Origin of the sequence: Pseudomonas putida W15Oct28, assembly GCF_000708715.2 — a bacterium.
GTDB lineage: Bacteria > Pseudomonadota > Gammaproteobacteria > Pseudomonadales > Pseudomonadaceae > Aquipseudomonas > Aquipseudomonas putida_R.
This window is the reverse complement of sequence record NZ_JENB01000005.1, coordinates 57672-113783: the sequence shown is the minus strand read 5'-3', so window position 1 is coordinate 113783 and position 56112 is coordinate 57672. Positions and strand designations below refer to the sequence as shown.

At 62.3% G+C, this 56112-nt stretch carries 57 protein-coding genes (2 of these 57 running past the window's edge); 4 read left to right on the top strand and 53 right to left on the bottom strand.

Annotated elements, in window-relative coordinates; translation table 11 throughout:
- From AK81_RS04900 to AK81_RS04645, 52 genes are all read right to left on the bottom strand, one after another.
- Nucleotides 1-124 carry the beginning of a ParA family protein gene (locus tag AK81_RS04900; protein ID WP_043197157.1) on the bottom strand. The gene continues 665 nt to the left of window position 1, outside the view, so the window shows 124 of its 789 coding nt (coding positions 1-124); it begins with the start codon at nucleotides 122-124; its stop codon lies off the left edge, out of view.
- Nucleotides 125-342: 218 nt separating this feature from the next.
- Nucleotides 343-1200: a flagellar motor protein MotD gene (gene motD, locus AK81_RS04895; protein ID WP_043197156.1), complete on the bottom strand. Its 858-nt coding sequence runs from the start codon at nucleotides 1198-1200 to the stop codon at nucleotides 343-345.
- Nucleotides 1201-1203: 3 nt separating this feature from the next.
- Nucleotides 1204-1944: a flagellar motor protein gene (locus AK81_RS04890; protein WP_043197155.1), complete on the bottom strand. Its 741-nt coding sequence runs from the start codon at nucleotides 1942-1944 to the stop codon at nucleotides 1204-1206.
- Nucleotides 1944-3074: a protein-glutamate methylesterase/protein-glutamine glutaminase gene (locus AK81_RS04885; RefSeq protein WP_043197153.1), complete on the bottom strand. Its 1131-nt coding sequence runs from the start codon at nucleotides 3072-3074 to the stop codon at nucleotides 1944-1946. Before AK81_RS04885 ends, AK81_RS04890 begins: the two co-directional genes overlap by 1 nt.
- Nucleotides 3075-3120: 46 nt before the next feature.
- Nucleotides 3121-5352 carry a chemotaxis protein CheA gene (locus AK81_RS04880; protein WP_043197152.1) on the bottom strand — a complete coding sequence of 744 codons (2232 nt, stop codon included), beginning with the start codon at nucleotides 5350-5352 and terminating at the stop codon, nucleotides 3121-3123.
- Between the two features lie 12 nt (nucleotides 5353-5364).
- On the bottom strand, nucleotides 5365-6153 hold the full coding sequence (locus AK81_RS04875) for a protein phosphatase CheZ (RefSeq protein ID WP_043197151.1): 789 nt from the start codon (nucleotides 6151-6153) through the stop codon (nucleotides 5365-5367).
- Between the two features lie 20 nt (nucleotides 6154-6173).
- Nucleotides 6174-6548 carry a chemotaxis response regulator CheY gene (locus tag AK81_RS04870; protein ID WP_162489843.1) on the bottom strand — a complete coding sequence of 125 codons (375 nt, stop codon included), beginning with the start codon at nucleotides 6546-6548 and terminating at the stop codon, nucleotides 6174-6176.
- A 112-nt stretch (nucleotides 6549-6660) separates the two neighbouring features.
- Nucleotides 6661-7401 carry an RNA polymerase sigma factor FliA gene (gene fliA / locus AK81_RS04865; protein ID WP_043197148.1) on the bottom strand — a complete coding sequence of 247 codons (741 nt, stop codon included), beginning with the start codon at nucleotides 7399-7401 and terminating at the stop codon, nucleotides 6661-6663.
- Entirely contained in the window at nucleotides 7398-8231 is an 834-nt protein-coding gene (gene fleN / locus AK81_RS04860) for a flagellar synthesis regulator FleN (RefSeq protein ID WP_016488415.1), read from the bottom strand. The genes fliA and fleN overlap by 4 nt, the downstream gene beginning before the upstream one ends.
- Before the next feature lie 93 nt (nucleotides 8232-8324).
- Nucleotides 8325-9632, bottom strand: a complete 1308-nt coding sequence (flhF, locus tag AK81_RS04855; protein ID WP_043197147.1) for a flagellar biosynthesis protein FlhF — start codon at nucleotides 9630-9632, stop codon at nucleotides 8325-8327.
- Nucleotides 9633-9643: 11 nt separating this feature from the next.
- Complete coding sequence (gene flhA, locus AK81_RS04850; protein ID WP_043197146.1) at nucleotides 9644-11773, bottom strand: flagellar biosynthesis protein FlhA; 2130 nt, start codon at nucleotides 11771-11773, stop codon at nucleotides 9644-9646.
- A gap of 218 nt (nucleotides 11774-11991) precedes the next feature.
- On the bottom strand, nucleotides 11992-13134 hold the full coding sequence (gene flhB / locus AK81_RS04845) for a flagellar biosynthesis protein FlhB (RefSeq protein WP_043197145.1): 1143 nt from the start codon (nucleotides 13132-13134) through the stop codon (nucleotides 11992-11994).
- 2 nt (nucleotides 13135-13136) lie between these two features.
- A complete protein-coding gene (gene fliR, locus AK81_RS04840) occupies nucleotides 13137-13913 on the bottom strand; it encodes a flagellar biosynthetic protein FliR (RefSeq protein ID WP_043197144.1) in 777 nt (258 codons plus the stop codon).
- A 7-nt stretch (nucleotides 13914-13920) separates the two neighbouring features.
- A complete protein-coding gene (gene fliQ, locus AK81_RS04835) occupies nucleotides 13921-14190 on the bottom strand; it encodes a flagellar biosynthesis protein FliQ (RefSeq protein WP_043197143.1) in 270 nt (89 codons plus the stop codon).
- Nucleotides 14191-14211: 21 nt separating this feature from the next.
- Nucleotides 14212-14967 carry a flagellar type III secretion system pore protein FliP gene (gene fliP / locus AK81_RS04830; protein ID WP_043197142.1) on the bottom strand — a complete coding sequence of 252 codons (756 nt, stop codon included), beginning with the start codon at nucleotides 14965-14967 and terminating at the stop codon, nucleotides 14212-14214.
- Nucleotides 14967-15401, bottom strand: coding sequence for a flagellar biosynthetic protein FliO (gene fliO, locus AK81_RS04825; RefSeq protein WP_043197279.1), 435 nt, complete (start codon nucleotides 15399-15401; stop codon nucleotides 14967-14969). Before fliO ends, fliP begins: the two co-directional genes overlap by 1 nt.
- Nucleotides 15402-15413: 12 nt before the next feature.
- The gene (gene fliN / locus AK81_RS04820) at nucleotides 15414-15881 is read right to left on the bottom strand and encodes a flagellar motor switch protein FliN (protein WP_043197278.1); all 468 of its coding nucleotides are present in this window, start codon (nucleotides 15879-15881) and stop codon (nucleotides 15414-15416) included.
- Nucleotides 15882-15928: 47 nt separating this feature from the next.
- Nucleotides 15929-16897, bottom strand: a complete 969-nt coding sequence (gene fliM, locus AK81_RS04815) for a flagellar motor switch protein FliM (protein ID WP_013973595.1) — start codon at nucleotides 16895-16897, stop codon at nucleotides 15929-15931.
- Between the two features lie 9 nt (nucleotides 16898-16906).
- Nucleotides 16907-17404 (bottom strand): flagellar basal body-associated protein FliL, encoded by a 498-nt coding sequence (gene fliL / locus AK81_RS04810; protein ID WP_043197141.1) that lies wholly within the window; start codon nucleotides 17402-17404, stop codon nucleotides 16907-16909.
- Nucleotides 17405-17622: 218 nt separating this feature from the next.
- Nucleotides 17623-18870, bottom strand: coding sequence for a flagellar hook-length control protein FliK (locus AK81_RS04805; RefSeq protein ID WP_043197139.1), 1248 nt, complete (start codon nucleotides 18868-18870; stop codon nucleotides 17623-17625).
- A 72-nt stretch (nucleotides 18871-18942) separates the two neighbouring features.
- Entirely contained in the window at nucleotides 18943-19290 is a 348-nt protein-coding gene (locus AK81_RS04800) for an Hpt domain-containing protein (RefSeq protein ID WP_043197137.1), read from the bottom strand.
- A gap of 48 nt (nucleotides 19291-19338) precedes the next feature.
- Nucleotides 19339-21030 carry a fused response regulator/phosphatase gene (locus AK81_RS04795; protein WP_043197135.1) on the bottom strand — a complete coding sequence of 564 codons (1692 nt, stop codon included), beginning with the start codon at nucleotides 21028-21030 and terminating at the stop codon, nucleotides 19339-19341.
- A gap of 8 nt (nucleotides 21031-21038) precedes the next feature.
- Complete coding sequence (locus AK81_RS04790) at nucleotides 21039-21344, bottom strand: STAS domain-containing protein (protein ID WP_016711787.1); 306 nt, start codon at nucleotides 21342-21344, stop codon at nucleotides 21039-21041.
- Nucleotides 21345-21576: 232 nt separating this feature from the next.
- A complete protein-coding gene (gene fliJ / locus AK81_RS04785; protein WP_016498552.1) occupies nucleotides 21577-22029 on the bottom strand; it encodes a flagellar export protein FliJ in 453 nt (150 codons plus the stop codon).
- A 6-nt stretch (nucleotides 22030-22035) separates the two neighbouring features.
- Nucleotides 22036-23391, bottom strand: a complete 1356-nt coding sequence (fliI, locus tag AK81_RS04780; RefSeq protein WP_043197133.1) for a flagellar protein export ATPase FliI — start codon at nucleotides 23389-23391, stop codon at nucleotides 22036-22038.
- Nucleotides 23381-24175 carry a flagellar assembly protein FliH gene (fliH, locus tag AK81_RS04775; protein WP_043197131.1) on the bottom strand — a complete coding sequence of 265 codons (795 nt, stop codon included), beginning with the start codon at nucleotides 24173-24175 and terminating at the stop codon, nucleotides 23381-23383. The genes fliI and fliH overlap by 11 nt, the downstream gene beginning before the upstream one ends.
- Nucleotides 24176-24368: 193 nt before the next feature.
- A complete protein-coding gene (gene fliG / locus AK81_RS04770; RefSeq protein ID WP_016488432.1) occupies nucleotides 24369-25388 on the bottom strand; it encodes a flagellar motor switch protein FliG in 1020 nt (339 codons plus the stop codon).
- A complete protein-coding gene (fliF, locus tag AK81_RS04765; RefSeq protein ID WP_043197129.1) occupies nucleotides 25381-27159 on the bottom strand; it encodes a flagellar basal-body MS-ring/collar protein FliF in 1779 nt (592 codons plus the stop codon). The genes fliG and fliF overlap by 8 nt, the downstream gene beginning before the upstream one ends.
- A gap of 15 nt (nucleotides 27160-27174) precedes the next feature.
- A complete protein-coding gene (gene fliE / locus AK81_RS04760; protein ID WP_043197128.1) occupies nucleotides 27175-27507 on the bottom strand; it encodes a flagellar hook-basal body complex protein FliE in 333 nt (110 codons plus the stop codon).
- A gap of 259 nt (nucleotides 27508-27766) precedes the next feature.
- Nucleotides 27767-29122, bottom strand: coding sequence for a sigma-54-dependent transcriptional regulator (locus AK81_RS04755; protein ID WP_043197126.1), 1356 nt, complete (start codon nucleotides 29120-29122; stop codon nucleotides 27767-27769).
- Nucleotides 29122-30339, bottom strand: a complete 1218-nt coding sequence (locus tag AK81_RS04750; RefSeq protein WP_043197124.1) for a sensor histidine kinase — start codon at nucleotides 30337-30339, stop codon at nucleotides 29122-29124. The genes AK81_RS04755 and AK81_RS04750 overlap by 1 nt, the downstream gene beginning before the upstream one ends.
- A 394-nt stretch (nucleotides 30340-30733) precedes the next feature.
- The gene (fleQ, locus tag AK81_RS04745) at nucleotides 30734-32209 is read right to left on the bottom strand and encodes a transcriptional regulator FleQ (protein ID WP_016498533.1); all 1476 of its coding nucleotides are present in this window, start codon (nucleotides 32207-32209) and stop codon (nucleotides 30734-30736) included.
- A 171-nt stretch (nucleotides 32210-32380) separates the two neighbouring features.
- On the bottom strand, nucleotides 32381-32674 hold the full coding sequence (locus AK81_RS04740; protein ID WP_043197122.1) for a hypothetical protein: 294 nt from the start codon (nucleotides 32672-32674) through the stop codon (nucleotides 32381-32383).
- Nucleotides 32675-32688: 14 nt separating this feature from the next.
- Complete coding sequence (gene fliS, locus AK81_RS04735; protein ID WP_043197120.1) at nucleotides 32689-33084, bottom strand: flagellar export chaperone FliS; 396 nt, start codon at nucleotides 33082-33084, stop codon at nucleotides 32689-32691.
- Nucleotides 33085-33163: 79 nt separating this feature from the next.
- A complete protein-coding gene (gene fliD, locus AK81_RS04730; RefSeq protein WP_043197119.1) occupies nucleotides 33164-34519 on the bottom strand; it encodes a flagellar filament capping protein FliD in 1356 nt (451 codons plus the stop codon).
- A 78-nt stretch (nucleotides 34520-34597) separates the two neighbouring features.
- Complete coding sequence (locus AK81_RS04725; RefSeq protein WP_043197116.1) at nucleotides 34598-34948, bottom strand: flagellar protein FlaG; 351 nt, start codon at nucleotides 34946-34948, stop codon at nucleotides 34598-34600.
- Between the two features lie 75 nt (nucleotides 34949-35023).
- Nucleotides 35024-37045: a flagellin hook IN motif-containing protein gene (locus tag AK81_RS30605; RefSeq protein ID WP_043197114.1), complete on the bottom strand. Its 2022-nt coding sequence runs from the start codon at nucleotides 37043-37045 to the stop codon at nucleotides 35024-35026.
- A 402-nt stretch (nucleotides 37046-37447) separates the two neighbouring features.
- Nucleotides 37448-38377, bottom strand: coding sequence for a ketoacyl-ACP synthase III (locus AK81_RS04715; RefSeq protein ID WP_043197112.1), 930 nt, complete (start codon nucleotides 38375-38377; stop codon nucleotides 37448-37450).
- A 525-nt stretch (nucleotides 38378-38902) separates the two neighbouring features.
- Complete coding sequence (locus AK81_RS04710; RefSeq protein ID WP_043197111.1) at nucleotides 38903-40468, bottom strand: flagellar hook-associated protein 3; 1566 nt, start codon at nucleotides 40466-40468, stop codon at nucleotides 38903-38905.
- Between the two features lie 13 nt (nucleotides 40469-40481).
- Complete coding sequence (gene flgK, locus AK81_RS04705; RefSeq protein ID WP_043197109.1) at nucleotides 40482-42524, bottom strand: flagellar hook-associated protein FlgK; 2043 nt, start codon at nucleotides 42522-42524, stop codon at nucleotides 40482-40484.
- Nucleotides 42525-42536: 12 nt separating this feature from the next.
- Complete coding sequence (gene flgJ / locus AK81_RS04700) at nucleotides 42537-43691, bottom strand: flagellar assembly peptidoglycan hydrolase FlgJ (RefSeq protein WP_043197108.1); 1155 nt, start codon at nucleotides 43689-43691, stop codon at nucleotides 42537-42539.
- Between the two features lie 11 nt (nucleotides 43692-43702).
- A complete protein-coding gene (locus tag AK81_RS04695) occupies nucleotides 43703-44812 on the bottom strand; it encodes a flagellar basal body P-ring protein FlgI (RefSeq protein ID WP_043197277.1) in 1110 nt (369 codons plus the stop codon).
- A gap of 12 nt (nucleotides 44813-44824) precedes the next feature.
- Nucleotides 44825-45520, bottom strand: coding sequence for a flagellar basal body L-ring protein FlgH (flgH, locus tag AK81_RS04690; protein ID WP_016488460.1), 696 nt, complete (start codon nucleotides 45518-45520; stop codon nucleotides 44825-44827).
- Between the two features lie 36 nt (nucleotides 45521-45556).
- Nucleotides 45557-46342 (bottom strand): flagellar basal-body rod protein FlgG, encoded by a 786-nt coding sequence (gene flgG / locus AK81_RS04685; RefSeq protein ID WP_016498523.1) that lies wholly within the window; start codon nucleotides 46340-46342, stop codon nucleotides 45557-45559.
- 46 nt (nucleotides 46343-46388) lie between these two features.
- Complete coding sequence (locus AK81_RS04680) at nucleotides 46389-47129, bottom strand: flagellar basal body rod protein FlgF (protein WP_043197106.1); 741 nt, start codon at nucleotides 47127-47129, stop codon at nucleotides 46389-46391.
- Nucleotides 47130-47289: 160 nt separating this feature from the next.
- Nucleotides 47290-47472 carry a hypothetical protein gene (locus AK81_RS04675; RefSeq protein ID WP_043197104.1) on the bottom strand — a complete coding sequence of 61 codons (183 nt, stop codon included), beginning with the start codon at nucleotides 47470-47472 and terminating at the stop codon, nucleotides 47290-47292.
- 158 nt (nucleotides 47473-47630) lie between these two features.
- Nucleotides 47631-48953, bottom strand: coding sequence for a flagellar hook protein FlgE (flgE, locus tag AK81_RS04670; RefSeq protein WP_043197101.1), 1323 nt, complete (start codon nucleotides 48951-48953; stop codon nucleotides 47631-47633).
- A gap of 28 nt (nucleotides 48954-48981) precedes the next feature.
- Complete coding sequence (flgD, locus tag AK81_RS04665; RefSeq protein ID WP_043197098.1) at nucleotides 48982-49683, bottom strand: flagellar hook assembly protein FlgD; 702 nt, start codon at nucleotides 49681-49683, stop codon at nucleotides 48982-48984.
- Between the two features lie 12 nt (nucleotides 49684-49695).
- The gene (gene flgC, locus AK81_RS04660; RefSeq protein WP_024087485.1) at nucleotides 49696-50139 is read right to left on the bottom strand and encodes a flagellar basal body rod protein FlgC; all 444 of its coding nucleotides are present in this window, start codon (nucleotides 50137-50139) and stop codon (nucleotides 49696-49698) included.
- A gap of 2 nt (nucleotides 50140-50141) precedes the next feature.
- The gene (gene flgB, locus AK81_RS04655) at nucleotides 50142-50552 is read right to left on the bottom strand and encodes a flagellar basal body rod protein FlgB (RefSeq protein WP_016498517.1); all 411 of its coding nucleotides are present in this window, start codon (nucleotides 50550-50552) and stop codon (nucleotides 50142-50144) included.
- A 366-nt stretch (nucleotides 50553-50918) separates the two neighbouring features.
- A complete protein-coding gene (cheR, locus tag AK81_RS04650; RefSeq protein WP_016498516.1) occupies nucleotides 50919-51746 on the bottom strand; it encodes a protein-glutamate O-methyltransferase CheR in 828 nt (275 codons plus the stop codon).
- Between the two features lie 50 nt (nucleotides 51747-51796).
- Nucleotides 51797-52726: a chemotaxis protein CheV gene (locus AK81_RS04645; RefSeq protein ID WP_043197093.1), complete on the bottom strand. Its 930-nt coding sequence runs from the start codon at nucleotides 52724-52726 to the stop codon at nucleotides 51797-51799.
- Between the two features lie 77 nt (nucleotides 52727-52803).
- Between AK81_RS04645 and flgA the strand changes: the two genes are divergently transcribed.
- From flgA to AK81_RS04625, 4 genes are all read left to right on the top strand, one after another.
- Nucleotides 52804-53556, top strand: a complete 753-nt coding sequence (gene flgA / locus AK81_RS04640) for a flagellar basal body P-ring formation chaperone FlgA (protein ID WP_043197091.1) — start codon at nucleotides 52804-52806, stop codon at nucleotides 53554-53556.
- A 162-nt stretch (nucleotides 53557-53718) separates the two neighbouring features.
- On the top strand, nucleotides 53719-54033 hold the full coding sequence (gene flgM / locus AK81_RS04635; protein WP_043197089.1) for a flagellar biosynthesis anti-sigma factor FlgM: 315 nt from the start codon (nucleotides 53719-53721) through the stop codon (nucleotides 54031-54033).
- A 49-nt stretch (nucleotides 54034-54082) separates the two neighbouring features.
- Nucleotides 54083-54550 (top strand): flagella synthesis protein FlgN, encoded by a 468-nt coding sequence (locus AK81_RS04630; protein ID WP_043197087.1) that lies wholly within the window; start codon nucleotides 54083-54085, stop codon nucleotides 54548-54550.
- A gap of 79 nt (nucleotides 54551-54629) precedes the next feature.
- Nucleotides 54630-55373, top strand: coding sequence for a flagellar brake protein (locus AK81_RS04625; RefSeq protein ID WP_043197085.1), 744 nt, complete (start codon nucleotides 54630-54632; stop codon nucleotides 55371-55373).
- A 173-nt stretch (nucleotides 55374-55546) separates the two neighbouring features.
- On the opposite strand, the gene AK81_RS04620 is transcribed toward AK81_RS04625, so the two are convergent.
- On the bottom strand, nucleotides 55547-56112 hold the 3' end of the coding sequence (locus AK81_RS04620; RefSeq protein WP_043197083.1) for an MFS transporter. It continues 775 nt past the right edge of the window; 566 of the gene's 1341 nt are visible here — the last part of the coding sequence; its start codon lies off the right edge, out of view; its stop codon occupies nucleotides 55547-55549.

The following is a 56112-nucleotide window of genomic DNA, read 5'->3' as shown; positions in this document are numbered from 1 at the left end:
CGTGCGGATCGAGGTCGACGACGACCACGCGCTTGCCTGCCTCAGCCAGCAGGCCAGCCAGGGCGATGGTTGTGGTGGTTTTGCCGACGCCACCTTTTTGATTGGCTACTGCCCAGACTCTCATCAAGCAAACTCTATCTATTGATTTGGCAGGGACACTGTAGAAACAACTATCCAAGCGCCGGCACGATCCCTGTGGGAGCGGGCACATCGAAGCGTCGAACCGCCGCGAACACCGCCGCAGCCGGTGCCATTCACCGCGTCGCCTGCTTCGCGGGCATGCCCGCTCCCACAGGGGACGGAGTCACTTCCAATACAATGCAGCGACGGGGAATTGACGGATCACTGCCCCGCCACCGTTGCTGGCGTTGCAGGTGCACTTTGTGTGCCAGCCCGGCGCAACGCGGCATCCGGCGTGGCATGGGCACTGCCCGAACCGGTCAGGCTGCGGCGCACTTCGAGGTTGCGCGAAATCACCAGCACCACCCTGCGGTTACGCGCGCGGCCTTCTGCCGTGTCATTGCCGGCCACCGGCTGGTATTCGCCATAACCCACCGAGGCCATGCGCGCCGGGTTGACCCCTTCCATGACCAGCAGGCGTACGATGCTGGCCGCCCGTGCCGACGACAGTTCCCAGTTGGTCGGGTACTGTGCAGTGCGGATCGGCAGGTTGTCGGTAAAACCTTCGACATGCACCGGGTTGGCGAACGGCTTGAGGATGTTGGCTACCTTGTCGATGATGGCAAACGCCTTGTCGCTGGGCATGGCATCGCCACTGCCGAACAGCAGCGACGAACTCAGCTCGATCTCGATCCACAACTCGTTGCCGCGCACGGTCATCTGGTTGCTGTTGATCAGGTCGCCAAAGGCATCGCGCACGTCGTCGCTGATGGTTTTCAGCGGGTCGACATTGGTCGCTGCCAAGCCTGCTTCAGTCTGTTCGCTGTCCTTCACCAGCGGCTCTGCCGGGCGCACGCTCAACGGCTGCTCATCGCCGATAGGAATCGGTTTCATGCTGCGCTCAGGGTCGTTGAACACCCCGAGCAAGGCCTGGGAAATGACCTTGTACTTGCCCTCGTTGATCGAGGAAATCGAGTACATCACCACAAAAAAGGCGAACAGCAAGGTGATGAAGTCGGCGTACGACACCAGCCAGCGTTCGTGGTTTTCGTGTTCCTCGGTATGACGACGGCGACGCATGGGTTACTCCATGAAGCCTTGCAGCTTCAACTCGATCGAGCGCGGGTTTTCACCCTCGGCAATCGACAACAAGCCTTCAAGCAGCATCTCGCGGTAGCGCGACTGGCGCATGACGTTGGCCTTGAGCTTGTTGGCGACCGGCAGCAGGATCAGGTTGGCGCTGGCCACGCCGTAGATGGTGGCGACGAAGGCCACGGCAATGCCGTTGCCCAGCTGCGAGGGGTCGGCCAGGTTGCCCATCACGTGGATCAGGCCCATCACCGCACCAATGATGCCGATGGTCGGCGCATAACCGCCCATGCTCTCGAATACCTTGGCAGCCTGGATGTCACGGCTTTCCTGGGTCAGGAAGTCGACTTCAAGGATGCTGCGGATGGCTTCTGGTTCGGCACCGTCCACCAGCAGTTGCAGGCCCTTGCGCGCATACGGGTCGGGCTCGGCATCGGCCACCCCTTCCAGGCCCAGCAGGCCTTCCTTGCGCGCGGTCAGGCTCCAGTTCACCACACGGTCGATGCCACCCGCCAGGTCGACCCGAGGCGGGAACAGAATCCAGCGCAAGATCTGCAAGGCGCGCTTGAAGGAGGACAGCGGCGACTGCAGCAAAGCTGCCGCCAAGGTGCCACCCAGCACGATCAGCGCCGCCGGGCCGTTGACCAGGGCGCCGACATGGCCGCCTTCAAGGAAGTTGCCACCGACGATGGCGACAAAGGCGAGAATGAGGCCGATCAGGCTGAGGACGTCCATCAGACGCAGGCCTCCACCAGGTGCTTGCCGATTTCGTCCAGGCTGTACACCGCGTCCGCCAGGTTGGCCTTGACGATGGCCATGGGCATGCCATAGATCACGCAGCTGGCTTCATCCTGGGCCCACACGGTGCTGCCGCCCTGCTTGAGCAGGCGCGCACCTTCGCGGCCGTCGGCGCCCATGCCGGTGAGCACCACCGACAGCACCTTGTCACCGTACGACTTGGCTGCCGAGCCGAAGGTGATGTCCACGCACGGTTTGTAGTTCAGGCGCTCGTCACCGGGCAGGATCTTCACCGTGCCACGGCCGTCGATCATCATCTGCTTGCCGCCGGGGGCCAGCAGGGCCAGGCCTGGGCGCAGCATGTCACCGTCCTCGGCTTCCTTCACGTTGATGCGGCACAGCTTGTCCAGGCGTTCGGCAAAGGCCTTGGTGAACGCCGCCGGCATGTGCTGGATCAGCACGATCGGCGCCGGGAAATTGGCCGGCAGCTGGGTCAATACCCGCTGCAGGGCCACTGGGCCGCCGGTGGAGGTGCCGATGGCCACCAGCTTGTAGGGCTTACGCTTGGGGGCTGGCGAGTGCGACGCCGCCGGAGCCGGGGCCGCTGCACGGGGAGCCGCTGCAGCGCGAACCGGCGCCGGGCTGGCGAAGCTGCTGGCAGGCGCCGGGCTGCTGGCGGGCACAGGCGCGGCGGCCGGTGCCGGCCTGGCATAGCTGCCGAGGCGGCGGTTGCTGCGCGAAATGGTATGCACCTTCTCGCACAGCATCTGTTTGACCTTGTCGGGGTTGCGCGAGATGTCCTCGAAGTTTTTCGGCAGGTAATCCACCGCGCCAGCATCCAGCGCGTCGAGGGTGACGCGAGCGCCTTCGTGGGTCAGCGAGGAGAACATCAGTACCGGCGTCGGGCAGCGCTGCATGATGTGCCGCACCGCGGTGATGCCGTCCATCATGGGCATTTCGTAGTCCATGGTGATGACATCGGGCTTGAGCGCCAGCGCCTGGTCGATTGCTTCCTTGCCATTGGTCGCGGTACCTACTACCTGGATCGTCGGATCCGCCGAGAGGATTTCCGAGACACGGCGGCGGAAGAAACCGGAATCATCCACCACCAGGACCTTGACTGCCATAAACACTCCATTAGGCGGCGCAACCCGCCAGGGTGCGCCACCGAAATCAAATACGCCGCGCGGCGTAACGCTTGAGCATGCTCGGGACGTCGAGAATCAACGCAATGCGACCGTCACCGGTGATGGTGGCCCCGGACATGCCCGGGGTGCCCTGCAGCATCTTGCCCAGCGGCTTGATTACCACTTCTTCCTGGCCAACCAGTTGATCGACGACAAAGCCGATGCGTTGCGTGCCGACCGACAGGATCACTACATGACCCTCGTGCTGCTCTTCGTGCACCTGGCCCTGTACCAGCCAGCGCTTGAGGTAGAACAGCGGCAGCGCCTTGTCGCGCACGATCACCACTTCCTGCCCGTCGACCACGTTGGTGCGCGACAGGTCGAGGTGGAAAATCTCGTTGACGTTTACCAGCGGGAAGGCGAACGCCTGGTTGCCCAGCATCACCATCAGGGTGGGCATGATCGCCAGGGTCAGCGGCACCTTGATGACGATCTTCGAGCCCTGGCCCTTGGCCGAGTAGATGTTGATCGAGCCGTTGAGCTGGGAGATCTTGGTTTTCACCACGTCCATGCCCACGCCACGGCCAGACACATCGGAAATCTCGGTCTTGGTCGAGAAGCCCGGGGCGAAGATCAGGTTGTAGCAGTCCGATTCGCTCAGGCGGTCAGCGGCATCTTTGTCCATCAGGCCTTTTTCCACGGCCTTGGCGCGCAGGATGTTCGGGTCCATGCCCTTGCCGTCATCAGAAATCGACAACAGGATGTGGTCACCTTCCTGTTCGGCCGACAGCACCACGCGGCCGGTGCGGGCCTTGCCCGAAGCTTCACGCTCGTCGGGCATCTCGACACCATGGTCGACGGCGTTGCGCACCAAGTGCACCAACGGGTCGGCCAGGGCCTCGACCAGGTTCTTGTCCAGGTCGGTTTCTTCGCCGACCAGCTCCAGGTTGATCTCTTTCTTCAGCTGGCGGGCAAGGTCGCGTACCAGCCGCGGGAAGCGGCCGAACACTTTCTTGATCGGCTGCATGCGGGTTTTCATCACCGCCGTCTGCAGGTCGGCCGTGACCACGTCGAGGTTGGACACGGCCTTGGACATGGCCTCGTCGCCGCTGTTCAGGCCCAGGCGCACCAGGCGGTTACGCACCAGCACCAGTTCGCCGACCATGTTCATGATCTCGTCCAGGCGCGCGGTGTCGACGCGAACGGTGGTTTCCGCTTCGCTGACGGCATGCTTCTCGGCAGCCGGCGCCGGCGCACGGGGGGCCGGCGCAGGTTTGCTGGCGGCCGCAGGTGCGGGCGCAGCAGCGGCTGGCTTGGCCACCGGCTGGCTGTGGGCCAAGGCCTGGGCAGGCGCTTGCACCTTGGCTGCAGCCGGGGCCTCGGCCGCAGCTACATCGCCACCAAACTTGCCCTTGCCGTGCAACTGGTCCAGCAGGGCCTCGAACTCGTGCTCGCTGATTTCGTCGCCAGCGGCGCTGTTGTCAACCGCGACCGGTGCCGGTGCTTTGACGGCAGGCAAAACATCGGCCTGGAACGTGCCCTTGCCATGCAACTGGTCGAGCAGCGATTCGAATTCTTCGTCGGTAATTTCGTCGCTTACCGCTTCTGCGGGCGCGGCAACCGGCTGTGCCGCGGCTTCGACACTGAACTGGCCTTTGCCGTGCAACTGGTCGAGCAGCGACTCGAACTCGGCGTCAGTGATCTCGTCACCTGCACCACTGACGCTCTCGCCCTGCATCTGTTCGTCGACCGCAGCTTGCGCCTTGACCGCATCGAGCGAATCGAGCAGTTGCTCAAACTCGCTGTCGGTGATGTCCTGGTCATCGGCAGGGGCCACGGCCGCAACCGGCGCCTGGGCTACCGGTGCCGCTTCAGCGGCCTCGGCACCACCGGGTTCCGCCAGGCGCGACAGGGCCGCCAGCAACTCGGGGGTGGCCGGGGTTACTTCGCCGCGCTCGCGCACCTGGCCAAACATGCTGTTGACCGTATCCAGTGCTTCAAGCACCACGTCCATCAGTTCCGCATCGACCCGGCGCTCACCTTTTCGCAGGATGTCGAACACGTTCTCGGCGATATGGCAGCACTCCACCAGCTCGTTCAGCTGGAGGAAGCCGGCGCCCCCTTTTACAGTGTGGAAACCGCGAAAAATCGCATTGAGCAGGTCGGCATCGTCAGGTCGGCTTTCCAGCTCGACCAGTTGCTCGGACAGTTGCTCAAGAATTTCGCCGGCTTCTACCAGGAAATCCTGGAGGATTTCTTCATCGGCGCCGAAGCTCATCAAACGTGCTCCTTAAAAACCCAGGCTGGACAGCAAATCATCGACATCGTCCTGACCGGACACAACGTCTTCACGCTTATCGGCATGAATCTGCGGACCTTCACCCCGAGTCGGATGTTTTTCTGCATCTTTTTCTGCGCGCAGTTGATCGTGGTCATGCTGGATACCGGCAAAGCGGTCGACCTGGCTGGCCATCAGCACCAGTTTGAGCAGGTTGCTTTCCACCTCGGTCACCAGGCTGGTGACGCGTTTGATCACCTGGCCGGTCAGGTCCTGATAGTCCTGAGCCAGCAAAATGTCGTTGAGATGCCCGGCAACCTTGCGGTTACCTTCAGCGCTGTGCGTCAGGAAACTGTCGACGCGCTTGACCAGGTCACGGAACTCCGGCGCAGCCACCTCGCGGCGCATGAAGCGCTGCCAGTCGGTGCTCAGGGCCTTGGCTTCGCTGGCCAGTTCGTTGAGCACCGGGGTGCTTTCTTCGACCAGGTCCATGGTGCGGTTGGCCGCGCCCTCGGTCAGCTTGACCACGTACGACAGGCGCTCGGTAGCGTCGGTAATCTGCGACACCTCCTCGGCCTGCGGTATGGTCGGGTCGATCTGGAAGCTGACGATGGCGCTGTGCAACTCGCGGGTCAGCTTTCCGACTTCCTGGTACAGGCCGCGATCTCGGGTCTGGTTCAGCTCGTGAATCAGCTGTACCGCCTCGCCGAAACGGCCCCGCTCCAGGCTTTCGACCAACTCCTGGGCATGTTTCTTCAGGGTCGATTCGAACTCGCCCAAAGAGGTTTGTGATGAATCCATGGCGCGCCCCCTGACGTGACTCAGCCGTTGACGCGTTCGAAGATCTTCTCGATCTTTTCTTTGAGCACCTGAGCGGTGAACGGCTTGACCACATAACCATTGACGCCGGCCTGGGCCGCTTCGATGATCTGGTCGCGCTTGGCTTCAGCGGTCACCATCAATACTGGCAAGGTTTTCAGCTGGTCGTCGGCACGCACTTTGCGCAGCAGGTCGATGCCGGACATACCGGGCATGTTCCAGTCGGTCACCAGAAAGTCGTAGGCGCCCCTTTGCAGCATCGGCAGCGCCGTGATGCCATCGTCGGCTTCGTCGGTGTTGGTGAAGCCCAGGTCACGCAACAGGTTCTTGATGATCCGCCGCATCGTCGAAAAGTCGTCAACGATGAGGATTTTCATGTTCTTGTCCAATTAGACCTCCAAGCAGTCTCAAGCGCGCCCGGCCTACCGAGCACGCACTCATTCAATTCGGTACAACGTGGAAAACGAAACGACTGCAACGACACCGGGCTCAACGTGCCCGCCATTCCCCCAGGCGGCTACGCAGGCGCGCGGCACACTGGCTGTGCAACTGGCTGACCCGCGACTCGCTGACCCCAAGCACCTCGCCGATTTCCTTGAGGTTCAGCTCTTCGTCGTAGTACAGCGCCAGCACCAGGCGCTCACGCTCCGGCAGGTTGGCAATGGCGTCGGTCAGGGCAGCCTGGAAGCGTTCGTCCTCCAGGCCCCGCGCAGGTTCGACATGGCCACTGGCGCCATCCTCATGCAGCCCTTCGTGCTCGCCGTCCTGCAACAGGTCGTCAAAGCTGAACAGGCGGCTGCCCAAGGTATCGTTCAAGATCCCGTAGTAATCATCGAGACTCAATTGGAGTTCGGCAGCAACTTCATGATCTTTAGCGTCCCGGCCGGTTCTGGCTTCAACGGCACGCATCGCGTCACTGACCATGCGGGTGTTGCGGTGCACCGAACGCGGTGCCCAGTCGCCCTTGCGCACCTCGTCCAGCATGGCCCCGCGGATGCGGATGCCGGCATAGGTTTCAAAGCTGGCGCCCTTGCTGGCGTCATATTTGTTGGCCACTTCAAGCAGGCCGATCATGCCGGCCTGAATCAGGTCCTCGACCTGTACGTTGGCCGGCAACCGCGCCAACAGGTGGTAGGCAATGCGCTTCACCAGCGGGGCGTAGCGTTCGATCAGCTCGTACTGGGCGTCTTTCGCTGCCCGGCTGTACATCTTGAAGCCGCTGGCGTTCATAGCACGGGTCCCGCGCTGGTGGGTTGCACCAGACGCTCGACAAAGAACTCCAGGTGGCCCCGCGGATTGGCCGGCAGCGGCCAGCTGTCGACCTTCTGGGCAATCGCCTTGAAGGCCAGCGCGCACTTGGAGCGAGGGAACGCTTCGTAGACGGCGCGCTGCTTCTGCACCGCCTTGCGCACGCACTCGTCGTACGGCACGGCGCCCACGTACTGCAGGGCCACGTCGAGGAAACGGTCGGTGACCTTGGTCAGCTTGGCGAACAGGTTGCGCCCTTCCTGCGGGCTCTGCGCCATGTTGGCCAGCACACGGAAACGATTCATCCCGTAGTCGCGGTTGAGCAGTTTGATCAGGGCGTAGGCGTCGGTGATCGAGGTGGGCTCGTCACAGACCACCAGCAATACTTCCTGGGCGGCGCGAACAAAGCTGACCACCGACTCACCGATACCCGCCGCAGTGTCGATCACCAGCACGTCGAGGTTGTCACCGACTTCGCTGAACGCCTGGATCAGCCCGGCATGCTGCGCCGGGGCCAGGTGCACCATGCTCTGGGTGCCCGAGGCCGCCGGCACGATGCGCACGCCGCCAGGGCCTTGCAGCATCACGTCACGCAGCTCGCAGCGCCCCTCGATGACATCGGCCAGGGTACGTTTGGGGGTAAGGCCCAGCAACACGTCGACGTTGGCCAGGCCCAGGTCGGCGTCCAGCAGCATGACCCTGCGGCCAAGCTCGGCCAGCGCCAGGGACAAGTTCACTGAAACGTTAGTCTTGCCGACGCCACCTTTGCCACCGGTCACGGCGATCACCTGTACAGGATGCATGCTACCCATGTCTGTTCTTTACCTTGTCTCGCTGGGACTCAGGCCACACGTGGGGCAATTCTGCGTACCCCTTGGCATAGCTACTTTGCACACGCTTCATGGTCAACCCGCCCGCCGGGGGTTGTGATAGAGATCAGCGAACATGTCGGCCATGGCCTCTTCGCTGGGCTCGTCCTGCAGCTGCACATTGACCGCACGGGAGACCAACTGGTGGCCACGCGGCAGGTGCAGGTCGTCCGGAATGCGCGGGCCATCGGTGAGGTAGGCCACGGGCAGTTCATGACTGATGGCAAGGCTCAGCACATCGCCAAGGCTTGCCGTTTCATCCAGCTTGGTCAGGATGCAACCGGCCAGGCCACAGCGCTTGTAGCTGTGGTAGGCGGCGGTCAGCACCTGCTTCTGGCTGGTGGTGGCCAGCACCAGGTAATTCTTCGCGGCAATGCCACGCCCGGCCAGGGTTTCCAGCTGCATGCGCAGTGCCGGGTCGCTGGCCTGCAGGCCGGCAGTATCGATCAGCACGACGCGCTTGCGCAGCAATGGCTCCAGCGCCGCAGCCAGCGACTGGCCCGGGTCGACGTAGGTCACTGGCACGTTGAGGATTCGGCCCAGGGTCTTGAGCTGCTCCTGGGCGCCGATACGGAAACTGTCCATGCTCACCAGCGCCAGGTTCTGCGCGCCGTACTTGAGCACGTAGCGGGCAGCCAGCTTGGCCAGAGTGGTGGTCTTGCCCATGCCGGCCGGGCCGACCATGGCAATCACCCCACCCTCTTCGATCGGCTCGACTTCAGGAATTTCGATCATCCGCGCCAGGTGCGCCAACAGCATGCGCCAGGCCTGGCGAGGCTCTTCGATCTCGGTGGTCAGGTCCAGCAGCTCACGGGCGATAGGCCCGGACAGGCCGATGCGTTGCAAGCGGCGCCAGAGGTTGGCCTGCTGCGGCTTGCTACCCTGCAACTGGCTCCAGGCCAGCGAACCGAGCTGCACTTCCAGCAGCTCGCGCAGGCCCGACAGCTCGGAGCGCATGGCATCGAACAGGCGCGGGTCGACCGGCGCAGCAGCAGGGGCAGCGGCAGCCTCAGGGGCATCGACGTGCGGCTCGATCAACGGCTCGGCGGCCGTCAGCGACTGCCCGGCAAACAATTGGCGGTTGTTGTCGCTGCTGTCCTGGCGGTGGTCCAGCTCGGCCTGGGCGGTGGCGATGCGCGTATGGGTCTTGCGCAGCTCTTCTTCCAGCTCGGCGTTGGGCACGCGCGGGGCCAGGGCGGACAGCTTGTAGTCCAGCGCGGCCGTCAGTTCGACACCACCGGCAATGCGGCGGTTGCCAATGATCGCGGCATCGGCGCCCAGCTCGTCGCGGACCAGTTTCATGGCCTGACGCATATCGGCGGCGAAAAATCGCTTAACTTGCATTATCCACTACCTCAGCCGTTAGGGCCCACGGTGGCAACGATTGTGACTTGCTTGTTGTCAGGAATTTCCTGATACGCCAGAACATGCAAATTCGGTACAGCCAGGCGACCGAAACGCGACAGCATGGCGCGGATCGGGCCGGCGACCAGGAGGATGGCCGGCTGGCCCTGCATTTCCTGACGCTGGGCCGCTTCGATCAGCGAACGTTGCAGCTTCTCGGCCATGCTCGGTTCCAGAAGAACACCATCTTCCTGACCTTGCCCGGCCCTTTGCAGACTATTGAGCAAAATCTGTTCCAACCTTGGCTCCAGGGTAATCACTGGCAGCTCAGACTCAACGCCGACAATGCTTTGCACGATGGCGCGACACAATCCGACGCGCACCACCGCCACCAGCGCGGCGGTATCTTGACTCTTGCCGGCGTTGTTCGCGATGGCTTCGGCAATACTGCGAATATCGCGCACCGGCACCTGTTCCGACAACAGTGCTTGCAGCACCTTCAGCAGGCCCGACAAGGAAATGACACCCGGCACCAGCTCTTCTGCAAGTTTAGGCGATGCCTTGGCCAGTACCTGCAGCAGTTGCTGAACCTCTTCGTGGCCAATCAGCTCGTGGCAGTGCTTCTGCAGGATCTGGTTGAGGTGGGTGGCCACCACGGTGCTTGCGTCGACCACGGTGTAGCCCAGCGACTGCGCCTGGGAACGCTGGCCGACGTCGATCCACACTGCCTCCAGGCCAAACGCAGGGTCACGCGCAGCAATGCCGTTGAGGGTGCCGAACACTTGCCCGGGGTTGATCGCCAGCTCCCGGTCCGGGTAGATCTCCGCTTCAGCCAGGATCACCCCCATCAGGGTCAGGCGATAAGCGCTGGGCTGCAGGTCGAGGTTGTCGCGAATGTGAACGGTGGGCATGAGGAAACCCAGGTCCTGGGACAGCTTCTTGCGCACACCCTTGATCCGCGCCAGCAACTGGCCGCCCTGGTTGCGGTCGACCAGCGGGATCAGCCGGTAGCCGACCTCCAGGCCGATCATGTCGATGGGCGTCACGTCGTCCCAGCCCAGCTCCTTGGTATCAAGCGCGCGCTGCGGCGAGGGCAACAGGTCTTGCTGGCGCTGCGCCTCTTGCTGCGCCTCCATCTTGACCTTGTGCTGCTTCTTCCACAGCAGGTAGGCGCCGCCACAGGCCAGCAGGCCAAGGCTCAGGAAGGCCACGTGCGGCATGCCCGGCACCAGCCCCATGATGATCATCAGCGCGCCGGACACCGCCAGGGCCTTGGGCGAATCGAACATCTGCCGGTTGATCAGCTTGCCCATGTCCTCGGAGCCCGAGGCGCGGGTAACCATGATCGCGGCGGCGGTGGACAGCAGCAGTGATGGCAATTGCGCCACCAAACCGTCACCGATGGTCAGCAAGGCGTACACCTTGCCGGCATCGCCGAAGCTCATGCCGTGTTGCAGCATGCCGATCAGCATGCCACCGATCAGGTTGATGAACAGGATCAGCAGGCCGGCGATGGCGTCACCGCGGACAAACTTGCTGGCACCGTCCATCGAACCGTAGAACTCGGCCTCCTGCGCCACTTCGGCACGGCGGTGCTTGGCCTGGGCCTGGTCGATCAGGCCGGCGTTGAGGTCGGCGTCGATGGCCATCTGCTTGCCGGGCATGGCGTCGAGGGTAAAACGTGCGCTCACCTCGGAAATACGCCCGGCACCCTTGGTCACCACCACGAAGTTGATGATCATGAGGATGGCAAACACCACGCCACCGACCACGTAGTTGCCGCCGATCACCACCTCACCGAAGGCCTGGATCACCTTACCGGCAGCGCCGTGGCCCTCCTGGCCATGCAGCATGACCACGCGGGTGGACGCCACGTTCAAGGCCAGGCGCAGCAGCGTGGCCACCAGCAGGATGGTGGGGAATGCGGCGAAGTCCAGCGGGCGCAGGGCGTATACACAGACCAGCAGCACCACGATCGACAAAGCGATGTTGAAGGTGAAGAACACGTCGAGCAGGAACGGCGGTATCGGCAACATCATCATTGCCAACATCACCAGCAACAGCAGCGGCACGCCCAGGTTGCCCCGGCCGAGACCGGCCAGGTTGTTGCGGGCGTTGCTGATTAACTGAGTGCGATCCACCGCGAGTCCTCTTGATGCAAAACTTTGACGCCCAGGGGGCGCCTGGGCGTGGCATTGCAAGAAGCCTTCCAACTTTGCTCGGCAGATGATTTATGTTGTCTGTGCCGGCCTCTTCGCGGGCTTGCCCGCTCCCACAGGGACCTCATCAGCCTGAAAGGCGGCGCAGTACCTGTGGGAGCGGGCGAGCCCGCGAAAGGGCCAGGAACCCTGACACAAGGTCAACTGTCGCGACGCAGGTCCGGCGGGATCGGCAGGTCTTCCTTCAACGGCTCTGGCCGCTTGCCCCTGCCAGCGCGGTACTGGCGGATCTGGAACACATAGGCCAGCACTTGCGCCACGGCCAGGTACAAGCCGGCGGGAATTTCCTGCTCAGGCTCGGTGGAGTAGTAGATCGCCCGCGCCAGCGCCGGCGATTCGAGGATCTGGATCTTGTGCTCCACGCCAATCTCGCGAATCTTCAAGGCCATGAAGTCGGCGCCCTTGGCCAGCAGCAACGGCGCCGCCCCGCCCTTCTCCGGGTCGTACTGCAGGGCCACCGCATAGTGCGTCGGGTTGGTGATGATCACATCGGCCTGCGGCACCGCCGCCATCATGCGCCGCTGCGACATCTCGCGCTGCAGCTGGCGAATGCGTTGCTTGACCTCGGGCTTGCCTTCGCTGTCCTTGTACTCGTCGCGCACTTCCTGCTTGGTCATCTTCATTTTCTTGTGCGTCTGGTACAGCTGGATGGGCACGTCGGCCGCCGCAATCAGCAGCAGCCCGGCCGACATCCACAACGCACTCCAGCCCACCACCTGGAGGCTGTGAATGATCGCCTGCTCCAGTGGCTCGTTGGCGATCGACAGCAATGCCTGGCGGTCGTTGATCAGCACCACCACCGCCACCGCCAGGATCACGAAGAACTTGGCCAGCGCCTTGAGCAGCTCGGTCAAACCATTCACCGAAAACATGCGCTTGATCCCCGCCAGCGGGTTCATGCGGCTGAATTTCGGCTGTAGCAGGCTGCCAGAGAAGAGGAAACCACTCAGGGCGATAGGCGCCACGAAGGAAATCACGAACAGCAGGATCAGCACCGGCTGCACCGCCCATATCGCCATCTTGCCGGAGGCCAGCAAGAAGGCGCCCATGGCCCGCTCGTCGACAATGATGTCGCGGGTCAGGCTGAAGTTCATGCGCATGATGCTCAGCAACGTCTCGGCCATATGACCGCCGAATGCCAGCAGGCCACCCGCGCCAGCCAGGGTCACCGCCACCGTGTTCAGCTCCTTGGAGCGGGCGATCTCGCCTTTTTCGCGGGCATCGCGCTTGCGCTTGTCGGTGGGATCTTCTGTCTTGTCCTGACCGCTCTCGCTTTCTGCCATGCTCAGCGCGCCCTCGCCAGTTCACGCAGCCATTGCAGCGCTTCGCTGGCCAATGCCTGGTAGTGGGACAGCACATCGGCCAGGCCGACCCAGAAAATGAACATGCCCATGACCAGGGTCAGCGGAAAGCCAATGGAGAAAATGTTCAACTGCGGCGCGGCGCGGGTCATCACGCCGAAGGCAATGTTCACCACCAGCAACGCAGCGATCACCGGCAGGATCAGCAACAGGCCGGCAGAAAATACCCAGCCCAGGCGCCCGGCCAGCTCCCAGAACTGGTTGACCACCAGGGCATTGCCCACCGGCAAGGTGGTGAAGCTTTCGGTCAGCACCTCGAACACCACCAGGTGGCCGTTCATCAACAGGAACAGCACGCTCACCAGCATGGTCATGAACTGGCTGATGACCGTGACGTTAACGCCGTTGGCCGGGTCGACCATCGAGGCGAAGGCCATGCCCATCTGCACCGCGACGACCTGCCCGGCGATCACGAACGCCTGGAACAGCAACTGCAAGGCCAGGCCGAACAGCGCGCCGACAATGATCTGCTCGGCGCACAGCAGCAGGCCTCGCAGGCTCAACGGGTCGAATTCGGGCAACGGCGGCAGCGCCGGCACGATCACCACGGTAATGGCCACCGCCACGTACAGGCGCACGCGCGCCGGCAGCATGCGCGTGCCAAAAATCGGCATGGTCATCAGCACCGCTGTCACCCTGAACAACGGCAGGATGAAGGTGGCGACCCAGGTGCCGATCTGCGCGTCGGTCAGCTCCAGCATATCCGCGTCAACCGATGAGCTGCGGGATGTTGGTGTAGAGGGTAGTGATGTACTCCATGAACTTCTGCACCAGCCAAGGCCCGGCGACGATCAACGTGATCAGCATCACCAGCAGGCGCGGCAGAAAGCTCAGGGTCTGTTCGTTGATCTGCGTGGCGGCCTGGAACATCGCCACCGCCAAGCCCACCAACAGGCTCGGCACAACCAGTACAGCGACCATCAGGGTGGTCAGCCACAGGGCATCACGGAACAGGTCGACAGCTACTTCAGGTGTCATCGGCGGCTCTCCTTGACGGCGTCAGACGCCGCCGAAACTGCTGGCCAAGGTACCCATGATCAGCGCCCAGCCATCCACCAGCACGAACAGCATGATCTTGAACGGCAGCGAGATGATCAGCGGCGACAGCATCATCATACCCATGGCCATCAGCACACTGGCCACCACCATGTCGATGATCAGGAACGGAATGAAGATCATGAAACCGATCTGGAACGCGGTTTTCAGCTCGGAGGTGACGAACGCCGGCACCAGGATCGTCAGCGGGACCTGGTCGGGGCCGGCGATGTCGGTGCGCTTGGACAGGCGCATGAACAGGTCGAGGTCGCTTTGCCGGGTTTGCGCCAGCATGAAGTCCTTGAGCGGCACCTGGGCCTTGTCGATGGCCTGCTGGGCGGTCATCTGCTCCTTGAGGTACGGCTGCAGGGCATCCGTATTCACCCGGTCGAACACCGGCGCCATGATGAACATGGTCAGGAACAGCGCCATGCCGGTCAGGATCTGGTTCGACGGCGTCTGCTGCAGGCCCAGGGCCTGGCGCAGGATCGAGAACACGATGATGATGCGGGTAAAGCTGGTCATCAGGATGACGAACGCCGGGATGAAGCTGAGCGCCGTCATGATCAGCAGAATCTGCAGGCTGACCGAATATTCCTGCTGCCCGTCCGCACCGTTGGACAGGGTAATGGCCGGGATCGACAACGGGTCGGCGGCCAGGGCCAGCGGCGCCGCAAGCAGCAGCGCCAAAGTCAACAACATACGCAGCGGGCCGCTCATCACTTCTTGTCCTTAGGGTCCTTGCCCATCAGCTCCATCAGCCGCTGGGCAAATTCCGGCGTTGCCTGACGTGCGCCAGCCGGCACTTCCACGGGTTCGGCCAGTACATGCAGGGCCTCGATGCTGCCGGGGGTGTGGCCAATCAGGATCTGCTCCTTGCCCACCTGCACCAGCAGCAAGCGGTCACGCGGGCCGATGGCCCGGCTGCCGACGATCTCGATCACCTGCCCGCCCTTCACCGCCGTGCTCTGCATACGCCGCAGCACCCAGGCCAGGAAGAAGATCAGGCCCACCACCAGCAGCAAACCGAAGACCATCTGCGCCAACTGCCCGCCAAGGCTGCCAGGCGCCGTCGCCGGGGTAGCCATCGGCGTGGCTGCGGCCAGACAGGCCTGACTGGCCAGCAGCGCAGCGAACGCCGCGATGGCGCGCATCGTGCCCTTCACTCAGCGCAGCTTCTTGATACGTTCGCTGGGGCTGATCACGTCGGTCAGGCGAATGCCGAACTTCTCGTTGACCACCACCACTTCGCCATGGGCGATCAACGTGCCGTTGACCAGCACGTCCAGCGGCTCGCCGGCCAGGCGGTCAAGCTCGATCACCGAGCCCTGGTTGAGCTGCAGCAGGTTACGGATGTTGATCTCGGTGCTGCCCACTTCCATGGAGATGTTCACCGGGATGTCCAGGATCACGTCCAGGTTCGGGCCTTCGAGGCTGACGTTCTCGTTCGGCTTCGGCGAGCTGGCGAACTCTTCCATCTGCATGCGGCCAGCGCCGCTGCTGCTGCCGGTGTCACCGCCCAGCAGCGCATCGATGTCGGCCTGCCCGGCCGAGTCGGTTTCTTCAAGGGCCGCAGCCCACTCATCGGCCAGCGCCTGGTCCTCTGCGGAGGTGATCTCGTTTTCGTTAGCCATGGTTTCCTCGACAGGCATTCAATTCGTTATGAGCGACCGGCACGCCGTCAGCGGCGTTCGATCGGGTCGATGATCTGCAGGGCCAGGTTGCCCTTGTGCGAACCCAGCCGCGCCTTGAACGACGGTACGCCGTTGGCGCGCAGCACCAGGTGCTCGGGCAGTTCCACCGGGATCACGTCGCCAGGCTGCATGTGCAGGATGTCGCGCAGCTTCAGCTGGCGCCGGGCGACCGTGGCGGTCAGCGGCACGGCCACATCCAGCACGTCCTCACGCAGGGCCTTGACCCAGCGCTCGTCCTGGTCGTCCAGGTCGGACTGGAAACCGGCATCGAGCATTTCGCGCACCGGCTCGATCATCGAGTACGGCATGGTCACGTGCAGGTCGCCGCCACCGCCGTCCAGCTCGATGTGGAAAGTGGACACCACCACCGCCTCGCTGGGGCCGACAATGTTGGCCATGGCCGGGTTGACCTCGGAGTTCATGTACTCGAAGGTGACCGGCATGATTGCCTGCCAGGCTTCCTTGAGGTCGACGAAACACTGGTCCAGCACCATGCGCACCACGCGCAGTTCGGTGGGGGTGAATTCGCGGCCCTCGATCTTGGCGTGGCGGCCATCGCCACCGAAGAAGTTGTCCACCAGCTTGAACACCAGCTTGGCATCCAGGATGAACAGCGAAGTGCCGCGCAGCGGCTTGATCTTGACCAGGTTGAGGCTGGTCGGCACGTACAGCGAGTGTACGTATTCGCCGAACTTCATCACCTGCACACCCCCGACCGCCACATCGGCGGAACGGCGCAGCAGGTTGAACATGCTGATACGGGTGTAACGGGCGAAGCGCTCGTTGATCATTTCCAGGGTCGGCATGCGACCCCGCACGATACGGTCCTGACTGGTCAGGTCGTAACTTTTGATACTGCCAGGCTCGGATGCACTTTCGGTCTGCACCAGCCCGTCGTCGACGCCGTGCAAAAGGGCATCGATTTCATCCTGGGACAGCAGGTCCTGTACGGCCATTGCGGACTCCTACTGCAATACGAAATTGGTGAACAGCAACTGGTCGATGACCGGCTTGCCGACTTCCTTCTGCGCCACTTCCTGGACCACAGCGGTGGCCTTCTGACGCAGCATCTCCTGCCCCACAGGGCTGCTGGCGAGGGTGTCGAAGCCCTGCCCGGAGAACATCATCACCAGGTTGTTGCGGATCACCGGCATGTGCACCTTCAGGGCATCCAGGTCAGCCTGGTTACGCGCCTGCATGGTGATGCTCAGCTGCATGTAGCGCTGGCGGCCGTTCTGGTTGAAGTTCACCACGAATGCCGGGGTCAGCGCCTCGTAGATCGACGCAGGCTTGACGTTACTGGCTGCAGGCTCGGCGGCCGGGGCCGAATCGCTCTTGTGCATGATGAACCAGGTAGCGCCCACCGAAAGGCCGATCGCCAGCAACAGGCCTACGACGGCCAGCAGGATCAGCTTGAGTTTGCCTTTAGTGGCGGGGTCTTTGACTGCTTCGCTCTTCGCCATGCCAATAATCCGTCGTCCATCGGGGGTTCAAAGGTGGATGGCTTGGCTTGAGCAAGTGTTATGCCAGATTTTGCAGAGGACGGGTTTCAGCAGGATTTGCAGCATGACCTTCTTCGCGGGCAAGCCCGCTCCCACAGGTACTGCACAGGGTTCGAAATCAACGAAATTCCTGTGGGAGCGGGCTTGCCCGCGAAGAGGCCGGATCAGGCTGACGGCGATCAGGCGTAATAATCAACCGCACTGTCACCAACCACCACCTGCTGCTCCACAGGCCGGGCGCTTTCGACTGGCTCAGCCCCGCCCTGCTCCGCCTGCCGCGCCGCCACCCCGGACAGGTTGCTGCCCTGCGCCTGCCCCTGCTGCTGTTGCTGCCCGCGCGACTGGTCGGCCACGTTGACATCCGGCTGGGCCAGCCCCTGCTGGGCGAACAGTTCGCGCAGGCGGTGCACCTGGCTGTCGAGGGCATCACGCACACCGGCGTGACCGCTGATGAAGGTGACTTGCGTCGACTGGTCCGCCGCAACATTGACGCGAATGTCCAGGCGGCCCAGCTCGGCCGGCTCCAGCTGGATATCCGCCGACTTGAGGTTCTGGCTGGACAGGTACATGACCCGGTTGACCAGGCCCTCGGCCCAAGCGCCCTGGTTCATCGGCAATGGCTGGTGCAACGGGCTGGCATTGGCCGGCACGGCGTTGGCGGTCTTGGCCGTGGCAGCCTGGGTCAGGCTGGCAAGGCGGCTGGCGAAATCATCGATGCGGGTGTCGCTGCTGGCGCTCTTGGTGTCTTTCAGGCCATCTTCAAGCAAGGCACCAAAGGCCTTGTCACCCGGCTCACCCGCTTCACCCTCGGCATCGTCCACCAGATTCGCCAAGGTATTGACGGCTGCCTGCCCATCCTCGCCCTGGGCCCGGGACGGATCCAGCGCATGTGCCGAGGTACCACCCTTGGCCTGGGCGCTGTGCTCCAACGCCAGGCGCAAGGTGGGCAGGTTGGCCAACGGGTCGGCATCGGGGTCGAAGGCTTCTTCGGCAGCGGGTTCTTCGGGCAGTGCAGCAATCTGCGCCGTGGCGGCCTGCAGTACCGGCGCAACGGCCTCGGCCTGTGCCTGGATCAGTTGCGCACCCGGCTGGGCATCGGTGACCTGGCCGGCCACCAGGCTGGCATCACGCAGCCCGGTATCAGCCTGGGTAGCGTCGTCAGCTGGCAATTTGTTGCCGTCATCGGCAACCGCAGTTTTGTCGGCGGGGTCTTTCTTGCCACCCGCTGCCGCCTCAGGTTTGTCCTTGGGCTTGGCCGGGGCGACCTTGTCATCCTGCCCGGCGGCCTTGTCACGCCCCTGCCTGGCCATCACCTGGCCAAAGCCATCGCCCTTGTCACCCAGCGGTTTGTCCGCCTGCGCGGTGGCCGAACGCGAGGTGCTGGTAATGGCGTTGGCTTGCAACAAAGGGTTGGGTGCGACAGGCATTGAGCGGTCTCCGCGCCAGAAACAAAAAGATCATCCGGCCAGAGACAGGCAAGACTCGCGCCAACTCACGTTTCAGCCTGCGGAAATACGCTGCTGCTCACCGCGGTAGAAGTGCTGCACTTCGACATATTCGAGGTCGATGCGGTTGATCAGGTCTTCGATGCCATACAGCGGCGGACGCCGCGCGCGGTCTTCCAGCTGCTGGCACAGGCCAGCCAGGGCCACAGCGCCCATGTTGCTGCTGCTGCCCTTGAAACTGTGGGCGGCCGCACCGAGCTCTTCGGCGCTTTTGGCCGCGTGCAGCTGGCTCAGGCGACGCTCGGAGTCGTCGAGAAAGGTCTGCACCAACTGCAGGTAGCCATCTTCCATGACTTCACGCAGGTCACTGAGTACCTTGTGGTCAATATGCATGTCAGTCACTTGTTCACTCCTTGATCAAGCCAGATTATGCCCGAGCCAGCCTGTGGCTCACCATACGAACTCCACATGTGCGCAACGCCCGCCTTCGCTCCAGCGGGCATTGCTGGCCAGCCGCTGAATCAGGTTCAGGCCACGCCCGCTCAGGCCCTGCGCCAGAGAAGGCCGCGACAGCACACGCTGCACATCGAACCCGGCGCCACTGTCGAGCACCTCGATCATCAGACGCCCGCCATCGGCGTGCGGTTCAACCCTGAAGTCGATGCGCACGAAACCGTCGCTCAACGCACCCAGCCGCCGGGCGCGCTCCTGATAATAGTCGGCAAACCCCTGCACATCGCGCTTGAGCCGCGAATCCAGGCCCAGCACCCCATGCTCCAGCGCGTTGGAATACAGCTCGCTGAGCACCGAGTGCAGGCTGCCCGTACGCGCCCGCAGGCCGTGTATTTCCTGCAACAACTGCACCAGATACGGCACCGGGTTGAAGCGCTTGAGGCTCTCACCACGCACCTCGAACCCCAGCGACCAGTCCAGCGGGCTGGAACGGCCGCTATCAGAGTAGATCATCGGCGCCGGCACCCGCTCCTCAGCGCTGAACATACGGATGTCGCACAGGCTGATGTCATCACGCGGGTGCCCGCCAAAACGCTCCAGCGCCTGCATGACTTCATCAAACAGCTGCGCCGGGTCGCGGTTGTCGGCCAGCACCGCACGCAAACGCTCCACGCCGAATAACCGTTCCTGGTCGTCGGCGGTGTCCAGCACGCCGTCCGACAACAGCAACAGGCGCTCGCCCGGTGCCAACGGCAGCACTTCAGTGCTGTCATCGAAACGCTCTGCACCCAGGATACCCAGCGGCAGATGCCGAGAGCTCAGTGAAGATAGCACATGGCCATTTACCGACAGTCGATAGCCATCCGGCATGCCCCCGTTCCACACCTCGACCGAACCACGCTGCAAACTGAGGTCGAGCAGCAGTGCACAGCAGAACATGTCCACCGGCAGGATGCGTTTGAGCTTGGCGTTCATCTCACGCAGGATCTGCGCCATGCCGTAGCCCTTGGCGGTCATGCCGTAGAACACTTCGGCCAGCGGCATCGCCCCTACCGCCGCTGGCAGACCATGGCCGGTGAAATCGCCAAGCAGCACACGCATGTCACCGGCTGGCGTGAACGCGGCCAGCATCAGGTCGCCGTTGAACAGCGCATAAGGCGATTGCAGGTAACGGATGTTGGGGGCAGAAAGGCAGCCGGAGTGGGCCACCTTGTCGAATACCGCCTTGGCCACCCGCTGTTCGTTGAGCAGGTGATGATGGTGCCGGGTAATCTGGTCGCGCTGCTCCAGCACGGTGGCCTGCAGCCGGCGCAGGCGGTCCATGGCGCGGATCTTGGCGCCGAGGATCACCGCACTGTAGGGCTTGGCCATGAAGTCATCGCCCCCGGCCTCCAGGCAGCGCACCAGGCCCTCTTCCTCATTCAGCGACGTCAGGAAAATGATCGGCACCAGCGCCTCGCCGGCCAGGGCCTTGATCTGCCGCGCCGCCTCGAAGCCGTCCATCACCGGCATCAGCGCATCCAGCAGCACCAGTTGCGGGCGCCGCTCTACAAACAGCGCCACCGCCTGCTCGCCGTTTTCTGCGGTGAAAACCTGATGGCCCTGGCGGCGTACGATCTGCGCCAGCAGCATTCTGTCGGCGGCCCCGTCTTCGGCGACCAGCACGGTCAACGCCTGTTGGGCCGGCATGTCGGCGCTCAACTGATGTCGAAGAGCTTTTCGAAATTGGAGATGGCGAGGATCTTGCGCACATCGGAGCTGGCATGCACCACGCGCACATCCGACTCATCGCCGCCCGCGTGGTCGCGCAGCAACAGCAGCATGCCGAGCGCGGAACTGTCGAGGTAGGTGGTGTCTTTCAGGTCGACGATCACCGAATCGGGCCGGTCGGGCTGGCGTTCGTAGGCGTCACGAAATTCCTGATGCTTGCCGAAATCGAAGCGCCCCTTGATCTTGATCGTCAGCTTTTTCCCATCCTGCGAAAAATCAGTCTCGACTGCCATGCTAGCGATTCCTTCGATGATGGCGAATGCAACTCCATTAAGGTTTAGCAGGCGATGGCGGGGGTGGCAAGCACACAACTTCAGCATGCGACGCGACCCCTTGTAGGAGCAGCCTTGTGCTGCGAAGAGGCCATTGCAGCCAAAGATGATCTTTGGCCTTACCGGCCTCTTCGCAGCACAAGGCTGCTCCTACAGGGGCACGCGGTAGCCTGAGCGGTGGTGCAAGACAGGATTAAAAGTGGTTCTGCCGGGGCAAGCGCTGTGACAGCTCATCCAGCAACCGCTGCTCACGCTTGTCTTCGGCGCGGCGGGCTTCGTCCATGTAGCGCTGCACCAGCTTGCGCAGCCCCTCTACCCGGGCATAGGCCTGCTGCCAGGTGCCACGGGCGTTGTTGAGGTTGTTCTGGTGCCAGACCAGGCTCTGGCGCTGCTGGGTCATGGCCGTTTCCAGCTGCCCCAGAAAACGCTGGTAGTTGACCAGCCAGCTGCCATTGACCCCTTGCCCGCCGCGGTTGATCCACTGCAGCTGGTAATCCTCACGAAACCGTTCGAGCTCGGCCAGTTTGGCCTGGGACGTGGCCACTTGCTGCTGGAAATGCCCCAGCCGCTGGGCTGCCTTGCGCTCGGCCTCCTCGGCCATGTCCACCACCGGCGCCAGGCGCGCAGCGCGTCCGGGCAGCGCCATGGCCTATCAGCCCGCCGGGGGCGTGAAGATCGCCCCCAGCTGTTCGCGGCTCTGCGCCATGCCCACATTCTCCTGCAGGCCTTGGCGCAGAAACTCCACCAGCTTCGATTGCAAGGCAATGGCCAGGTCGGTTTCCGGGTCGCCGCCGGCCACATAGGCGCCCACGCTGATCAGGTCGCGGCTTTGCGACAGGCGCGACCACAGTTGCTTGAACTTCTGCGCCTGGCGCAAGTGGTCGGCATCGACCACCTGGGGCATCACCCGGCTGATCGAGGCTTCGATGTCGATGGCCGGGTAATGGCCCTCTTCGGCCAGCCGGCGCGACAGCACAAAGTGGCCGTCGAGCACACCGCGCGCCGAGTCGGCGATCGGGTCCTGCTGGTCGTCACCTTCGGACAACACGGTGTAGAACGCGGTGATCGAACCACCACCCGCCTCGCCATTGCCCGCCCGCTCCACCAGTTTGGGCAGCTTGGCGAATACAGACGGCGGGTAACCCCGGGTGGCCGGCGGCTCACCGATGGCCAAAGCAATTTCCCGCTGCGCCTGGGCGAAACGGGTGAGCGAGTCCATCAGCAACAGCACGTTCTTGCCCTTGTCGCGGAAGTACTCGGCAATCCGCGTGCAATACATGGCAGCGCGCAGGCGCATCAGCGGCGCATCGTCGGCAGGCGAAGCCACCACCACCGAACGCTTGAGGCCCTCTTCACCCAGGATGTGCTCGATGAATTCCTTCACCTCACGGCCCCGCTCACCGATCAGGCCAACCACGATGATTTCGGCTTCGGTGAAGCGGGTCATCATACCCAGCAACACCGACTTACCCACGCCAGTACCGGCGAACAGGCCCAGGCGCTGGCCGCGACCGACGGTCAACAGGCCATTGATACTGCGGATGCCCACGTCCAGCGGCTTGCTGATGGGGTCACGGTTGAGCGGGTTGATCACGGGGCCGTCCATCGGCACCCAGTCCTCGGCCTTCATCCCGCCCTTGCCATCCAGCGCACGACCAGCGCCGTCCAGCACCCGGCCGAGCATGCTCATGCCCATGGGCAGCCGGCCGCCGTCATCCAGCGGCACCACCCGGGCGCCGGGGGCGATACCGACAATGCTGCCGACCGGCATGAGGAACACCTTGGGCCCGGCAAAACCCATGACTTCGGCTTCTACCTGGACCGGGTGGTAGCTGTCGTCGTTGATCACCAGGCAGCGGCTACCCACCGCGGCGCGCAGGCCTTCGGCCTCCAGGGTGAGCCCGACCATGCGCAGCAGGCGGCCTTCGACGATGGGCTGGGCCGGCAGCTCGATGGCCTCGGCATAACTGCCCAGGCGCTTGCCGAAGCTGGTGCGTTTAAGGTGCATCAGGGCTTTCCACGGAACGCTCGACCGGGGCATCCAGGTCTACCGACATGTCTGGCGCCGCCGGGTGCAGGGAATGGTCGTGCAACTGGTCGAACAGCTGCGCCACGGTCTTCTCGATGCGCGTTTCCATGGTTGCGTCGATGCGGCTATGGGCAGTCTCGATACGGCAGCCCCCCGGCAGCAGTGCGCTGTCTTCCAGCAGCCGCCAGTTTTCCTCGTGGCGTTCGCGCAGGGCCTTGGCCAGCTCGAAGTCCTGCGGGTTGAGGTGGATGCGGATATTGTCCGCGCCCATGGGCAGCAGCTTCAGTGCCTCGCGCAGCACCTGGGTAATCTGGCTGGAGTCGTTGTGCAATTCGCGGCCGATCACCTGGCGGGTCATGTGCGCCACCAGGTGTACGAGGGTTTTCTCGATCTGCGTGTCTTGCTCGGCGATCGGCTCCATCAGGTTGGCCATCAGCTGCTCAAGGCTGTCGAGCTTGGCCTTCAAGGCGACTTCGGCTTCCTGGCGGACCTTGAGCTGGGTGCTGTGAAAGCCCTCTCGCTCGCCGGTGGCGAAACCTTCGTTGTAGGCTTCCTGGCGGATGGCCTCGAGCTCTTCCAGGGTCAGCGGCTGGACTTCTTCCAGCGGCACTTCCTCGATTTCTTCCTCGACCACCTCGGGTTCCGGCTCAGGCTCGGGTACGGGCTCTGGCTGCGGGTCGAAGCTGGGCAGCGTCCACACGTCCACGCCCTCGAGGTCGCGGGCACGGATCAGGTCGCTGGGGTGATGTTCTTTGCTGGACATGTTTTAAAGTACTCAAAAGCCATCAGCAACCAACGCGCCCCCTTGTAGGAGCGGCCTTGTGTCGCGAAAGGGCTGCGAAGCAGCCCCGGCGATATCCGCGGCGAAGCTGAAATCTGGGGCCGCTACGCGCCCCTTTTCGCGACACAAGGCCGCTCCTACAAAGTGCGGCGTCGGCCTGTAGAGCGCGAAGACCTTAGATCATTTCCTCGGCGCCCTTGCCGCCGAGCACGATCTCGCCGGCCTCGGCCATGCGGCGGGCGATGGTGAGGATTTCCTTCTGCGCCGTTTCCACGTCGCTGACCCGCACCGGCCCCTTGGCCTCCAGGTCGTCGCGCAGCAGTTCCGAGGCACGCTTGGACATGTTCTTGAAAATCTTGTCCTTGACCCGCTCGTCGGCGCCCTTGAGCGACACCACCAGCACGTCGGACGACACTTCGCGCAGCAGCGCCTGGATACCACGATCGTCGACGTCGGCCAGGTTGTTGAAGACGAACATCAGGTCTTCGATCTGCTCCGACAGGTCGCTGTCGACTTCGCGGATCGCATCCATCAGTGCACCTTCCACCGAGCTGTCGAGGAAGTTCATGATGTCGGCAGCCCGCTTGATGCCGCCCAAGGTGGTGCGCGCGGCGTTGGAGTTGCCCGAGAACTGCTTCTCGAGGATCTGGTTCAATTCCTTCAGCGCCGCCGGCTGCACGGTATTCAGCGACGACACGCGCAAGACGATGTCCAGGCGCACCTTGTGGTCGAAGTTGCTCAACACTTCACCGGCCTGGTCTGGGTCGAGGTAGGCGACCACGATGGCCTGGATCTGCGGGTGCTCGTAGCGGATCACGTCGGCTACGGCGCGCGGCTCCATCCACTTCAGGCTGTCCAGGCCGCTGGTGTTGCCACCCAACAGGATGCGGTCGACCAGGCCATTGGCCTTGTCCTCGCCCAGCGCCTGGTTGAGCATCTTGCGGATGTAGGCATCGGAACCCACGCCCAGGCTGGTCTGGTCGCCGACGATGTCGACGAACTCGCTCATCACCTGCTCGACCTGGTCACGGTGCACGTTACCCATCTGCGCCATGGCCACACCCACTCGCTGCACTTCCTTGGGGCCCATGTGCCGCAGCACCTGGGCCGCATCGGTCTCGCCCAGCGAGAGCAGAAGGATCGCCGCCTTGTCGACGCGGCTCAGCTTGGCGGTAACGGCTCGGTTATCACTCATCGGCGTTGATCCAGTCTTTGACGACCTGGGCTACACGGCCCGGGTCTTCGGCCACCAGGCCTTTGATTGCGTTGAGCTGTGCCTCATAACCCTCGCTCGGGCTAGGCAGCAGAATGCTTGTAGGGCCACCCAGGCTGACGCGGTCGTTGGCCAGTTCGCCATCCAACCCCACCATGCCGCCCAGCTCCATGTCGCTATCAGAAGCAGCCTGCTTGCCGCCCCCTGTGATGTTGTTGAGCACCGGCCGCAGCACGCCGAACACCAGCACCAGGATGAACACCACGCCCAGCACTTGCTTGACGATGTCCCAGAACCACGGCTGCTGATAGAAGGCGATATCGGCAATTTCTTCGCCGCGGTCGGCGGCAAATGGCACGTTGATCACCGTCACGCTGTCACCACGGCTGGCATCGAAGCCGACCGCGTCCTGCACCAGGCGAGTGAAGCGCGCCAGGTCTTCGGCAGCCCACGGCGCACGGCTGGTATTGCCGGTGGCCGGGTCGATCTTGACCTGGTCGTCCACTACCACCGCCACCGACAGGCGGGTCATGCGCCCCTGCTGCTGGCGGGTGTGGCTGATGGAGCGGTCCAGCTCGAAGTTCTTGGTGCTTTGCTGGCGTTTGTCCGACGGGTACGGCGCGAGCATCGGCTGGCCGGTGGCCGGGTCCATGACCTGCTGGCCGTTGGCATCCACCAGCGGTTGGCCAGGCTGGATGGCCGCAGCCGGGGTAGCGGCGCCACCGGTGGTTTGCGGTGCCGAAGCGGCGCCGGGCGGCTGGTTGCTCAGCGCGCCAGGCACGCCTTGCGGGCCTTGGCTGCTGGCACGTTGTTCATCAACCGACTGTTCGCTGCGCAGCGCTGGCTGGTCGGGGTTGAACTGCTCGGCAGTCGACTCGACGGCACTGAAGTCCAGGTCGGCAGACACTTCGGCCTTGTATCGGTCATTGCCCAGCACGGGTTGCAGGATGTTGCGCACACGCTGGGTAAGCATGCTTTCCATGCGGCGGCTGTAGTCGTACTGCTTGCCGGCCTCGGTCAGAGCAGAGTCCTGCAGTTGCTCGGACAGCAAGTTACCCTTCTGGTCGACCACGGTGACCTGGGATTTGTCCAGCTCCGGCACACTGGTCGCCACCAGGTTGACGATGGCCGACACCTGACCCGATTCCAGGGCACGGCCCGGGTACAGCTCGACCAGTACCGAGGCGCTAGGCTTGCGGTCGTCGCGCACGAACACCGAGCTTTTCGGGATGGCCAGGTGCACGCGTGCGGCCTTGACGTTGTTCAGGCTGGAAACGGTACGCGCCAGCTCACCTTCCAGGCTGCGGCGGTAGCGAGTGGCTTCCATGAACTGGCTGGTGCCCAGACCCTGCTCCTTGTCGAGCAGTTCGAAACCGACATTGCCATCGCTGGGCGCCACGCCGGCGGCCGCCAGTTTCAGGCGCGCACGGGAGAGGTCGTCGGCCTTGACCAGCAGAGCACCGGAGTTGGGCTCAACGTTATAGGGGATGTCAGCAGCACCCAGGGTGTCCATGACCTGCTTGGTGTCCATGCCCGACAGGCTGCCGTACAGCGGACGGTAATCGGGTTGTTGCGACCACAGCACCACGGCAAAGCCGATGGCCACGCTGGCCGCCAGGCCGACCATGAGGCCGACTTGGCGCAGCATGGGCATCTGCGAGATGTTTTCCAGGAACGACATACCTGGCAGCGGGCGCTTGGCCGCTGCCGAGCCAGTCTTGGCGGGGGCGTTGTCGACGACTGCTTCAGCCATGGTCTACGTCCGTCCTCAAACCGGCATCTGCATGATGTCCTGGTACGCCTGGACCAGCTTGTTGCGTACCTGGGTCATGGCCTGCATCGACACGCTGGCCTTTTGCGAAGCGACCATCACGTCGGTCAGGTCGACGCCACTTTTGCCGATCTCGAAGGCATTGGCCAGCTGGGTCGACGCCTGCTGGGTCTCATGCACCTTGCCGATGGCCTGGCCAAGCATGTCGGCAAAGGTACTCTGCCCCGGCGCCAGCTCGGGGGCAGCGGTGACCTTGGGCAGCGACATGGCATCGGCCTGCATGGCCCGCATGTCCAGCATCAGACGATTGAATTCAACACCTTGGCTCATGACCCTTCTCTCTCCTGCGGCCGCATTTTTTTGACACTCATGCGGCGAATAGCCTACGTAAAGCAACAAAGGTGCCAGCCTTCGATAGCAAAGCCTTCTGTGTTTGCGCCGGCCCCTGTAGGAGCGGCCTTGTGTCGCGATAGGGCCGCAGAGCGGCCCCAGATTTCAGCTTCGCCGCCGATAATGCCGGGGCCGCGTTGCGGCCCTATCGCGACACAAGGCCGCTCCTACAGGGATTGCGCAGCATTTGGGGTTTGAGTTAGCCGAACAGGCTGGCCTCGACGTCGAACCCGGCATCGCGCATCTGCGCCAGCTTGTAGCGCAAGGTGCGCGGGCTGATGCCCAGGCGTTCGGCCGCTTCTTTGCGCCGACCGCGCTCGGCGCGCAGGGTGTCGATGATCATCTGGTACTCATGGCGGCGCATGTCATCGCCCAGCCCGCTGGCCTCGGCTGACACTTCAGTTGATGGCTCGGTGCTAGCTGACAATGGAATGGCGCCTGCCAGACAGAAATCCGCCGCCTCGATCACCCCACCCTGCTGCAGGATCAGCGCCCGCTGCAGGGCGTTGTCCAGTTCACGCACGTTGCCCGGCCAGGCGTAAGCCTGCAGGCAGGCCCGCGCCTGCGGCGACAGGCGCACCGGGGCGTGCTTCATCTTGGCCACGTGGCGCGTCAGCAGGCGCTCGGCCAGCTGCAGGATGTCGCCCGGGCGCTCACGCAGCGGGCACCAGGCCAGGGGGAACACCGACAGGCGGTAATACAAGTCTTCACGGAAGCGCCCTGCTGCCACTTCGCCGGCCAAGTCACGGTTGGTGGTGGCCAGCACGCGGATATCAAGGCTGATGGGCTTGCGCCCGCCGACCCGCTCCACCTCGCGCTCCTGCAGCACGCGCAGCAACTTGGCCTGCAAGGCCATGGGCATTTCCGAGATTTCGTCGAGCAGCAGGGTGCCGCCTTCAGCCTGCTCGAACTTGCCAGCCTGGGCGGCGATAGCGCCTGTGAAGGCACCCTTCTCGTGGCCGAACAGGGTGGCCTCAAGCATATTGTCGGGGATGGCCGCGCAGTTGATCGCCACAAAGGGCTGCGCGGCCCGCGGCGACTGCTGGTGAATGTAGCGCGCCAGCACCTCCTTGCCGGTGCCGGATTCACCGGAAATAAGCACGGTCGAATCACTGCGCGCCACGCGCGCGGCCAGCTCCAGCAACTGCCGGCTGGCCGGCTCGCAGGCCACCGGGCCCTCGTCAGCAGACACCCGACCGGCCGCATGGCGCTCAACCAGGCTGAGCAGCGCCTTTGGCTCGAACGGTTTGACCAGATAGTCGGCAGCACCTTGGCGCATGGCTTCGACAGCTCGTTCAACGGCGGCGTGCGCCGTCATCAACAGTACCGGCAGCTGGGGTTGCTGGCGGCGCAACTGGCTCAACAACTGATGCCCGTCCATGCCAGGCATATTCACATCGCTGACCACCAGGCTGAAGGCATCATCCAGCACCGCCTCCAGCGCTTCTTCGGCACTGCCAACTGCCTGGTAGGCGAAACCGCCGATTTCCAGGGTATCGCCCAGCGCCTGGCGCAATACGCGGTCGTCCTCGACCAGCAGCACCTTGATTGCCATTACACCCCCTCCGCCAATTGCCCATCGATCAACGGCAGTTCTACCCGCACACAGGTGCCTCGGCCCACCTTCGAGCGCAGGCTGATAGCGCCCTGGTGCGCACGCACCACAGCCTTGACCACCGCCAGACCGAGGCCGGTGCCAGTGGCCTTGGTGGTGAGGAACGGCTCGCCCAGGCGTGCCAACAACTCGGCGGCAATGCCGCTGCCGGCGTCACTGACACACAGGTACAGGGTGAGCTCGCGACGGAACAGGTGCACCTTCAAGCGCGCCGGGCCGTCACTGGCCTGCAGGGCATTTTCGATCAGGTTGAGCAAGGCGCCGACCAACGTGTCGCGGTTGCACAACAGCTCCCCCAGGTGGCTGTCGCACTGCCAGCGCACGGTGTGCCCCTGCACGTGGGCCTGGGCCGCCTGCTGCAGGGCCTGGAACAAGGCTTTCGGGGTCACCCGATCACCCAGCGGCAGCTCGCCACGGGCGAACACCAGCATGTCGCGCACCTGATGCTCCAGTTCGTGCAGGCGCTCTTTCAGGGTACCGGCAAAGCGCTGACGGGTTTCTGCGCTCAGCTGTTGCTCGCTATCGGCCAGGTGGCTGGCGTAGAGCATGGCGGCCGACAGCGGCGTACGGATTTGGTGGGCCAGCGAGGCGACCATGCGCCCCAGCGACGACAGGCGCTCGTGGCGGGCCAGCTGGTCTTGCAGGCGACGGGTTTCAGTCAGGTCGTTGAGCAGCACCAGCTGGCCGGGCTCGGCATCCAGCGAGCGGGTGGCGATGGACAGCCGGCGGCCGTCGCGCAGCGAGATTTCATGGCCATCGTCCTTGCGCGGCGCAAAGCTGCGGGCGATCACCTGGCGCCACAATTCGCCGATCAGCGGCTCGCCAAGCAGTTCGCAGGCAGCCGGGTTGGCTTCACGTACAAGGCCATGGCCATCGATCACGATCACCCCGCCAGGCAGCAGGTCCAGCAGGTTCTGCAGGCGGTTGGCCAGGCGTTCCTTTTCGCTGAGTTCTTCGATGCGCTGGGCACTGACCACGGCCAACTCGCCCTTGAGCTCACTGACCCGGGCTTCGAGCAGGCTGTAGGACTGGCTCAGCTGGCTGGACACCTGGTTGAACAGGGCGAAGGCTTGCTCGATACCCTGGTGGCTGTCCTGCTCGACCGGGGTTTGCCCCTGCTGATTGGGGGCTCGGGTTAGGTGGGCGACCTGGGGCATCGTGCTCTCTCGCGTGGCTGACCGTCATAAAAACGGTGTGTTGCCAGCGGTGTAGCAATAGCCGTGCCGGAGATGGGGACTTACTGCATGCCTTGAGGATTATGGCGGTGCTTGCCTCGGCACTCTCTGCGCCTGTAAGACCGAGCGCCGCCCGCGCGGCGCTTCGCGGGGCAAGCCCACTCCCACATTTGTTGCAACGTGGCCATGCCTGTGAGAGTGGCGTTGTCAGCCTTGGTGCACTACTTGAGGCATGTGGGGCGGCAGCAGTGCCAACTCAGAAATTGAGCCAACGTTGCAACAAATGTGGGAGCGGGCTTGTCCCGCGAAGCGCCGCGCGGGCGGCGCTCGATTTCCGCCCAACCGCCAAACCCAAGGCGAACACCCCGCCCAACCATCAATCCTCAGCCTGGTCCTCGCCGCCCTGGCGGCTCATGCCGTACTTGCGCATCTTCTCGACCAGGGTGGTACGACGAATACGCAAACGTTCAGCCGCGCGCGCAACGATACCGTTGGCATCGTCCAGCGCCTGCTGGATCAGGCCCTGCTCTAGGCTACCGAGGTAGTCCTTCAGGTCCAGGCCTTCAGGTGGCAGCATCGCAGGGTTGCTGAAGTTTGGCGTGTGGCCGTTGATGGCCACGCGCTCTTCCAGGTCGCTGCGCAGGCTGTCGACCATCTGCTCGTCCTCGTCGTCGACGTAGCGGAATTTCTTCGGCAGCTCGGACACGCCGATCACCCCGTACGGGTGCATGATCGCCATACGCTCGACCAGGTTGGCCAGCTCGCGCACGTTGCCCGGCCAGCCGTGGCGACACAGCGACATGATCGAGGCCGAGTTGAAGCGGATGGAGCCGCGCTTCTCGTGCTCCATGCGCGAGATCAGCTCGTTCATCAGCAACGGGATGTCTTCCACCCGCTCACGCAGCGGCGCCATCTCGATGGGGAACACGTTCAGGCGGTAGTACAGGTCTTCGCGGAAGGTGCCGTCCTCGATCATGGTCTCGAGGTTCTTGTGCGTTGCGGCGATGATGCGCACGTCGATGCTCTGGGTCTTGTTGCTACCCACACGCTCGAAGGTACGCTCCTGCAGCACGCGCAGCAGCTTGACCTGCATCGGCAGCGGCATGTCGCCGATTTCGTCGAGGAACAGGGTACCGCCGTTGGCCAACTCGAAACGCCCGGCGCGGCTGGTGATGGCCCCGGTAAAGGCGCCCTTCTCGTGGCCGAACAGTTCGCTTTCCAGCAACTCGGCCGGGATCGCGCCACAGTTGACTGGCACGAACGGCGCTTCGCGGCGCTTGGAGTGGTAGTGCAGGTTGCGCGCCACCACTTCCTTGCCGGTGCCCGACTCACCCAGAATCAGCACGCTGGCGTCGGTATCGGCCACTTGCTGCATCATCTGCCGCACGTGCTGAATGGCACGGCTGGTGCCGACCAGGCTGCGGAACAGGTTGGGCTCGCGCTGGCGGCCGCGCTCGCGCGCCTGGTCGTACATCTCGCGATAGACCTGGGCGCGGTGCAGTGAATCCAGCAGCTGGCTGTAGCTGGGTGGCATTTCCAGGTTGGAAAGCACCCGGCGGCGAAGGTCTTCCGGGAACTCCGCAGAAGAAATTTCACCTAATAGCAGCACCGGAAGGAACTCATCCCACCCGGCCACTGTCTTAACGAGCCCAAGGAGATTGCCCGGAGCGTCTACGCTGCCGATGAGCACGCACAATATTTCACGGCTCGAAGACAACGACTCGACCGCTTGCTGCCAGTCATGGCTTGAGCAAGCGAGATTTTCTTCACCGAGGAAATTCAGCACCACCGCCAGATCGCGGCGGCGCGCGCTGTCGTCATCGATCAGCAGAATTTTGGTTTCACGCCACATGCAATAGCAACTTCCCTAGTCATATCGCCGCCCTGCAGGGGCATGCTCGACATCATTCCGACTGAATGGTCAGTGTTCGGACGTCTGAAATTCGAGAACAGCCACTAGTAAAGTCAAAAACTTAAAGGCAGTCAAATTAATGGCGCCGAAACGTTGCAATCGTGCCCAGCTTCAGCTGAACAGATGGTATACCTTTGTGGCGTGTTTCGCTTGGTTGATAGACGACATTTGCGTGACCAAGGATTGACGCTCATCACTTGCAACGTCGATCAGCTGACGATAAACCGCCATCAAGGCCTCTAGGTTGGCCCGTACAGCCGCTTCATCTTCTTGCGCTTCCTGCAGCACTTCATCCATCAACGCACGACAAGCCAGGTCCAGCTCACCGATGGCCGCCCAGTCGCGCGCTTGCAGGGCCTCGCTCAGGGCCTGACGGGTGTCTTCGATTTGCTGCAACGCGCTCATGGGAACTCCTTGGGTTATTGCTCGGCGGAGGCGATGGCATCCCAGCCGCTTTTGACGGTGATCATCAGCTGGGCGACTTCGTCGATCATGGCTGGGTCGCTGTGCAGGTTGGCTTGGGTCAGGCGACGCGCCATGTAGTCGTACAGGCTGTCGAGGCGATCCAGCTCGTCCGGGTTGTCGGTCTTTTCCTTGTCCAGCCCCTCACGCAGGCCGCCGATGATGTCGATGGCCTTGCCCAGCATCAGCCCCTTCTGCGCGACATCGCCGCGAGTAATGGCGCCCTTCGCCTGAGCCATGCGATCGAGCGAGCCCTCCATCAGCATTTGCACCAGGCGGTGCGGAGTGGCTTCGGAAATTTGGGCGTGGGAATTGACCTTCTGGTACTGGCGAAGGGCTCTCATCGGGTGCATGGGGGATCCTCAGTGAACGGGGCTGGACAGGGGCCGCATACCTATTGCATCGGCCTCAGCCCGGTTTTCTTTAACGTAATCAGTCGTCGCTGTTGGACTTGTTCAGGGCATTGAGCGTGGTCATCACGCTGTCGCTGGTGGCCTTGAGCTGAGCAACCATGGTGTCCATGGCGTTATATTTTTTGGTCAGCGTATCGGTAAGCGAAGTAATGCGGCGATCAAGCGCTGCCTGCGCCTCATCTAGCTCCTTGAGCTGGTTGGTCAAGTTTGTCTGGCGAGTTTCCAGTATCCCGCCAGTTTTTACATAATCTTCGGTAGTGTTTGTCAGCCGGGTCAGCAAGCCATCTTTACCGGTAAACAGCCCACTGATGTCAGCCCCGTAGGTCTTGACCGCCGCATCCCATTTTGTATCGTTTAATTCCAGCAGGCCGGTCTTCTGGACAGTATTGATACCCAGCTGCGACAGACTACTCAGCCCGGTACTCCCCACGCTACGAGTGATCTCGCTACGGATCGAGTTGACTAGCGAGCGCATGGTTGCGTCGCCGGTTAACGCTGCCGCCCCGGTAGCAGCGCCGTCAGCGCCCGTGGTGACCTTGGTCTGGGCGTTGACTGCTGTCATAAGCGCGTTATAGGCCGTGACAAAAGACTGTACGGAGGTCTTTAAGGTATCGTTGTTGCTGGCGATACCAAGGCTGGCCTTACCCTCTTTGACCAGCGTGATATCGACACCACTGACAGCCCCAGTGACAGTATTGGACGCTGACTCTAACTCCAGACCGTCCAGTGTGTATTTGGCATTTTGCGGCTTAGCGACCGTTGTGACACCGGTCGCCATGCTGGCGGTGCCACCAAGCGTCAACTCGGTACCCTCGCCCATCTTTGTAGACGAGAATATCAGCCGCGAACCTTTGGCATCTGTAACGATGTTGGCTGTAATGCCTTTGGACTGAAGTTGGCCGTTGATCGCATCGCGTGCCTGCTGCAGCGTTGCACCGTCGGCGATGGTCACGCTGTGAGTAGAGCTGCCCTGGCTGATAGTGAGGGTCTGGGGCTCGCCCGAATCGTTGACTACGGTAGAGGTCTTGTCATAGACCTGCGTCGATATCTTCGAAGCAGTTGCCAATTGGGTTACTTCAAGCGCGTAATTGCCCGACGAAGCCCCGTCGCCCAGCTTGATCTTTGCAATCGCCTCGTCGGAAGACGACGACGCCAAACCGGAGAAGCTTGATGCCGTATTCAGCTTGGCGATAGCCGCACGGAACGTGTCCAGCGCACTTTTGATGGTACCGATGGCCGACAGCGAAGTAGTGGCCGTGGTGGCTTGGGTATTGATCTGTTTCTGCTTGGGCGCCTTTTCGGCATTTGCTAGCGCCGCAACGATTTCGTCGATCTTAAGACCAGAACCCAGGCCGGTAATAGTTGAACTCGCCATCTTCACTCTCCATTTCGGTGACCGTCGAAAAACCGACGAAAACGCGCCCGTGCGGCTTTACAACAAAAGCCGTGCCAATCAGACCTGAATATCGAACAACAGGCTATTGGCATCCTTCAGGTTTTCCGCCAGTTTCAGCGCCACTTCCGAGGGCAGCTGGCGGATGACTTCGCCGCTTTGGCGGGCAATGACCTTAACCACCACCTGGCCGGTGGAGTCATCGATCGAAAAGTCGAGTTGTCGCTCTGAAGCCTTGACGAAGTCCTGGATGGCACTGATGGCGCTTTCCAGGTCTTGGCGGGCTGCAGGCTGGGATTCTTTATCGACCGGCTCATTGGTTGCCTGGTCGCTTGCTTGCCGCTTGCTCGTCGTAGTGTCGGGCGCAGCGGAGGCGGGATAGGACAGGCCCAGTTTCACGCTCATATCCATTTCTTACACCTCTTTTCTTGAAAAGACGAAAGGGTACGTCACCGTACCCTTCGTCAAACTACTCAGCTTTTGGTATTAGCCCAGCAGTTTCAGTACCGACGATGGCAGCTGGTTAGCCTGGGACAGGATCGCGGTGGAGGCCTGTTGCAGGGTTTGCTGCTTGGTCAGTTCGGCAGTTTCAGATGCGAAGTCAGCATCCTGAACACGGCTGCGGGCAGCAGTGGAGTTTTCGCCGATGCTCTGCAGGTTATCGACGGTGCTGTCGAAACGGTTTTGCACGGCACCCAGCTGAGAACGCTGGCTGTCTACCTGCTGGATTGCACCATCCAGAGCCTGGATGGCTTGCTGGGCGCTGGCGGCATCCAGGATGCTCAGGTCGTTGACCGAAGTATTCATAGTCACAGCGTTAGTAGTACCAGCGCTCAGACCCAGAGCGGCAAGGCCGGTGCCATTGCTACCATCTGCAATCACGATGTTTTGGTCAGCGAACAGGCCCAAGGTACCGTCGTCGTTCACAGAGGCAGTGACGCCGCTGCTCGAGCTGTTGATTGCTGCAGCGATTGCCGCCATGTCGTCGTCTTTCTTGAATTTGACTTCGACATTGTTGACGGTGATCGAGGTAGCCTCGGTCAGCTTGGCTTTGGTGTTACCGGAGGTCAGGCCCAAAGTGTCCAGCGCGCCAGCACTGTTGTTTTCCAGCTTGATGTCTTTGCCATCGGCCGAGGTCAGAATCAGACGACCATCAGCGCTGGCGCTAGCGGTCACACCAGTGGCCTTGGTACCAGCACCAGAGCCAACTGCACCAGCACCGTCATTGATCGAGGCAACGATAGAGCTCAGGGTATCGCCAGCCTTGAAGCTGAACCCCTGACCATTAACTTTGATGGAAGCATCGGAAGTCAGGCCAGTAGCGGTTTTAACAGCGACATCACCACCAGCAGTGGCGTAACCAAACGCGGTAGCTACAGCTGCACTAGTGGAACCGCCCAGGGTGAAGTCAGTTTTCGAGCTCAGGCTGAGAGAGCCAGTACCATCGCCGTTATCAGCAATTTTGGCAGTTACACCAGTCGACGAAGAGTACTGGTTAACTTTATTTACGACATCTTCAAGGGTATCAGTTGCTGCGAGACGAATTGCAGAACTGCCAATAACCAGGTCACCGGCTGCGCCGATTGCCTGAACACCCATTTGCACCGTGCCATCCGTATCAGCAGTACCAGCGATTGCGGTAGCACCGGCTGTCAGGCCAATTGCGGCCAGAGTACCGGTATCACCAGCGAGAGCCGCATCGGCACCGGTATTGTTGAGGCGAAGCACGCCGCCTTGATTCGATGCAGTGATGCCGGTAACACCTGCAGCATTGATTTTGGTAACAATGCTATCAAGATTATCGGTTGCAGCCAAATCAACATCAGTAGTGCCAATGGTAATTTTGCCAGCACCAGCAGCGCCCAACGTTTTCTCTTCAGCAACGAATTTCGCTGTACTTACGTTGTTCGCATTGGAAGTAATTACCCCAGCCTTGCCTGTTACAACAGCGCTCAGCTTGTTGGTACCAGCATCTACCGAAGCTTCGTTATAGGAGCCCTTCAGCTCACTAGCGCTAACGCTCTTCATGCCAAACGAGATAGTTTCGTTCGCATTCGCGCCAACCTGGAAGCTGGTGCTGGTGAAAGTACCGTCCAGCAGGTTACGACCACCGAAAGTAGTGGTGCTGGAAATACGGGTCAGTTCGCCCGACAGCGCGGTGAACTCTTGCTGCAGCGAGGTGCGGTCTTCATCGCTGTTCGAGCCGTTCGCCGATTGCAGAGCCAGTTCACGCATACGCTGCAGAATGTTGGTGGAAGCTTGCATCGCGCCTTCAGCGGTCTGGGCGATGGAGATACCGTCGTTGGCGTTTTTCACGGCAACGTTCAGGCCGCTGATCTGGCTGGTCAGACGGTTGGAAATTTGCAGGCCAGCGGCGTCGTCTTTGGCGCTGTTGATTTTCAGGCCAGAGGACAGGCGGGACATCGAGGTGCCCAGCGCGTCGGAAGCACGGTTCAGGTTCTTCTGAACGCCCAAGGAGGTGATGTTAGTGTTAACGGTCAAAGCCATGACGAATTCCTCGTTGAATGGATACAGCGGCTTCCGGCCCTGGCGACAGCCGGGTGTGGCCTAGAGAACCTTCGTAATGGTTATCGTCGGGTGCGCGGGTTGCTTGAGGGTTTTTTCGAAAAAAAAATGCTGGCATGGGGCCAGCCTCGGGAAATCAAGGGGTTAGGGGCGGATTATTGGCGTCAATAACCACTCCCTGGCATGCTGCACATCACCTGCCGCCACCCCACCTGTGGGAGCGGGCGCGCCCGCGAACACCGGCAAAGCCGGTGCCATCCACCGAGCCGCCTTCTTCGCGGGCATGCCCACTCCCACAGAAGCTGCGCCAGGCCACAGAATTTTTCAGGCATGAAAAAAGCGCCAGGCGGTGGCCGCCGGGCGCTTTTGGGGACTGCTGGGGGATCAGTCGCGGTACAGGATGGCCGAGCCCCACGACAGGCCCACGCCAAAGCCGCTGATCGCCACACGCTTCCAGCTGCCGTCGAGCATGTGCTTCTGCAGCAGCAGCGGCACGCTGGAGGACACGGTATTGCCGGTTTCCAGCATGTCCTTGACGAACTTTTCCGGGTGCTGCTCTTCGAAGCGACGGGCCACGGCGTCGACAATCGCCGCACTGCCCTGGTGGATGCAGAAGGCGTCGATATCCGACGAGGTCAGGCCGCTGGCATCCAGCAGCTCATGCAGGTGCGCCGGCACCTTGACCAGGGCGAAGTTGAACACCTGGCGGCCGTTCATGAAGAACTTGCCGTCAGTGACTTTCAGGTGCTCGGCACCGGAGCCGTCCGTGCCAAAACGCGCCTGGCCCAGGTTCCAGACCGCGTCTTCACCCATCCAGGTGGCTGTGGCGGCGTCGCCGAACAGCATGGTGGTGTTGCGGTCTTCCGGGTCGACGATCTTCGAATACGGGTCGGCCGTGATCAGCAGGCCGTTTTTCAGCCCTGCAGCTTCCATGAAGCCTTTGATCGCGTACAGGCCATACACATAGCCGGAGCAGCCCAGCGACACGTCAAACGCCGCCACGCGGGTAGACAGGCCAAGCTTGCTCTGGACGATGGCTGCGGTGTGCGGCAGGCCTTCTTCATCACCGTTCTGGGTGACCACGATCAGCGCATCGATCGACTGCGGATCGAGGTCTGGGTTGCTGGCGAACAGCGCCCGGGCGGCTTCTACGCACAGGTCGGAAGTTTCTTGCTCTTCGGCCTTGCGCGGCAGGAACGACGCGCCGATCTTGCCGAACATGAACTCTTCGTCCTTGCCGAACTTCGCACCCTGGACGTAGTTGTCCAGGCCAGCGGTAGGCACGTAACTCGCAATGCTTTTGATGCCAATCATTCTGGCTTCCCAATGAAAACAGCCAAAGACCACCACTCGATGAATTGAGGGCGCCAAATACCGGGGCGCGTCACTGCCAGAGGTTGAAGGCAGGGCTCACCTGCGCACCGGTAACAAAATGCTGCAACAGCTGCTGCATAGAATACAGGGAAGATGATCGTTTTGACTCATTGGTCACATTGAAATGCTACGAAAGCCGTGGCGAGGGTGTGAGGACTGGGGAATTCTGGGAATGACCAAGCGGGCACAAATCCCTGTAGGAGCGGCCTTGTGCCGCGAAAGGGCCGTAAAGCGGCCCCGGCGATCTCAGCGTTAATGCACAATGCCAGTGCTGCTTTCGCAGCGCTTTCGCGGCACAAGACCGCTCTCTAGAGCAAAACATAACTCATTGAGTTAGCTGGCACTCTGTGGGAGCGGGCTTGTCCCGCGAACACCGGCAAAGCCGGTACCATGCACCGCGTAGCCCCATTCGCGGGACAAGCCCGCTCCCACAATGACCACCGTTCTTTGCGTGACAGAGCCGGATCAGATCTTGTCGAACAGGCTCAGCTGCGAAATACGCGCAAACGCCAGCTGCGAGGCTTCGAGCATGGCCTGCTGCAGGGTCAGCTGAATGGTCGCCGAGGCCATGTCGGTATCGCCAATAGCACTTTGCGTGCTTTTGTTGGCCAACCCCAGGCTTTCGTTTTCCTGCGCCTGAATATCCAGCGAGTTGCCACGCGCACCGATCGAGCCACGGGTAATGTCGATGCGATCTCGAGCGCTGGCCAGGTTGGAAATCGCCGAGTCAGTAGCAGCCTTCAACGCTGCCTGCGCCTCAGGCGTGTCCAACGGCTTTTCCAAGGCGCTGCGCAGTTGCCCCAGGGTGTCCAGCACGTTTTGCGTGCGGTGGGTATTGGCATTCACCGAGAACTGGTCACCCTCGCCCGGCGCGCTGTCGAACTGGAAGGTCACGCCCGCGACCGTGACCGCATTGCCCGCCCCTACCGTGCCCGTCGCAATCGCCTTGCTGTCGGCGGTGTACGGCTGTGCATAAAATGCGTACTCGGTGTCGCTGGTGAAGCGGATCACGGCACCGTTGTCAGGGAAGGTGCCGCGGTACGCTTCAGCATCGGAAATGCTGGCACCGATCACCTGTGCTGTCGAAGGGTTACCGGCGCTGCGGGTTGCCGTGAGCGTGTCCGGCTTGCCTTGCAGGGTGAATACATGGCCCGCCACCACCGCGTTGGCATCGTCACCTTCGGCGAGGTTCAGGTTGACCTCGAAATCAACACCACGCAGCGAGATCATCTTGCCGCCTTCGGTGTTGACGTCAAACTTGCCCTTACCGGCGGTTTCGCTGGTGATGTCATTGCCAGCGGCATCCTTTACGCTGTACTCCGTGGCACTGGTGAAGGTGACGGTGTACGGCTGGCCAGCTGCGAACTGATTGCTGTAGGTGTTGGCCGACGTCAACAAGCCATCAGACAACAGTACCTTGCCGTCATTTGGCGTCGGCGCCTGCAAGTTCGACTGGGTGCGACTGTTGTTGGTGGCCTGGTCGAAAATACTGAAGCCGGTGTCGTTGGTGGCCAGGCGCAGGGTGTCGGACACCTGCAGGCTCAACTGGGTCTGGTCACCTTGGTAGCTGTAGGTACCGTCAGCATTGCGCACATAGGGCGGCGTCGACGACTTGGAGCCACCGAACATGTAGTCGCCATTGGCATCGCGCGAGTTCAGCAAGCCGAACACGTTGGCTTCGATTTCCTTGATCTCACTGGCAATCGAGGTGCGGTCGGCATCGCTCAGGCCACCGTTGCCGGCCTGGATTGCCAGCTCGCTGGCGCGCTGCAGGGCGTCGTTGACGGTGGAAAGCACACTCTCTTCCTGCAGCAACGCATTCTTGACGGTGGTCATGTTGCCGCTGTACTGGTCCAGCAAGGCACTTTGTTGCTGCAACAGCAGCAGCCGCGCAGCACCGACCGGGTCATCCCCGGCAGACTGGATACGCGACTTGGAGGTCACCTGTTCGGTGGTCTTGGCCAGGTCCGAGTAGTTCTTGGAGTAACTGTTGGCGCTGGTCTCATAGAACTGAGCAGTTGAAATTCGCACGGTCAGCCCCTCCTTACAATGCGTTGATCAGGGTCGAAAAGGTTTCTTGCGCCGCCTTGATGATCTGCGACGATGCTGTGTAGTAGTGCTGGAATTTCACCAGGCTGGCCGCTTCATCATCAAGGTTGACACCCGACACCGCGCTGCGGCTTTCAGTGGCGGACTTGAGCACTGCCTGGGTTGCCGTGGTATCGATGGTGGCCTGACTGGCCTTGGCCCCTACCCGCTCGACCAACGCAGCATAGGACGAGGTGAAGCTGGTGCCGGTGCCGGAGTTGGTGCCCACCGTCGACTTGGTTTGCAGGTCAAGCAGGGCATTGGCGTTGCGGTTGTCGGCCTTGCCGTCGGCATTGAACGACAGGGTGAAGCTGTCGTTGGTTGCCGGGCTGCCGCCAATGGTTGTCTCGACCGCAAAGGTGCGCGGGTTGCCGCTACCATCGAGAATCGGGTTGCCACTGGCATCGCGCATCGGGACGGCGATGGACAGCTTGTTATCCTGCCCAGGCACAACACTGCCAGTACCGATCTGCGTGCCCTTGGAATCGTACAATTTGTAGCCTTGGGAACCACCACTGGCGGCGTCGAACACGACGCGTACCGGCATGGAGTCGCTGATTGCCTTCTGTACCAGCGCGGTATCGGCACCACCGTAGATATCCAGCGTTTCGCCCAGCGTAGGCTGGGTGATGGTGCCGGTACCGCTGTTGCCACTGCCTGCCGCGGCACTGATCGGCCCGGCGAAGGCCAGCTTGTTGGCATCGGTCAGGGTGGTGGTGATGCTGCCGGCAGCCGCCCGGGTGGGGATTACCTTGAAGCTGTCGCCTGCTGCCAGGCCACCGCCTTTCAGCGACAGGCTGAAGCCGTCGATCACCGGCGCCGGGTCGGCACTGAGGTCGAAGCTGCCCATGTCGGTGCCGTCGGAGCGGCGCACGCTGTACTGGTTGGCGCTGGTGAACTTCACCTCGTAGTCGTAGGTGGTCAGCGCACCGCTGTTGGCGATGGTCACGTCCAGGTTGCCGGAGCCGGTGCTGTTGTTCGACGAGGCCAGGCTGCGCTGGGCAATGGCAGTGGCGCTGTTGATGCTGGAGAACAGCGAGCTGCCGAACTGGCCATTGGCATCCAGCCCCTGCCCCAGCTGGCTGTTGATGCTGTCCGACACCACCAGGGCGACACGGCCCAGCTCGTTCATGGACGGCATCAGCACGTCCTGGCGGTAACGCACCAGGCCGCCGATCGCACCACCAGTCACCACCGAGGTCACGTCGGAGCTGAACGACTCGTAGTTGATGCGCAGGCTGGCCTGGCTCTTGTCGGCAGCACCTGGCTGCACCGACAAGGTGTTGGCCTTGTTGCCGGTAACCAGCGACTGGCCGCTGCCCAGGTACACGTCGTAGTTGCCGTCACGTTCCTGCACGGTCACGCCAACCAGCTCGTTGAGCTGGCGCACTGCTTCGCTGCGCGCATCCAGCAGGCTGTTGGGCGTGTTGCCGGTGCCCGAGGCCGCCGCGATCTGCTTGTTGTACTCGGCAATGTTGGCGGTGAGCTTGTTGACCTGGCCAGCCATGGTGTCGAGCTGGGAGTTGATCGTTTCGTTCTGCTGGTTCAGCTGAGTGCTCACCGCGTTGAAACGGTTGCTCAGGGTTTGCGCCTGGGTCAGCAACAGCTGCCGGGAGGCAACGTCACCGGGCTTGGCGGCCGCGGTCTGCAGGGCCGAGAAGAACGCAGTAAGGACCGAGCTGATGCCGGTATCGCGGTCGGCCAGCAGCTTGTCGATGCTGGTGATCTGGTCCTGGAAGGCAACCGAGTCCGCCTGCAGCGAGGTCGCGGTCTGCAACTGGTTGTCCAGGTAGGAGCTGTAGATGCGACGCACGTCCGCCAGCGTGGTACCGGTACCCAGGAACCCCGCGCCGATGTTGTGCGAAGCCCCCGCCGCCTGAATCGTCTGTTGGCGCGAATAGCCACTGGTCGCGGCGTTGGCGATGTTGTTACTGGTTACCGACAAGGCCGCCTGGCTGGCACTCAGGCCACTCAGGCCGATCGAAATCAGGCTCGACATGATTTAGTCCTTTTATAGATTCGTGGTTCTGCCAGCCATGGCGTATTGCGGGGTTGACTGCATTTGCTGGGCGATACTGATGATCTTCTTCGCATAGCCCGGGTCGGTCGCATAACCTGCCTTTTGCAGCTCTCTTGCAAACTGCTCAGGGTTATCGGCCGAGTCCAACGCATCTTGATAGCGAGAATTGCCCTGCAGCAGGTTCACCAGGTCGTGGAAGCTGTCCTGGTACGAGTCATAGCTGCGGAACGCTGCGGTTTCCTTGACGAACTGGCCATCGCGGAACTCGCTGGTGATCGCCCGCGCCTGCTCACCCTGCCAGTTGCCGGTGGCTTTGATGCCGAACAGGTTGTGGCTGCTGCTGCCATCGGTATTGCGCATCACCGATTTGCCCCAGCCGGTTTCCAGTGCGGCCTGGGCCACCAGATAGCGCGGGTCGATACCAATGCGCTTGGCCGCTTGCTCGGCCATCGGCAGCATGGTGGCGACGAATTCGTCACTGCCGGCAAAGGCCTTGTTCGGCGCCAGCGGCGGCTGGGCCACGGCGCGGCCGACAATGCGCAGGCCGTTGTCCGGCACGGCGAAGGCCTTGGCCACTTGCTGGCCGTCACGGGCAGGCACGGCGGCGTTATTGGCCGTGGCGGCCGATGGCACGATGCCGGCCAGCAGGCGGTCGGTAAGCTTGCTCGGCAAGGCCAGGCGCCGCGAGTTGAGCGCGGCGACGTCGTTGCGGGTGGCGGCCGAGTCGGTGGCATGCACCGGCTCCGCCACCTTGTTGCCCCACAGCGCCGGGCCACTGCCGTCGGCACGCGGGAACGGGCTGGTGTTGATCGACGCACTGCGGCCCTTGGTCAGCTGGCGCACCAGCACATCCTGCAGACCGATACCGCCACCTTCGCGGGACATGCTCACGGCCAGCTGCTGGTCGTACATGTCGCGGTACTGTTTGACCGTTTCGGTGTTCATCGGGTTGTCATCGGCCAGCACGTCGCTGGCCTTGCGCGAGGCCTTGAGCATTTCGCTGATGAACAGCGACTCGAACTCCTGGGCCACCTTGCGCACGTTGGCTTCGCTGTCGCGGTCACCGTGCTTGAGCGCACTTAGGCGATTGAGGTCGGTATAGGCGCCGCTGTCGGCACTGCCGGAAACCTGGCTTTTGATATTCATCCGCGCCGTCCTCAGATCACGATCAGGTCGGCCTGCAAGGCGCCGGCCTGTTTCAGGGCTTCAAGGATGGCCATAAGGTCGCCGGGCGCTGCGCCCACCTGGTTCACCGCGCGGACGATCTCATCCAGGGTGGTACCCGGGCCGAACTTGAACATCGGCTTGGCTTCCTGCTCGGCATTCACCCGCGAACGTGGCACCACGGCCGTCTGGCCATTGGAGAAGGCCCCCGGCTGGCTGACGATCGGGTCTTCGGTAATGGTCACGGTCAGGCTGCCGTGGGTCACTGCCGCTGGCGACACCTTGACGTTCTGGCCGATGACGATAGTGCCGGTACGCGAGTTGATGATGACCTTGGCCACGGCCTGGCCCGGGTCGATCTCGAGGTTTTCGAGGATCGACAGGTAATCCACGCGCTGGCTGGGGTCCATCGGCGCACTGACCCGTACCGAACCACCGTCCACGGCCTGGGCCACGCCTGGGCCAAGCAGCTCGTTGACCTTGTCGACGACGCGCTTGGCAGTGGTGAAGTCAGGGCGATTGAGGTTCAGGGTCAAGGTATTGCCCTGATTGAAGCCGCTGGGTACGGACCGCTCGACACTGGCACCGCCCGGAATGCGACCGGCCGACGGAACGTTGACGGTGATCTTCGAGCCGTCACGGCCTTCGGCGTCGAAGCCACCCACCACCAGGTTGCCCTGGGCAATGGCGTAGACGTTGCCGTCGATACCCTTGAGCGGGGTCATCAGCAGGCTGCCGCCACGCAGGCTCTTGGAGTTACCGATCGACGACACGGTAATGTCCACCACCTGGCCGGGCTTGGCGAACGCCGGCAGGTCGGCATGCACCGACACCGCCGCGACGTTCTTCAGCTGCACGTTGCCGGAGCCGGCCGGCACCTTGATGCCGAACTGCGACAGCATGTTGTTGAAGGTTTGCAGGGTGAACGGCGTCTGGGTGGTCTGGTCACCCGTGCCGTTCAGCCCCACCACCAGGCCGTAACCGATCAACTGGTTGGAACGCACGCCAGAAATGCTGGCGATGTCCTTCAGGCGCTCGGCCTGCGCACCGAAGGCGCAGGACAGGAGCAGGGTTGCGGCAATCAGCTGCCTCACGTTGAACATGGTCATCCGTACTCAGAAAGGCCAAAGCGGGCTGATGAAGAAGCGGTCCAGCCACCCGGGCTGGCTGGCATCGGCGAACGAGCCGGTACCGGAATAAGTGATGCGCGCGTCGGCCACACGGGTGGACGGCACGGTGTTGTCGGTGGCGATGTCGTCGGCGCGGATCATGCCGGCAATGCGCACCAGTTCTTCGCCGGTGTTCAGGGTCAGCCACTTCTCGCCGCGCACGGCGATGATGCCGTTGGGCAGCACTTCAGCCACGGTCACGGTAATCGAACCGGTCAGGGTGTTGCCCTGGGTAGCCTTGCTGTCGCCCTTGGTGGCGCGTTCGCCGTTGTAGCCAGCCTCCAGCGACAGGTCGCCGCCGCCGAACGGGTTGTTGGTGTTCGGTGTGCTGCCGAACAGCGAGGTCAGGCCGATGTCGGCCTTGCTGTTCTTCTGGATCTGCGAACCTGCGTTCTTGCTGGCCGAGGTTTTCTCGTTGAGGGTGATGGTGATGATGTCACCCACCCGGAACGCCTTGCGGTCGCTGTACAGGTTCTGCTCGAAACCAGCCTGGTAGATGGAACCGTTGTTGGCCGCTGCCGGCAACGGGGTGCGCGGCAGTACCGGCGCGTAGTACGGGTCGTTGGGCTTGGGCGTCGGGCCGACGCAACCTGCCAGCAACACCGCCCCCCCCAGGGCGAACACGGACAACAGACGATTCATGGTGCATACCTCACGGGTGTAACGAAGCGACAGGGCTTAGAGCTGCTGGGTCACGAACGACAGCATCTGGTCGGCGGTGGAGATGACCTTGGAGTTCATCTCGTAGGCGCGCTGGGTGGTGATCATGTTCACCAGTTCTTCCACGGTGCTGACGTTGGAGTTTTCCAGGGTCTGCTGCTGGGTGGTGCCGAAACCGTTCAGGCCCGGGGTGCCGACTTGCGGCGCGCCACTGGCGGCGGTTTCCAGGAACAGGTTGTCGCCGATGGCCTGCAGACCGGCCGGGTTGATGAAGTCGGCGGTCTGGATGTTGCCGATCACCTGCGCCGCCGGGTTGCCGGCCGTGGTGATCGACACGGTGCCGTCCTGGCCGACGGTGAAGGTTTGTGCGTCGTTCGGCACGACAACGGCAGGCTCGAGGGCGTAGCCGTTGGCGGTGACGATCTGGCCGTCGGAGTTCAGGTGGAAGGTGCCGTCACGGGTGTACGACACCGTGCCGTCCGGCTGCAAAATCTGGAAGAAACCACGGCCGTTGACGGCCATGTCCAGCGGGTTTTCGGTGGTTTGCAGGCTGCCGGCGACGAAGCTCTTCTGGGTGCCGACAATGCGCACACCGGTACCGACCTGCAGGCCCGAAGGCAGCTCGCTGTCCTGGGTGGACTGGGCGCCGGGCTGGCGGCGGATCTGGTACAGCAGGTCCGCAAACTCGGCACGGTCACGCTTGAAGCCGGTGGTGGAGACGTTGGCCAGGTTGTTGGAAATGACCGTCAGGTTGGTGTCCTGGGCGGACAGGCCGGTTTTAGCGACCCAAAGAGCCGGAAGCATGTAGTTCTCCTCGTGCGCCTGTTTTACGGCACCCGTTCAAAAGTGATTAGCCGATTTGCAAAACCCGAGCCATGGCTTCGTCGCCTTCCTTGGCCGTGTTCATCATCTTGACGTGCAGTTCGAACTGGCGGGACAGCGCCAGCACCGAGGTCATTTCCTCGACAGCGTTGACGTTGCTGCCTTCCAGGAAGCCCGACACCACCCGCACGTTGACGTCGGCATCCGCCGGCTGGCCAGAAGCGGTATGGATCAGGCCATCCAGGCCTTTTTCCATGCCCTTGATGTCCGGGTTGACCAACTTGATGCGGTCGACCTCGGCCATCACCCGCGGGTCTTCACCCATGGAGCGAATGCTGATGGTGCCGTCGGCGCCGACCTCAACCTTCTGCTCCGGCGGGATGGCAATAGGGCCACCGTTGCCGATCACCGGCATGCCGTTGCCGGCACGCAGCACGCCGAGGGCGTCGATGTTCAGGCTGCCGGTACGCACGTAGGCTTCGCTGCCGTCCGGTGCCTGCACGGCAATGAAGCCCTTGCCGGTCACGGCAACATCCAGGTCACGACCGGTCTCGACCAACGGGCCTTCGCTGAAGTCGGTGGCCGGGCGTTCGGTCATGGCAAAGGCGCGCGCCGGAAAGCTGTCGCCGAACACCGGCATCGAACGGGCCTGTTCCAGGTCGCGCTGAAAACCGTTGGTGGAAATGTTCGCCAGGTTGTTGGCGTGGGCCTTTTGCGCCAGCGCGTTCTGGCTGGCGCCGGTCATGGCCACATAAAGCAACTTGTCCACAGTATCTCCTCTGCGCGTCGCTGCCGCGCTGTCACTGGGCAGGTGAGAAGCAATAATCGAACCAAGTCCGAAACCGCCTGTTTACGGGGGTTTCAGCGCGGCAAGGGGCAACAAACGTCAGTTTGTCGGCGGATGTTTGCCGCCTGCGGCAAGGGCTTGCTCAGAAGGTGCGGCAAGCGGCGTTGTTGTAGGGGCCGGAATGGCGCACCCAACCCTCGCCTGGGTTGCTGGCCGAGCACAGGTAACGGCCGGTGGCCAGGCTTTGCCATTGGTAGAACGGGGCGGGAGCGGCCGAGAGCGGCAGGGCAGTGGCCAGGAGGGCTGTGAGCAGTAGCCGTTTCATGGAGCGGAAACCTTCGAGAATTTGGGGCCGCCTTGCGGCCCATCGCGACGCAAGGCCGCTCCTACAGGGAAACGCGATCCCCTGTAGGAGCGGCCTTGCGTCGCGATGGGCTGCAAAGCAGCCCCAATTACAGACAACACCACACTAACAAGCGACCATCAGGTCATCTGAATGATGGTCTGCATGATGGTGCTTTCGGTGGAAATGGTCTTGGCGTTCGCCTGGTAGTTGCTCTGCGCCTTGATCAGGTTGACCAGTTCGCCGGTCAGGTCGACGTTGGAGTCTTCCAGCGCACCGCCGGTAATCTGGCCCAGGGTACCGGTGTCCGGTGCGCCGATCACCGGCACGCCGGAGCCGTAGGACTCTTTCCAGTTGGTGCCGCCAATCGGGGTCAGGCCCTGCAGGTTGGCAAAGTTGGCGATAGCCACCTGGCCGATCACCTTGTCCTGACCGTTGGTGAAGTTGGCGAACATGTTGCCGCTTTCGTCGATGGTCAGGCCCGACAACTCACCGGTGGCAAAGCCGTCCTGACTCTTCGCGGTAGTGGCGGAGGCTGCGTTGTACTGGGTAGTGCCCAGCATGTCCAGGTTCACCCCGGAGGTGCTGGCGGTAGCGCCGTTGGCGCCCCATACACCGGCGGCGTTCTTTTGTGCCGGGATCCAGTTGCTGAGGGTGAAGGTCTTGTTGGCGGCGATGGTCATGCCGCCGGTTACCGGACCTGCCGTCATCGAGGCGGTGTCCAGGGTGCCGTCAGACTTGAACGGCAGTTTGTTGGCCAGCGGCGTGGTCGAAGTCGGGTCGGCCGGGTTGCGCCCGTCGATGGTGGTGTACATGGTCCAGGAGTTGCTGGTGGCGTCCTTGACGAAGTACTGGTTCAGCTGGTGCGCGTTGCCCTGGCTGTCGTACACGTCAGTATTGAACGTGTAGTTGTAGGTACCCGTGGTGGCCGGGTCGAACGGTGTCTGGGTTGGCGCGGTCGCGGTGGAGTTGAGGTTGACGTTCTCGGAAATGCGCCCGGTCGGGTTCGGCGTCAGGTTCGAGGTGTCGATCTGCAGGTTGGTCAGCACACCCTGGACGATCTTGCCGTTGGCATCCACTGCATAACCTTGCAGGTTGGAGCCCGACGAGTTGACCACGTAGCCGTCCTTGTCGCTGTAGAAGGCACCGGCACGGGTGTAGATCTTCGAGCCGTTGTCGTTCATCACGAAGAAGCCGTTGCCATCGATGGCCATGTCCAGCGCCTGGCCGGTGCCATTGATGTTGCCCGGGGTGAACATCTGCGACACGGCGGCAGTCTTCACGCCAGTGCCCACCACGTTCTTGCCGGCACTGGTGCCGCGAATGGAGTTGGAGTACTGGTCGGCGAACTCGGCGCGCGACGACTTGAAGCCGGTGGTGGCGACGTTGGCAATGTTGTTGCCGGTAACGTTCAGGGCCTTGTTCGCTGCATAGAGGCCGCTAAGGCCGATATTGAAAGACATGTGTAACTCCTGTCGTTTTGCTCAGGCCCTAGATGCCGATGCTTTGGATTTTGGAAAGCGCAACACTGCCCAGACCAGCCAGGTTGAGTGTCATCTCCGAACCGTTGGTGCCCATGGTCACACTGGTGACCGAGGCCGGCAGGTTGGTGGTCATGGCCGTGGCCTTGCCGTCGATCGAAGCAGTGGCCTTGAAGGTGTAGGTCCCCGCTGCCGCTGCTTCGCCGTCGTCGTTCAGGCCATTCCAGGTAAAGTCGATCTTGCCGGCTTTCTGAGTACCCAGGTCGATGGTGCGCACCAGCTTGTCGTCCTTGTCGTAGATGCCCACCGAGGTGGCGGTGCTCGACGACGTCAGGTTGACGGTGCCTTTCATGTCCTTGCTGGTGTCGACCACGGCCTTGTCGGTCTGGACAATCACATTGCGCCCGACCAGCGACGAAGCCTGCAGCGCCTGGGAGGACTGCAGCCCTGCCGCGATGTAGGTCACCGAGTCATTCAGCGACTGCATGCTCTCAAGGCTGCTGAACTGCGCCAGCTGCGCCACGAACTCGCCGTTTTCCTGCGGATCGAGCGGGTTCTGGTTCTTCATCTGGGTAACCAGCAACTGCAGGAAAGCATCTTTGCCCAGCGCGCTGCCGGCAGCGCCGGTGCTGCTGTCGGTCTTCGACGTCTGCTTCTGCAGGGATGTCAGGTACGCGCTGCTGACGTCAGAGGTGGAATTGGTAGTGGTCATGTCGGCTTCCTATCACTGCCCCAGGGTCAGGACTTTCTGCATCATGCTCTTGGCCGTGTTCATCAGCTCGGCGTTGGTCTGGAACGCACGGCTGGCGGAGATCATGTCAGCCATCTCCTCCACCACATTGACGTTCGGGTAGTAGACGTAGCCGTCCTTGTTCGCCGCCGGGTGGTTTGGCTCGTAGCGTGCTTCCAGGGTGCTCTGGTCTTCGACGATGCCTTTGACCTGCACGCCCTGCCCTGCTTCGCCCTGGTCTTCGAACAGCGACTGGCTGCTGCCGGCCTGCGCATCCTGGAAGGTGGTGGCGAACACCGGGTGGCGAGCGCGGTACGTCTGGTCGATGCTCGAGGAGACGGTCTCGGCGTTGGCAATGTTGGAAGCCACGGTGTTCAGGCGCGTGTTCTGCGCGCTCATGCCGCTACCGGCAATGTTGAAGACGCTGGAAAGGGACATGGTCATTCTCCCCGCAGGGCCGATACCAGCCCTTTGAATTTACTGTTGAGCAAGGTGAAGCTGGCCTGGAAGCCAATGGCGTTTTCGGTGTAGTTCGATTGCTCGATCTGCGCGTCCACGGTGTTCTGGTCGATCGATGGCTGCAACGGCGTGCGGTACTTGAGGGTATCGTCCGCCGCAATGGCGAGGCCTTCGGCTTCGATGTGACGGCTATTGGTGCGGTCCATGGCGAAGCGGCCGCTCTGCTGCTTGTCGCTTTCGGCGGCGAGCACAGAGGCAAAGTCCATGTCACGCGCCTTGTAATTGGGCGTGTCGGCGTTGGCGATGTTGTTGGCCAGCACTTCGGCGCGTTGGGCGCGGAAGCCCATGGCCTTTTCGTGGATACCAAGCGCCTTGTCGAAGCTGATGCTCATGTCGGGGAAACCTTCAGAGGTTGACCGGAATTTCGTTGAGCAAGGTATAGCAAGGGCTGTGCCAACCGATGCAACGCCCGCAAATACGGGCCCGCGAGGCGCAGTGCTGTCAGGGTGATGCCAGAAAAGCGGCAAAGGCCTTCCGCCTTGGGCGGCGAAAGCGGCAATTGCCGGGCGGCAAAAGCGGCAAACCAAAAAATTGACGTCAGTGTTTTTCCTGTGCGGGCCTCTTCGCGGGCTTGCCCGCTCCCACAGGAATGTGTACACAATCCAAAGCAGCAATGTACCTGTGGGAGCGGGCGCGCCCGCGAAGAGGCCGGAGCAGGCAAACAAAAGGCCGGCAACTTTCGCTGCCGGCCTTTGTGTTTACTTGGCCTGGTAGATAATCCCCGGGCTGCACTGGACCATCTGGTAATGGTCCGGCAACCCGTTCAGCGCCTCCGAGGCACCCAGGAACAGGTAGCCACCCGGCTTCAGTGTGCTGTGAATGCGCAGCAGGATGTCGCGCTTCACCTGTGCCGAGAAGTAGATCAGCACGTTGCGGCAGAACACGATGTCGAACTTGCCCAGGCTGGCATAGCTGTCGAGCAGGTTGAACGAGCGGAACTCGACGCGGCTGCGAATCGCCGGCTTGACCGCCCAGCGCCCCGCCCCCTTGGGGTCGAAGTAGCGTTGCAGGCGTTCCTGGGACAGGCCGCGGGCGATGGCCAGGCTGTCGTACTCACCGGTCTTGCAGTTGGTGAGCATGGTGCCGGACAGGTCGGTGGCAACGATCTGCGCACCCATCTTCAATTGGCCAAGGTTGCTGCGCTCGAATTCGTCGATGGCCATCGAGATAGAGTATGGCTCCTGGCCCGACGAACAAGCCGCCGACCACATGCGCAGGCGCTGGCCGGGGTTGTTGCGGATGAACTCGGGGATCACCTTGTTCTTCAGCACTTCGAACGGGTAGGTATCGCGAAACCACAGGGTCTCGTTGGTGGTCATGGCATCGACCACCTGCTCGCGCAAACCACTGCGCGGCTGGGCCTGGATGCGCTGCACCAGCTCGCCCAGGCTCTTGATGCCCTGTTGTTCCATCAGCTTGTTGAGACGGCTGGAAACCAGGTACTGCTTATTTTCGCCCAGCAGGATGCCACAGGCTTTCTCCAGGAATACCCGGAACTGTTCGAAATCCAAATTACCCGTAGACACTACTGCCGCCTCTTTTCAATCACTGGTGCCGGGGGCGTGCCCCGGCTGCTTCAATGCGCTGCTTTGATCCGGTCGACCACCCGCTGGGCCAGGTCGTCCGGCTTGAACTTGGCCAGGAAGTCATCGGCGCCGACCTTCTTGACCATTGCCTGGTTGAACACCCCGGAAAGCGAAGTATGCAGGCAGATGTGCAATTTTTGCATGCGCGGGTCGCTGCGGATCTCTGCCGTTAGCGTATAGCCGTCCATTTCCGGCATTTCAATGTCCGAGATCATCATAAGGAACTCTTCTTCCGGCTTTTTGCCCTCATCCACCAGCTGGCGCAGGTAGTTCAGGGCCTGACGGCCATCATTGAGTGCCACGACTTCCACCCCCACGGTCTGCAGGCAGCGGCTGACCTGTTTGCGCGCCACCGACGAATCATCGACGGTCAGCACCCGCATCAGCACGGCCTTGTCCTGCACCTCGGCATCGATTACCCCGGCCGACACCGTCTCTGACGACGGCGACACTTCGGCCAGAACCTTCTCCACGTCGATGATCTCGACCATGCGGTTGTCCACCCGGGTGACCGCGGTCAGGTAGTGGTCACGGCCGGTGCCCTTGGGTGGCGGATGGATCTCTTCCCAGTTCATGTTGACGATGCGCTCCACCGAATGCACCAGGAAGCCCTGGGTCTTGGTGTTGTACTCGGTGATGATCACGAAGCTGTTGCGTGTTTCTTCCTGCAGCGGCCGCAACCCGGTGGCCATCGACAAGTCGAGGATCGGGATGGTCGCCCCGCGAATGTTGGCAACGCCACGCACCACCGGGTGCGCCTTGGGCAGCAGGGTCAGCGCAGGGCATTGCAGCACTTCCCTGACCTTGAACACGTTGATGCCATAAAGCTGTGCGCCATTGAGGCGGAACAGCAGCAATTCCAGGCGATTCTGCCCCACCAGCTGCGTGCGCTGGTTGACCGAATCCATAACACCCGCCATGCCAGACTCCTTAATCTTTCAGCCTTTCGTTGCAACTCAGGTTACGAGTCGGCACGGGCTTTGCTTTTTTGAGCGTCATGCACACGAAAACGACATTTTTCCGACGATTGACGCGCCTGCTGACTGGCTCGCTGGCAACGCTGTGCCTGCTGGCGCCCGGCGTTCGCACGGTAGCGGACGCGTTCACCTTGCCTGAACAGCTTATCGGTGTCACCCAAGGGTTTCTTGAATTCACCGTCGAAGATTACCTGGCCACCACCCAGACCCCCGGCCGCTATGAAATCCAGGTCAACCCGCTGGACCCACGCTTGCGCATGCCGCTTTGCAGCCAGCCGCTGGACGCCTCGCTGGAAAGTCCCGCCCTGCCTCTGGGCCGGGTAACGGTACGGGTACGCTGTGACAGTGCGGCGCCGTGGACGGTGTTTGTCCCGGCCACGGTGCGGCTGTTCCGCGACGTGGTGGTGGTCACCCGCCCGCTCAAGCGCGACAACACGGTGGGCGAAGGCGACGTGGCCCTGCGCGAGCGCGATGTCGGCACCCTTGGCCAGGGTTTTCTGACCGAACTGGACCAGGCGGTGGGCATGAAGATGCTGCGCCCCACGGTGATCGACCAGGTGCTCACCCCGCAGCATCTTGAGCAGGCCGAGGTGGTGCGCAAGGGCGATCAGGTGGTGATCATCGCCCGCAGCGGCAGCCTGAGCGTGCGCATGCCCGGCGAGGCCCTGAGCAAGGGCGGCCTGAGCGAGCAGATTCGGGTACGCAACCTGAATTCCAAACGGGTGGTCAAGGCCAGGGTGACTGGCCCGGGCCAGGTCGAGGTGAGTATGTAGCCAGCCACAGATTGCGCTGGCAGTGAGGAACCGCATTTCCTAAACTGTGTCAGAGAACGGGTTCGCGAGCTTGCTGACAGGCGGCTATGCATTTGTGCCTAAAGTTTCTTTCGGGTTGGCCGAAAACAAGGCAAGCGTCCAAATACCCAGAGGTTCCTGATCATGGTCATCGACTTCAGTCGTTTGAATAACTCTCCGTCCGTCACGGGCGGCGTGCGCGGCAACACCGCGTCCGGCAGCGCCGAAAAACCGGCAGCTAGCCAGGAAGCGGCCACCAGCGCCAGCGCCAGCGGAGAAGCGGTACACCTCAGCCAAGAGGCACAGCAGTTGCAGAAGATCAGCGACAAGCTGCGCGACGAACCCGTGGTCAACAGTGCCCGTGTGGCCCAGTTGAAACAGGCAATCGCCGACGGCAGCTATCAGGTCGATGCCGGCAAGATCGCCAGCAAACTGCTCGATTTCGAAGCCCAGCGCTGACCGTTCGGCGCGCTGACTTCACGGACGCTAGAAAAGCCAAGAGTTAGCCATGCACGACACCACCTTGCTGCAACTGATCGAAGATGACATTGCCCCGATGCAGGAACTGCTCGACCTTCTGAATAAAGAAGCGATCGCCCTGCATGGCCGCGACATGCCGCTGCTGGAACAGATCCTGGCGCGCAAACAGTCGCTGATCATCTTGCTCGAGCAGCATGGCCAGCGCCGCAGCCAGTTGCTCGGCAGCCTGGGCCTGAGTGCCGATCGTACTGGCGTGCAAGCAGTAGCCGCCCAATCGCCCCATGGCGAGGCGATGCTGCAGCGGCTCGACATGCTGTCGAAACTGATGGACGACTGCCAGCAGGTCAACCAGACCAACGGCCGGATCATCCAGGTTCAGCAACACGCCACCAATAACCAGATCAGAATCCTCATGGGCGGCGACTCGCCGTCGCTCTACGACAGCCGCGGCAGCACCGCGCCGCTGGCCAAGCCACGGGCCCTCAGCCAAGTGTGATTTTTCTATCAAGGCACGGAACATACTGGCAAAATGCCGTTACTTGCGTGTGTCGCTTTTGCCTGGAGAACGATAAGCCGTGTTCAATGAAACCGAAGCCCCGCAACCGCCAAAGGTGCTGAACACCCCCTTGGAGATTGCGGCCAACTTGCGGCAACTGCAGGAAAGCCACGACCCCCTGATCATCACCTTCCATGACCGCAGCCAGCGCTTCCAGAGCTACGTGGTGCACGTGGACCGTGAAAGCAACACCTTGGCACTGGACGAGATGATCCCGCGCGACGGTGAGAAATTCATCGAGAACGGCGAGCACTTCCGCGTTGAGGGCTTCCACGATGGCGTACGCATCGCCTGGGAATGCGACCACGAGCTGAAAATCAGCGAAGTCGACGGCCACCGCTGCTACAGCGGCGCCCTGCCGCAAGAGATGACCTACCACCAGCGCCGCAACGCCTTCCGCGCCGCGCTGAAGCTGTCGCAACTGGTCGACATCATCCTCGATGGCACCCACCTGAAGGGTAACGGCGCCCTGCGTGGCAAGCTGCTGGATATCTCGGCCACCGGCTGCAAACTGCGTTTTGAAGGCGATGTAGAAAGCCGCCTGCAACTGGGCCAGGTGTACGAGCGCTTCAAGGCGGGTAACCCGCTGGGCCTGGTGGACACCATGGTCGAACTGCGTCACCTGCACTATGAAGAGCACATCAACACCACCTTCGCTGGCGTGCGCTTCCATAACCTGAGCGGGCAGGCACAGCGCAAGATCGAGAGCTTTGTTTACCAGCTGCAGCGCGAGGCGCGGCGGTTCGACAAAGACGACTATTGATCGCTAGCTAGCTGTTAAGCAAAAACGCCACCTCCTGAGGTGGCGTTTTCATTTGTGTTCATCCTGTGCCGGCCTCTTCGCGGGCTTGCCCGCTCCCACAGGGATGGCGTCGAACCGGAGGGCAACACATCACCTGTGGGAGCGGGCAAGCCCGCGAAGAGGCCGGTACAGGCTTACACCGATTTGCTGACCTCACTCTCCGGCTCAAGGCCCTTCTCGGCGCCCTTCTCTTCTTCCTCGGTATCCTCAGCCGCCACCGGTGCCTGCATCACGTCCTGCACGGTCTGCTCATCCACCCGTGGGTCCAGCGCTGCCGACAAGGGCGAACCGGCCGCCGGCATCGCCACGTGGCCCAGCGGCGCATCCTGCACCTGATGCAGCCCGGTAACCGCTTTCGGCCGAATGCGCCACACCAGTACCAGGGCGAAGAACACGAAGAACGCATAGAGCATCTGCGGGCCCAGCACCTTCATCAGCACGCCCGCCGCCAGTGGCCCGATGCACGCGCCCACGCCATAGGTCACCAGCAGCATGGCCGTCAGCGACACCCGCCGCTCGCTTTCCACGTGGTCGTTGGAAAACGCCACCGCCAGCGGGTACAGGCAGAACTGCAGCAACGAAATCAGGAAGCCGATACCGAACAGCATCTCCAGCGGCACACTGGGCAGTACCGCCAATGGCGCAGCGGCCAGCGCCAGGCCTACTGCCACGCTGCGGATCAGCACTGCGCGGTCGTAAC

Excerpts from the sequence above, each read along its gene's own strand:
- AK81_RS04725 (WP_043197116.1), bottom strand. The coding sequence starts at position 34,948 with ATGGATATGAGCGTGAAACTGGGCCTGTCCTATCCCGCCTCCGCTGCG.
- flgE (WP_043197101.1), bottom strand. The coding sequence starts at position 48,953 with ATGTCTTTCAATATCGGCCTTAGCGGCCTCTATGCAGCGAACAAGGCC.
- AK81_RS04645 (WP_043197093.1), bottom strand. The coding sequence starts at position 52,726 with ATGGCGGGTGTTATGGATTCGGTCAACCAGCGCACGCAGCTGGTGGGG.
- AK81_RS04630 (WP_043197087.1), top strand. The coding sequence starts at position 54,083 with ATGCACGACACCACCTTGCTGCAACTGATCGAAGATGACATTGCCCCG.
- AK81_RS04795 (WP_043197135.1), bottom strand. The coding sequence starts at position 21,030 with ATGCCGGCCCAACAGGCGTTGACCGTGCTGGTCGCCGAAGACGGGGCC.
- fliN (WP_043197278.1), bottom strand. The coding sequence starts at position 15,881 with ATGGCTAACGAAAACGAGATCACCTCCGCAGAGGACCAGGCGCTGGCC.
- AK81_RS04805 (WP_043197139.1), bottom strand. The coding sequence starts at position 18,870 with ATGCCTGTCGCACCCAACCCTTTGTTGCAAGCCAACGCCATTACCAGC.
- fliI (WP_043197133.1), bottom strand. The coding sequence starts at position 23,391 with ATGCACCTTAAACGCACCAGCTTCGGCAAGCGCCTGGGCAGTTATGCC.
- AK81_RS04790 (WP_016711787.1), bottom strand. The coding sequence starts at position 21,344 with ATGGCAGTCGAGACTGATTTTTCGCAGGATGGGAAAAAGCTGACGATC.
- AK81_RS04675 (WP_043197104.1), bottom strand. The coding sequence starts at position 47,472 with ATGAAACGGCTACTGCTCACAGCCCTCCTGGCCACTGCCCTGCCGCTC.
- flhF (WP_043197147.1), bottom strand. The coding sequence starts at position 9,632 with ATGCAAGTTAAGCGATTTTTCGCCGCCGATATGCGTCAGGCCATGAAA.
- flgM (WP_043197089.1), top strand. The coding sequence starts at position 53,719 with ATGGTCATCGACTTCAGTCGTTTGAATAACTCTCCGTCCGTCACGGGC.
- fliE (WP_043197128.1), bottom strand. The coding sequence starts at position 27,507 with ATGAGCCAAGGTGTTGAATTCAATCGTCTGATGCTGGACATGCGGGCC.
- flgB (WP_016498517.1), bottom strand. The coding sequence starts at position 50,552 with ATGAGCATCAGCTTCGACAAGGCGCTTGGTATCCACGAAAAGGCCATG.
- flgC (WP_024087485.1), bottom strand. The coding sequence starts at position 50,139 with ATGTCCCTTTCCAGCGTCTTCAACATTGCCGGTAGCGGCATGAGCGCG.
- fliP (WP_043197142.1), bottom strand. The coding sequence starts at position 14,967 with ATGAGCGGCCCGCTGCGTATGTTGTTGACTTTGGCGCTGCTGCTTGCG.
- AK81_RS04740 (WP_043197122.1), bottom strand. The coding sequence starts at position 32,674 with ATGAGCGCGTTGCAGCAAATCGAAGACACCCGTCAGGCCCTGAGCGAG.
- fliR (WP_043197144.1), bottom strand. The coding sequence starts at position 13,913 with ATGCTGGAGCTGACCGACGCGCAGATCGGCACCTGGGTCGCCACCTTC.
- fliJ (WP_016498552.1), bottom strand. The coding sequence starts at position 22,029 with ATGGCGCTGCCCGGACGCGCTGCGCGCCTGGCGCCGGTGGTGGACATG.
- AK81_RS04870 (WP_162489843.1), bottom strand. The coding sequence starts at position 6,548 with ATGAAAATCCTCATCGTTGACGACTTTTCGACGATGCGGCGGATCATC.
- flgJ (WP_043197108.1), bottom strand. The coding sequence starts at position 43,691 with ATGAATATCAAAAGCCAGGTTTCCGGCAGTGCCGACAGCGGCGCCTAT.
- fliQ (WP_043197143.1), bottom strand. The coding sequence starts at position 14,190 with ATGACACCTGAAGTAGCTGTCGACCTGTTCCGTGATGCCCTGTGGCTG.
- AK81_RS04715 (WP_043197112.1), bottom strand. The coding sequence starts at position 38,377 with ATGATTGGCATCAAAAGCATTGCGAGTTACGTGCCTACCGCTGGCCTG.
- fliD (WP_043197119.1), bottom strand. The coding sequence starts at position 34,519 with ATGGCGAGTTCAACTATTACCGGCCTGGGTTCTGGTCTTAAGATCGAC.
- fliM (WP_013973595.1), bottom strand. The coding sequence starts at position 16,897 with ATGGCCGTACAGGACCTGCTGTCCCAGGATGAAATCGATGCCCTTTTG.
- flgK (WP_043197109.1), bottom strand. The coding sequence starts at position 42,524 with ATGTCGAGCCTGATTTCGATCGGCCTGAGTGGCCTGAGTGCCAGCCAG.
- flgA (WP_043197091.1), top strand. The coding sequence starts at position 52,804 with ATGCACACGAAAACGACATTTTTCCGACGATTGACGCGCCTGCTGACT.
- AK81_RS04885 (WP_043197153.1), bottom strand. The coding sequence starts at position 3,074 with ATGGCAGTCAAGGTCCTGGTGGTGGATGATTCCGGTTTCTTCCGCCGC.
- flgH (WP_016488460.1), bottom strand. The coding sequence starts at position 45,520 with ATGAATCGTCTGTTGTCCGTGTTCGCCCTGGGGGGGGCGGTGTTGCTG.
- AK81_RS30605 (WP_043197114.1), bottom strand. The coding sequence starts at position 37,045 with ATGGCTTTGACCGTTAACACTAACATCACCTCCTTGGGCGTTCAGAAG.
- AK81_RS04890 (WP_043197155.1), bottom strand. The coding sequence starts at position 1,944 with ATGGACGTCCTCAGCCTGATCGGCCTCATTCTCGCCTTTGTCGCCATC.
- fleN (WP_016488415.1), bottom strand. The coding sequence starts at position 8,231 with ATGGGTAGCATGCATCCTGTACAGGTGATCGCCGTGACCGGTGGCAAA.
- flhB (WP_043197145.1), bottom strand. The coding sequence starts at position 13,134 with ATGGCAGAAAGCGAGAGCGGTCAGGACAAGACAGAAGATCCCACCGAC.
- flgG (WP_016498523.1), bottom strand. The coding sequence starts at position 46,342 with ATGCTTCCGGCTCTTTGGGTCGCTAAAACCGGCCTGTCCGCCCAGGAC.
- flgD (WP_043197098.1), bottom strand. The coding sequence starts at position 49,683 with ATGACCACTACCAATTCCACCTCTGACGTCAGCAGCGCGTACCTGACA.
- fliG (WP_016488432.1), bottom strand. The coding sequence starts at position 25,388 with ATGAGTGATAACCGAGCCGTTACCGCCAAGCTGAGCCGCGTCGACAAG.
- fleQ (WP_016498533.1), bottom strand. The coding sequence starts at position 32,209 with ATGTGGCGTGAAACCAAAATTCTGCTGATCGATGACGACAGCGCGCGC.
- AK81_RS04755 (WP_043197126.1), bottom strand. The coding sequence starts at position 29,122 with ATGGCAATCAAGGTGCTGCTGGTCGAGGACGACCGCGTATTGCGCCAG.
- fliO (WP_043197279.1), bottom strand. The coding sequence starts at position 15,401 with ATGCGCGCCATCGCGGCGTTCGCTGCGCTGCTGGCCAGTCAGGCCTGT.
- motD (WP_043197156.1), bottom strand. The coding sequence starts at position 1,200 with ATGCGTCGCCGTCGTCATACCGAGGAACACGAAAACCACGAACGCTGG.
- fliF (WP_043197129.1), bottom strand. The coding sequence starts at position 27,159 with ATGGCTGAAGCAGTCGTCGACAACGCCCCCGCCAAGACTGGCTCGGCA.
- fliA (WP_043197148.1), bottom strand. The coding sequence starts at position 7,401 with ATGAACGCCAGCGGCTTCAAGATGTACAGCCGGGCAGCGAAAGACGCC.
- fliL (WP_043197141.1), bottom strand. The coding sequence starts at position 17,404 with ATGGCGAAGAGCGAAGCAGTCAAAGACCCCGCCACTAAAGGCAAACTC.
- AK81_RS04875 (WP_043197151.1), bottom strand. The coding sequence starts at position 6,153 with ATGGATTCATCACAAACCTCTTTGGGCGAGTTCGAATCGACCCTGAAG.
- AK81_RS04695 (WP_043197277.1), bottom strand. The coding sequence starts at position 44,812 with ATGTTCAACGTGAGGCAGCTGATTGCCGCAACCCTGCTCCTGTCCTGC.
- AK81_RS04880 (WP_043197152.1), bottom strand. The coding sequence starts at position 5,352 with ATGAGCTTCGGCGCCGATGAAGAAATCCTCCAGGATTTCCTGGTAGAA.
- fliS (WP_043197120.1), bottom strand. The coding sequence starts at position 33,084 with ATGCACCCGATGAGAGCCCTTCGCCAGTACCAGAAGGTCAATTCCCAC.
- fliH (WP_043197131.1), bottom strand. The coding sequence starts at position 24,175 with ATGTCCAGCAAAGAACATCACCCCAGCGACCTGATCCGTGCCCGCGAC.
- AK81_RS04750 (WP_043197124.1), bottom strand. The coding sequence starts at position 30,339 with ATGCCCCAGGTCGCCCACCTAACCCGAGCCCCCAATCAGCAGGGGCAA.